Consider the following 55,118-nt stretch of genomic DNA (forward strand, 5'->3'; position numbering starts at 1 on the left):
TGCTCAACAGTCTGGCCGGTCTGGTCATCCTGGCCCTGGATATCTGGGCCATCCTCAATGTCATCAAGAGCAATGCCGAGATCGGCATGAAGGTGCTGTGGATCCTGCTGATCGTGCTGCTGCCGGTGCTCGGCCTGATCATCTGGGCCATCGCCGGCCCCCGTGGCGATGTGCGCTTGTGAGCCGCGGGCTACGCGCCTGGGTGGGCGCCCTGCTGGCCCTGGGCTGCCTGGCGGCCCTGGCGGAACCCCAGGATGACGCCTGGGCAGCGCTGCGCAGCGGCCAGGCCGCCCTGTTGCTGCGCAATGCCAATGCGCCGGGCGCGGGCGATCCGGCGGGCTTCCAGCTGCAGGACTGCCGGACCCAGCGCAACCTCGATGCCCAGGGCCGGCGCGAGGCCCAGCAATGGGGCCAGCTGCTGCGCCGCCACTGGATCGAGGGGCCGCGCATCTATGCCGGGCGCTGGTGCCGCACCCAGGAGACGGCCCTGGAGCTGGGGCTTGGCGCGGTGGAGACCCTGGACGCGCTGGACTACTTCGACGGTGACCTGGCCGCTGCGAAGCGCTTGCGCCAGCGTGTCAGCCAACTGCCACGGGGCCTGCCGCTGGTGCTGGTGACCCACGGGGTGAACATCGGCGCGCTGGCCGGCATCACGCCGGTTCCGGGCGAGGCGGTGATCGTGGCGATGCCGATCGGCGAGCCGCCTCGGGTGCTGGCGCGGGTGCCCGCGCCGCACTGAGTCAGATGAGTTGCAGCTGGTCCTGGGCCGGCTGCAGCTGGGCGCCTTCGAGACGCAGCAGGATGGCCTTGCGCTCCAGTCCGCCGGCAAAGCCGGTGAGGCTGCCGTCGCGGCCGATCACCCGATGGCACGGAATGATGATGGCGATGGGGTTGGCGCCATTGGCGGCGCCCACGGCGCGCACGGCCCGGGGGCGGCCGATCTCCTGGGCGAGGGCGGCGTAGTGGGTGGTCTGGCCGTGGGGGATCGCCTGCAGGGCCCGCCACACGTCCTGCTGGAAGGGTGTGCCGCGTGGCGCCAGCTTCAGTTCGAAGCGTGTGCGCTTGCCGGCGAAGTAGGCGTCCAGCTGCCGGCAGGCGTCGTCCAGCTCGCGCGTGGCGGGCTGCCAGGTCGGGTCCAGTGTCCAGGGCGTGGCGCTGTCCATGTGCAGCATGCGCAGCCCTTCCTCGTCGCCGGCTAGCAGCAGGGTTCCGATGGGGCTGGGGTGGTGGCGGAAGTACACGTCAGGTCTCCGTTGCATAGCTGTGCCAGAGGTACACGGCAGCGTAGGCGCGCCACGGTCGCCAGCGCTCGGCGCGTTCGGCGAGCTGGCGTGGGCTGATGCCGCCGGCACCCCAGAGGGGGGATTTGAGCAGGCCCAGGTCGGCCGTGGGGAAGGCATCCGCGTCGCCGAAGGCCCGCAGGGCAATGTACTGGGCCGTCCAGGGGCCGATGCCGGGCAGGGCGCAGAGCCGCGCCTGGAAGGCTTCGACGCCGTCCGCCAGGCTCAGTTCCAGCTCGCCCGATGCCACGGCGGCGGCCAGTCGGCGCAGGGTCTCGACCCGCTTGCCGGGCATGCCGATGCCGGGGAGGGCGTCTTCGGCGATGGCCGCCGGGGTGGGGAACAGGCGCAGGCCGTCGGGGCTTTCGGGCAGGGGCGTGCCCAGCCGCTCCACCAGGCGGCCGGCGATGGTCACCGCGGCCTTCACCGTCACTTGCTGGCCGATGATGGTGCGCACCGCCTGTTCGAACGGGTCGAAGGCGACCGGCAGGCGCAGCCCGGTGTGTCGCTCCAGAAGCGGCTTCAGCACCTCGTCCTGCGCCAGGGTGGCGGCAACGGCGAGCGGGTCGCAGTCCAGGTCGAACATGCGCCGCACCCGCAGGGCGATGTCCGCCTGGGCCGCTGCGGCCTCGTGCGGCAGTTCCAGCAACAGGGCATCGGGCGTGGGCGTGACGCGGAACCAGCTGTGCAGCTCACCCAGGCGGATGCTGCGGGTGTAGCCGTGTTCATCCACCCGTTCGACGCCGGGCAGGCGACGCAGGCTGAAGTGGGCGTGGAACTGGTGCCAGTGCCAGGGCGGCTGGAACGGCAGCGCCTGGCGCAGGAGAGGGGCGGGTGTCTGCATGGCGCGACGATACCCGCTGAGGGCGTGGCCTGTCGCGGGAAAATCGGCCGTCGCCACGGTTCGACCTGACACGGTGAGCGTCGTAGAATGCGCGCCTTTCTCCGGGCGGGCCGCTGTTCCGTCCTTCTGCAGCCACTACGGGAGACCGCTCATGAGCGATTACCAGGAAACTCTCTATGACGGCTACGGCCAGCGTTTTCGCATGGACAAGCTGCTTCACGAGGTCCGCACCGAGCACCAGCACCTGGTGATCTTCGAGAACGCGCGCATGGGCCGCGTGATGGCGCTGGACGGTGTGATCCAGACCACCGAGGCAGACGAGTTCATCTACCACGAGATGCTCACCCACGTGCCGATCCTGGCCCATGGCGCTGCTCGCCGCGTGCTGATCATCGGCGGTGGCGACGGCGGCATGCTGCGCGAGGTGCGCAAGCACAAGGCGGTCGAGAGCATCACCATGGTGGAGATCGACGGCACCGTGGTGGACATGTGCAAGGAGTTCCTGCCGAACCACTCCAAGGGCGCCTATGACGATCCGCGCCTGAACCTGGTGATCGACGACGGCATGCGCTTCGTGGCGACCACGGAGGAGAAGTTCGACGTGATCATCTCCGACTCCACCGATCCCATCGGGCCGGGCGAGGTGCTGTTCTCCGAGAACTTCTACCAGGCCTGCCGCCGCTGCCTGAACGATGGCGGCATCCTGGTGACCCAGAACGGCACGCCCTTCATGCAACTGGCCGAAGTGCAGACCACTGCGTCGCGCATGAACGGCCTGTTTGCCGACTGGCACTTCTACCAGGCGGCGGTGCCCACCTACATTGGCGGGGCCATGACCTTCGCCTGGGGCGCGACCCAGGGCGATGCCCGCAAGGTCTCCCTGGAGGTGCTGCGCCAGCGCTTCGCCGGCAGCGGCATCGTGACCCGCTACTACAACCCCGAGGTTCACCTGGGCGCCTTCGCGCTGCCGCAGTACGTGCTGCAGGCCGTGGGCAAGCCCAGCAACGACTGAGGTGCCCGGCCTCCTTTCCGGGGGCTGGCTGAATGAAAAAACCGCTGCCGGAGCGATCCGGCAGCGGTTTTTTCATGGCGGTGTGCTTCAGCCGAAGCGGTAGATGTCCATGCCCAGTGCACCGAGGGTGAAGCCGCTGTGGGCCAGGCTGAATGCGCCGCCGGCTCCGCGTGCGAAGTACAGCGGCAGCAGGTGCTCGTCGCTGGGGTGGCTGCGGACTGCATTGGGCGCCTGGGTGCGGTAGTGGTGCAGGGCGTCTTCGTCATCGCGTGCCAGGCGCTCGACCATCCAGTCGCGGAAGGCCTGGGCCCAGTCGGAGCCGTGGTCGTCCTGCGCGTGCCAGTCCAGCTCCCGCAGGTTGTGGGTGATGCTGCCGGAGCCGATCAGCAGCACGCCGTGGTCGCGCAGGGCGGCCAGGGCACGGCCGACCCGGGTCTGGAAGGTCGGGCCGAGGCGGCTGGGCAGGGACAGTTGCAGCACCGGGATGTCCGCTTCCGGGTACATCAGCGACAGCGGCACCCAGGCGCCATGGTCGAGGGGGCGCTGGTCATCGATGGCGGCGTCCAGGCCGGCGGTCTTCAGCAGCCCCTGGACTTCGCGCGCCAGCTCGGGTGCGCCGGGGGTGGGGTACTGGACGGCGTAGAGCGTCGGCGGGAAGCCGTAGAAGTCGTGCCAGGTCTCGGGGTGGGCGGCGCCAGTCAGGCTCAGGCCCTGGCTCTCCCAGTGCGCGGACACCACCAGGATGGCGCGCGGGCGCGGCAGCTCGGCCGCCAGGCGGGCGAGGGCGGGGCCGCTGGCGCCGGGTTCCAGCGCGAGCATGGGGGAACCGTGGGAGATGAACAGGGTAGGTAGCATCCGGGGCGTCCTCCGTTAGGATGGGCGCCATGTTCTGCGCTGGACGTATCGACTTCCAGCATAAAATTCTGCGCGTATCTATCGAATCATCAGGAGGATCAGGTGGAAGAGTCATTCTGGCAGGCACGTTGGCACAGCAATCAGATCGGGTTCCATCTCGATGAGGTCAACCCCTGGCTGCTGCGGCATTGGCACGCCCTGGCGCTCCCTGCCGATGCGCAGGTGCTGGTGCCGCTCTGCGGCAAGAGCCTGGACCTGCTGTGGCTCGCTGACCAGGGCCATCGGGTGCTGGGCGTGGAGCTGGCAGAGAAGGCGGTGCTGGATTTCTTCGCCGAATGGGGCGTGGAGCCGGAGGTGAGCGAGGTCGGCGCGTTGCGCCGTTTCAGTTCGGGGCGGGTAGAGATCCTCCAGGGGGACTTCTTCGCCCTGACGCCCGAGGACACCCGGGATTGCGTGGCGCTGTATGACCGGGCAGCGATCATCGCCTTGCCGCCGGCCATGCGCGACGCCTATGTCGCGCACCTCGCTCGCCTGCTGGCGCCGGGTTGCCGGGGGTTGATGGTGACCCTGGAGTACGAGCAGTCGCGGCTCGATGGCCCGCCGTTCTCGGTGCCGGAGGAGGAGGTGCGCGCGCGCCTGGAGTCGGATTGGTGCGTGGAGCTGCTGGAGCGGGAAGACGTGCTGGAGAAGAACTGGAAGTTCGCCTCGCGCGGCCTGGACGCCTTGCACGAGCCGGTGTTCCGCTTGCAGCGCAAGGGCTGAGGCTCGGCGATGGCGAATGAAAAAGGGCAGCCAGTGGCTGCCCTTTTCGTTGGCTTCGGTTGGATCAACCGCGGCGGCGCAGGGCCTCGATGCGGTCTTCCAGGGGCGGGTGGCTCATCAGCAGGCCGGCCAAGCCGTTCTTCAGGCCACCGTTGATGCCGAAGGCGGTCAGGCTGTCGGGCATCTGCACCGGTACGCCTTGCTCGGCGCGCAGGCGCTGCAGGGCGCCGATCATGGCGTTGGTGCCGGCCAGCTGTGCGCCGGCTTCGTCGGCGCGGTACTCACGTTTGCGCGAGAACCACATGACGATGATGCTGGCGAGGATGCCCAGGACCAGCTCGGCGAAGATGGTGGCGATGAAGTAGCCGATGCCATGGCCCTCTTCGTTCTTCAGGATCACCTTGTCGACGAAGTTGCCGAAGATACGCGCGAAGAACATCACGAAGGTGTTCACCACGCCCTGGACCAGCGCCAGGGTCACCATGTCGCCGTTGGCCACGTGACCGATCTCGTGGGCCAGCACCGCCTTCACCTCATCGGGCGAGAAGCGTTCCAGCAGGCCCTGGCTGACGGCGACGAGGGCGTCGTTGCGGTTCCAGCCGGTGGCGAAGGCGTTGGCCTCGTAGGCAGGGAAGATACCCACCTCGGGCATCTTGATGCCGGCCTGGCGGGACAGCTCCTCGACGGTCTGCAGCAGCCACTGCTCGTGACGGGTACGGGGCTGGGTGATGATCTCGGTACCGGTGCTCATCTTCGCCATCCACTTGGAGATGAACAGCGAGACCAGGGAGCCGGCGAAGCCGAACACGGCACAGAACACCAGCAGGCTGCCGTAGTTCTGGCCGGTGAAGCGATCTACCCCCAGCAGTTTCAGCGTGATGCTGGCAATCACCAGGACTGCAAGGTTGGTGGCCAGGAACAACAGAATTCGCATCATGATTGGGGCGGTCTCCTCACGGCGGAAAGCGGTTTGATATGCGGGGGTATATAAGGTTCGGGCGAGGGCGATTCAACCGAACCCTTATTTCAAACTGTGTCGCCTGCCGCGCCGTCGGGGCCGCTGAACAGCAGGCGTGACAGCCGCGCGATGCGTTCGCTGTTGCGGCTGGCCAGTGCTTCGCGCAGCTGGTGGGCGAGGGTGCCGTGCACCCGGCGCACGCTCGGCGGCAGGGCGCCTTCGTCGCCGACCGCATGGGGAATGCTGCGTGACAGGCGCAGGAAGCCCTTCTCCGTGAGCACGGCCTGGTCCAGCGCTTCGTAGCGGATGGTGCTCTCGTAGCGGATGTAGCCTTCCTCGGCCAGCCAGATCAGGGCGCCCAGGCAGCCCTGGTGGCGTTTACTGGGCAGGCCGAACTCGTCCGGCTCCTCGTGGCCGATCAGGTCCTCCACGTACAGCGCGGATTTGCGGGGGAAGGCGAGGTAGAGCGTCAGCATGCCGGCTGCGCAATCCTTGTAGAAGTCGTCGATCTGCAGGTCCATGGTCAGAGTGCTCGCGCCAGCAGCGCGTTGGGGAGCAGCGGCAGCAGGCGGCCGATCAGCGCCCAGGGCCAGCCGGGTACGTAGGCGCGGCGGGTCTGGCGCTCGATGTGCTGGGCGATCAGCCGGGCGCCGCGCTCCACGTCGATGAGGAAGGGACGCGGCCCTGCTCCCTGGTTGATGGGGGTGTCGATGTAGCCGGGCAGCAGCAGGGTGGTGCGCAGGGGGCTGCGGTACAGCTCCAGTTCGAGGGCTTCCATGTAGCTGATCAGCCCGGCCTTGCTCGCCGAATAGCCGGCGGTGGCCGGCAGGCCGCGCTTGCCGGCAACCGAGGCCACGGCCACCAGGTGGCCATAGCCCTGCTCGCGGAACAGCTGGGCGGCGGCGTCGAGGCAGGCGATGGTGCCGATCAGGTTGGTCTCCAGGGTCTGCTGGAAGCGCTCGAAACGGCCTGTGCCGACCTTGCCCGCCAGGCCGATGCCGGCGTTGGCGATGAGCCCGTCGAGCCCGCCCAGGGCGTTCTTCGCCAGGCCCACGGCGTCCTGGCAGGCGGCGTAATCGGTGACGTCGAGGGGCAGCACGGCGATGTTCCGACCGTGGTGCGCGCGCAGCTCTTCGGCGAGTTGCTGGAGGGCTTCCTCCCGGCGTGCCGCCAGGGCCAGGTCATGTCCCCGTGCAGCCAGCTCGCGGGCCAGGGCCATGCCGATGCCGGAACTGGCGCCGGTGAGCAGGTAGCGGCGGGGCTGGCCCATGGCGGTGCTCCTTTTACTGGCGGTAGGTCTTGAGGAAGTTGCCGATGCGGCCGATGGCCTGCTCCAGGTCGTCGACGCGGGGCAGGGTGACCACGCGGAAGTGGTCCGGCCACGGCCAGTTGAAGGCAGTGCCCTGGACGATCAGCAGCTTCTCGGAGAGCAGCAGGTCGAGTACGAATTTCTCGTCGTTGTGGATCGGGCAGACCTTCGGATCGATGCGCGGGAAGGCATAGAGCGCGCCCATGGGTTTGACGCAGCTGACGCCGGGGATGTCGTTGAGCAGTTCCCAGGCGCGGTTGCGCTGCTCCAGCAGGCGGCCGCCGGGCAGGACCAGGTCGTTGATGCTCTGGTAGCCGCCGAGTGCGGTCTGGATGGCGTGCTGGCTCGGCACGTTGGCGCACAGGCGCATGTTGGCCAGGATGTCGAGGCCTTCGATGTAGCTCTGGGCGCGGTGCTTGGGCCCGGAGATGGCGATCCAGCCGGAGCGGAAGCCGGCCACGCGGTAGGACTTGGACAGCCCGTTGAAGGTCAGGCAGAGCACGTCCGGCGCCAGGGAGGCGGTGGAGATGTGCTGGGCTTCGTCGTAGAGGATCTTGTCGTAGATCTCGTCGGAGAAGATCACTAGGTTGTGTTGGCGGGCCAGCTCGACGATCTCCAGCAGCAGCTCGCGGGAGTACACGGCGCCGGTGGGGTTGTTGGGGTTGATCAGCACCATGGCCTTGGTGTTGGAGGTGATCTTCGCCTTCATGTCGGCGATGTCCGGGAACCAGCCGGCCTGCTCGTCGCACAGGTAGTGCACCGGCTTGCCGCCACCCAGGGCCACGGAGGCGGTCCAGAGCGGGTAGTCGGGGGCCGGGATCAGCACCTCGTCGCCATTGTTCAGCAGGGCCTGCAGGGCCATCACGATCAGCTCGGAGACGCCGTTGCCCAGGTAGATGTCCTCGATGCCGACGCCTTCCACCTGCTTCTGCTGGTAGTACTGCATGACGGCCTTGCGGGCACTGAACAGGCCCTTGGAGTCGCTGTAGCCCTGGGCGGTGGGGAGGTTGCGGATGACGTCCTGGAGGATTTCCTCCGGCGCTTCGAAGCCGAAGGGGGCCGGGTTGCCGATGTTCAGCTTGAGGATGCGGTGGCCTTCCTCTTCCAGACGCTTGGCGTGCTTGAGCACCGGCCCGCGAATGTCGTAGCAGACGTTGGCGAGCTTGTTGGATTTGCTGAACTGCATGGTTCTGAGGGTCCCGAATGTGTTGATGCGCCGGGGGCGGCCGCTGGGGCAGTGGAAGGGGCGGATACCTTGGCAGCCGGCAGCGCCGCTGCCAGACTGGCGCCCGAAGGCACGCATGATACGTGCGGCCCGATGGCCGGAAAAGGTACGGGTCGGGCTTTTTTCCGCAACGAGGTGACCCTATGGAAAAGCTGGACAAACCCCTTGAAGCCTGGCGCGAAGAGCTGACCGACGCGCAGTTCCACGTCTGCCGCCTGGGGGGCACCGAACGGCCCTTCACCGGCGAATACAACGGCACCAAGACGCCCGGCATCTACCACTGCGCCTGCTGCGGTGCGGCGCTGTTCGATTCCGATGCCAAGTACGACTCCGGCAGCGGCTGGCCCAGCTACTTCCAGCCGGTGGACGACCAGGCCGTCGCCGAGCTGGAGGACTTCAGTCACGGCATGCACCGCGTCGAGGTGCGCTGTGCCCGTTGCGAGGCCCACCTGGGGCATGTCTTCCCTGATGGACCCAGACCGACCGGCCTGCGCTACTGCATCAATTCCGTGGCGCTGAAGCTCGTACCTCGGGACTGAATGCCAAAGCCCGCCGCCGGCGGGCTTTATTTTTTCTCAATTGAATTGCGTGCAATTTAGTTGGGCGCTATTTTTGTCGCGACTTTCCCTTCCCGACCTTCATTAACTGAGGCACGCACCATGAGCGATCGGCTTCTCGACATTCCCGTCACCACCATCAAGGGCGAACAGAAGACCCTGGCGGACTTCGGCGGCAAGGCGCTGCTGGTGGTCAACACCGCCAGCAAGTGCGGCTTCACCCCCCAGTACAAGGGGCTGGAAGCGATCTGGCAGCAATACCGCGACAAGGGCCTGGTGGTACTGGGCTTCCCCTGCAACCAGTTCGGCAAGCAGGAGCCGGGTGACGAAGGGGCGATCTCGGAGTTCTGCGAGCTGAACTTCGGCGTGACCTTCCCGCTGTTCCGCAAGATCGAGGTGAACGGCGCGGGGGCCCACCCGCTCTACGTCGCGCTGAAGAAGCGGGCGCCGGGCCTGCTGGGCAGCCAGGGCATCAAGTGGAACTTCACCAAGTTCCTGATCGACGGCGAGGGTCGTGAGGTCAAGCGCTTCGCGCCCACCACCAAGCCCGAGGAACTCACCGCCGAGATCGAAGCGCTGCTGAAATGAAGCCGTTGCCGTCACCGCCCGAGGCGGACCTGCTGCTGGAGAACCAGCTCTGCTTCAAGCTCTATGCCGCCTCCCGCCTGGTGATCCGGGGCTACCGGCCGTTGCTGGAGCGCCTGGGGCTGACCTACCCGCAGTACCTGGCGATGCTGGTGCTCTGGGAGTGGCAGGCACGGCCGCCCGAGCAGCCCACGGTGAAGGCCCTGGGAGAGCGGCTGATGCTGGATTCCGGCACCCTGACGCCGTTGCTCAAGCGCATGGAGCAGCTGGGTCATGTGCAGCGGCGCCGGGCGGCCCAGGACGAGCGCGAGGTGCACCTGGCGCTCACCCCCTCGGGGCTGGTCCTGCGTGACGAGACGGCGGCGCTGCGCGCGCAACTGATCTGCGACAGCGGGCTGGACCTGGACGAGATGGTCGAGCTGCGCGCTTGGCTCTCCGAGCTGCTGGAGCGCTTCAGCGGGTTGGCTGGGTAGCCGGCAGCCAGTTGTCCAGCAGGGTCACCAGGTCTTCCCGGCGGAACGGCTTGGCCAGGTAGTCGTCCATGCCGGCGGCGCGGCAGCGTTCGCGCTCGTCCGGCAGGGCGTTGGCCGTCAGCGCGACGATGGGCAGGCCGGGCCACTGGCCGCTCTGGCGAATGCGCCGGGTGGCTTCGTAGCCGTCCATGATCGGCATGTTGCAGTCCATCAGCACCAACTCCACCGGCTCCCTCGCCAGCACTTCCAGCGCTTCGCCGCCGTGGCTGGCCACCAGCACCTCGCAGCCGAGCTTGCTGAGCATGCCCTTGGCTACCAGCTGGTTCACCGCGTTGTCTTCCACCAGCAGCACGCGCGCGGAGTGGTGCGGGCGCGGCCGTTGCTCGCTGCTGGGCTGGGCGGTGTGCTCATGGGGGTGCAGGCTGCGATGCAGGGCCTGGTAGAGGGTGGAGCGCGAGATCGGACGGGCCAGCTGCTGCAACGGGGCCAGCGGCGCGGCGCGCTCGGCGGGCAGGAAGCTGCCGTAGCCGGTGACCAGCAGGATCGGTGTCGGACCGGCCTCGCGCAGGCGGGGCAACTGCTCGGGGGCGTCGGTGATCACCTGGTCCCACGGGCCGTCGTCCAGGGAAGCGTCGGTGTTGCGTCGCTCATAGTGGATGCCCCAGATCGGCAGCCAGACCTTGAGCAGGTCCGACAGGCCGCTGCCGGCAGAGCACAGGGCCAGGACGCGTCCCTTGAGGGGAGGCGGCAGCATGGCGGGGGTGTCCGTGAACAGGGGCAGTTCTGCGCTGAACTGGCTGCCGAGGCCTTCTTCGGAATGCACCTGGAGGCGGCCCTCCATGGCTTCGCAGAGGCGGCGGGTGAGCGCCAGCCCGAGGCCGGTGCCACCGAATTGCCGGGCGATCCCCGCGCCGCCCTGGGCGAAGGGTTGGAACAGCTTCGGCAGGGCTTCGGCGGAGATGCCGATGCCGGTGTCCCGCACGCTGATCACCACACCCTGGTCGCCAGCCGGCGTGACCCGCAGGTCCACCCGGCCGACACGGGTGAACTTGAGGGCGTTGGAGAGCAGGTTGCTGACGATCTGCCGCACCCGCGTCGGGTCGCCCATCACCAGGGAGGGCAAGCGCGGGTCCACCAGGCAGCTCAGTTCCACGCCGGGCGCGGCGTTCTGCGAGAGCAGGCTGGCGGTGTCCTCCACCAGCACGCCGAGGTCGAAGGGGATGGCCTCCAGCTCCAGCTGGCCGGCCTCGAACTTGGACAGGTCGAGGATGTCGTTGAGCAGCTCCACCAGCACGCTGCCGGAGTCGTGGGCGATGGTCAGCTGCTGGCGCTGCTCGGGGCTCAGGGGGCCGTCGAGGGTGAGCGAGAGCATGCCCAGCAGGCCGTTGAGCGGGGTGCGGATCTCGTGGCTCATGTTGGCCAGGAAGGCGGCACGGGCCTGGGCGGTCTCCAGGGCGCTGGCGCGGGCCATTTCCAGCTCGGCGTTGGACTGGCTGAGGCGGCGGTTGGTGGCCTTCAGCTCGGCAGTGCGGGCCGAGACGATGTTCTCCAGTTCGGCCAGGTACTGCGTGAGGCGGTCCTCCGCGTCCCGGCGCTGGCCCATCTCGGCCATGAGGCTGGCCAACTGGCGGTTGATCACGTCCACCAGCACACCGATCTCGTCATGCTCGTGGCCGGGCGGGTAGGGCAGGCGGTTCTCGCCGGGGGAGCGGGTATCCCGCTCGCTGAGCCCACGGATCAGCCCCACCAGGGGCTTGGTCAGCATGCTGTAGAGCAGCACCAGCAAGATCAGCGACAGCAACAGGCTGCGCACGAAGCCGGACACCAGGGTCAGCATGGAGCGGCGCAGGAAATGGTTGCCGAAGGCGAAGGTGTCCACCTCCAGGCGCAGCAGGCCCAGGGCTTCCTCGGGGGCGTGGGTGATGAACAGCGGGTCCTGGAATTCGCGGCGGGCGCCAAAGAGGAAGTCGCTGAACACCCGGTAGTCGCTGCGCGCAGCGGGGCGAGCGACGCTGGCCAGCACGGTGCCGCTGTTGTCGATGATCTCGGCGCGGATCACCGCTGGCGAGCGCAGCAGCCCGGCCACCAGCTCCTGGGCCAGTTCGGCGTCGATGTTGTAGGCGATGCGGGCAGCAGGGTTGTGGCTGATTTCCAGCAGGGCGCGGATTTCCCTGTCCAGCGAGGCGTTCTCGCTGGCGTAGTCGATGCCGACCTGGATGATGCTGAGCAGTGTTCCGAGGATGAAGGCCACCAGCACGGTGAGGCTGGCCTGCTTGAACGACAGGCGTTGGGTCAGCGGGATATCCATTGGGGGTGATTCGGCCTTGTTCCGTGGGCTTGCCAAGCATAGCCTATCCCACCTTTCGGCCATCCGGCTGTGCCTTATTACAAGGAGTTGGAACGTGGATTCCCGATTGCTCGACTTCCTCGAACGCGCCGACGCGGTGCTGGCCCGCCTCGAGCCGCTGCTGCCGGCGGAGCGCCCGGTCATCGACTGGGAACGTTGCCTGGCGGCGCGCTGGCACCGCGACGGGCGCAGCGGCTTCCTGCAGCCGCTGGAGGTGAGCCTGGACCTGGATCTCGACGACCTGATCGGCGTGGACCCGCAGCGGGACACCCTGGCGCGCAACACCCGCCAGTTCGTCGACGGCCTGCCGGCCAACCATGCCCTGTTGTGGGGGGCGCGGGGCACGGGCAAGTCTTCCCTTGTCCGGGCGCTGCTCGCCGCTCATGCCGGAGAAGGGCTGCGCCTGGTGGAGATCGAGCGTGACCACCTGGCCGACCTGCCCCGCGTGGTGGAGCTGCTTGCCGGGCTGCCGCAACGCTTCGTGCTGTTCTGCGACGACCTCTCGTTCGAGGCGGGCGAGGGCGACTATCGGGTGCTCAAGAGCGTGCTCGATGGCTCCCTGGAGCGGGCGCCGGACAATGTGCTGCTCTATGCCACGTCCAACCGCCGCCACCTGGTGCCGGAGAAGCAGAGCGACAACGAGAACTGGAAGATGGTGGACGGCGAACTCCACCCCAACGAAGCGGTGGAGGACAAGATCGCGCTGTCCGACCGCTTCGGCCTCTGGCTCTCCTTCTATCCCTTTACCCAGGAACACTTCCTGGCGGTGGTGCGCCACTGGATCAGCTCCCTGGCCGCTACCGCCGGGCTGGAGTGGGCCTGGGATGAAATCTTGGAGAAGGAAGCCATCCGCTGGGCCCTCGGGCGCGGCAACCGTAACGGCCGTTGTGCCTATCAATTCGCCCGCCAATGGGTTGGCCGGGCGCTGCTGGAGACTGCTTGATGATCGATCTGAAAACCGCCGGTGCCGGCCTCGACGGCTACGCGCTACTGGCGGCGCAACTGGAATCCCTGCTGGCCGACGAGCGTGATTTCATCGCCAACGCCTCGCAGTTCGCGGCGTTCCTGTTCAATGAGCTGCCCGACCTGAACTGGGCCGGCTTCTACCTCAACAAGAACGAGCAACTGGTGCTCGGGCCGTTCCAGGGCAAGGTCGCCTGCGTACGGATTCCCTTCGACAAGGGTGTCTGTGGTGCGGCTGCCCGCACCCGCGCGACCCAGCGTGTGGAGGATGTGCATGCCTTCCCCGGCCATATCGCTTGCGACAGTGCCTCCAACAGCGAGCTGGTGGTTCCGCTGGTGAAGAACGGCGTGCTGATCGGGGTGCTGGATCTGGACAGCCCGAGCGTCGGGCGTTTCAGCGAGGCGGACCAGGCGGGCATCGAGAACCTGGCGTCGATCTTCCTGCGGTTGACCGACTGCTGAGGGAAAATCCCGGCACCATGGCGGTGCCGGGATAGGCAGGGCAGGGATCAGGCCTTGCCGGAGAGCTTGTCGATCATGCGTTGCTCACCCGGCAGCACGGCCTGGACCGACTCCCGGGCGCGGATGCGCTGGTAGTGGGCGGCCAGCGCCGGCCAGCGGCTGGCGTCGATGGTTTCGCCGCCGTGTTCCATGTTGATCAACTGGCAGCACAGGGCCAGGTCCGCCATGGTTGGGCCTTCGCCAACGAAGTAATCCGCGTTGCCCAGGGTTTTTTCCAGGTAGTCGAAGTGCGGCGGCAGCTTGTCCAGAAGCGCTGCCTTTATCGCTTCCTCGTCCGACGGTTTGCCCATGGTGGGCTTGAGTACCCGGTTGCGGAACACCGTGAAGGTGGTGAGCGGGGCGAGCTCGTAGTCGGCGTACTTCTCCAGCCAGCGGATGCGCGCGCGCTGCTGCGCATCGGTGCCATACAGCGGCATAAGCTCCGGATGTTTCTCTTCCAGGTACTGGCCGATCACGCTGGAGTCGGCGAGGGTGAAGTCGCCATCACGCAGCGCGGGAATGCGGCCCAGCGGGTTCAGTTCCCGGTACCAGGCCGGTTGGCCGAACGGGGTTATGATCTCCAGCTGGTAGTCCAGCGCCTTCTCCAGCAGGCACAGGCGAACCTTGCGCACGAAAGGGGACAGGGGCGCGCCGTACAGGGTGATGCTCATCGTTGTTGTCCTCGTCTGAGCAGGGCGGGGTGCGGATCAGTCGTAGATGTTCTTCTTCTTCCACATGTCCTCGTCGTCCAGCTGGTCGAGGCCGGCGGTGAGTTCGCTCGGCTCTTCGGGGGCAGGCTTCTTGTCGAGGGAGAGGGCATCGGCACGGGCCAGCTGCGCTTGCAGGGCCTGCAGCTGGGTCTTGTAGCGGGCCGGATCGGGCTGCTTCTGCAGGTACTGCACGCCGCGCTCGAAGGCCAGGCGGGCCTGGCGCGGCTGGCCGTCATGCAGGGCCTGGGCGCCGATATTGGTGAAGAACTCGATGTGCAGCTGAACCAGCATGCCGCGGATGTCGTTGACCCAGCGCTTGGCATCGGCCACCGGCAGGTAGCCGTCCTTCGCCGAGCGGGTGAGCTGGCCGTGCAGGGACTCCAGCTGGAAGCGCACTTCCTTGGCCTGGGCTTCGTTGAGCACCTTGATCGGCGCATTGCGGATCGGCATGCCTTCGCCCAGGTTCACCAGGCCGCGCAGCTCTTCTATCTGCACCTTCAGTTGTGCATTGCCTTTATCCAGGGGCAGGAGGCGTTCGCAGAACAGCAATTGCAGGCGGGTGAGGGTGAGCTTCAGCTCGGGCGTCATGAACTGGCCGGGCAGGGATTCGGACAGGTCGGCGCAGCGGCGCAAGCGGTCCTGGAGGTCGGCGCGCTGGCGGGCCTTCTCCAGCTTGCTGTTTTCCACCACATGGTTGGCATAGCCGATAACCAGCAGCAGAACGATGCCGGCTATTACCACCAGGGTGATCAGGAGTGGGGACATCTTCTTACAGCTCCCGTGGATTGAGCGTTTCGCCGGAGTGTAGTGGCTTGGCTTGTCCCCTCATAGCTCTGCGTCATGTTTTGGCCTGAAGTCTTTGATTTTGAAAAGTTTTTGATAGAGGGTTGACGGCTGTCGAATGGCTCCCTAGAATGCGCGCCACTTCGACGCGATGCCCGAAAGGCAAAGCGAAAGAAGCCGGAAGAAAGCGTCAAAGCTGTTGTAAGTTCCGGGCCGCGTCCCCTTCGTCTAGTGGCCTAGGACACCGCCCTTTCACGGCGGTAACAGGGGTTCGAGTCCCCTAGGGGACGCCAATTTTCGGTTGTATTGCGGGAATAGCTCAGTTGGTAGAGCACGACCTTGCCAAGGTCGGGGTCGCGAGTTCGAGTCTCGTTTCCCGCTCCAGTTTGTTCAGGCAGTGCTTGATAAAGCGTTGTTTGTCCCCTTCGTCTAGTGGCCTAGGACACCGCCCTTTCACGGCGGTAACAGGGGTTCGAGTCCCCTAGGGGACGCCAGTTTTACAGTTGCATGCGGGAATAGCTCAGTTGGTAGAGCACGACCTTGCCAAGGTCGGGGTCGCGAGTTCGAGTCTCGTTTCCCGCTCCAGATAGACAAGAACGCCGCTCATCGAGCGGCGTTTTTGTTCGTGCCGTGAAAAGTGCCTGCCTCTTCGCCTGCCTTGCTGATTCCACCGACCGCCCCGAAGAGCGGCCAGTGGTCATCGCTCAGTGCTTGCTGGCGTCGTCGCCCAGGGCGAGCAGCTGTTTTTCCTGGTTCCAGTCGAACGGTTCGTCGTTCTCTTCCGCCTCGAAGCGGCGCTCATCAAGGCGCTGGAACAGGGCGATCTCCTCATCCGGCATGAAATGCAGGCAGTCGCCGCCGAAGAACCACAGCAGGTCGCGTGGCACCAGGTGGGCGATCTGCGGGTAGCGGTGGAAGACCTGGCTGATCAGGTCCTGGCCCAGGTACTGGCTGCCTTCCGGGTCGCGGGGCAGTTCGGTGATCAGCTCGTCGAAGCGCTCGACGAACAGGGCATGGTTCTCTTCGGGAACCTGCTCGGCCTCGCCCAGGGCGACCAGGATGCCGCGCAGGTGGTGGAGCAGGGCGAGGTGATGGTCGAGGTAGGGGTTGGACATGGCGGTACATCCTGGAACGAATCAATGAACGGGCGCGGAGTATAAGGCCCTCCGCGCCCGCTGTCCCGCCGGGGCTCAGCGCACCTTGCCTGCCGTTGGCAGCAGCTCCTCCTTGTCGAAGTCATCCACGTCGATCACCACCCGCCGCGCGGCCTCGGCGGCGCGCAGGCGCTGGGCCGCCTCGGCGTCCAGCACGCCGGCAGCCAGGGCAGCGTCCACCGGGTGTTCGCCGGCCGTCGGCTTGACGCGTCCATCCTTCAGCGCCTTGTGCAGCTCCCGCTGCAGCGGCTGGACGTCGGCGAGCGCGTCCACGGCGCGCTGCAGGGCCGCTACTGGATCGCCCTCGGCGGAAGGCCGGAAGCAGCCGACCAGCACGCTTTCCAGCGCCGGGTCGCCCCGGTCGCGACCGAGGATTTCGGCCACTTCGGCATCCAGCGCATCCGACGGACCCTTGTGGCGACGGCCAAGCGGGAACACCAGCACCTGCAACAGGCAGCCGAGGATGCGGCTGGGGAAGTTGGCGAGCAGGCCCGCCAGGGCATCCTCGGCCTTGCCCAGGGATTCCTCCAGGGACCAGCGCACCAGCGGTCGCAGGTGCTCCGGGTGGTCCAGGTCGTGGTAGCGCTTGAGCGCGGCAGAGGCCAGGTAGAGGTGGCTGAGCACATCACCCAGGCGGGCGGACAGGCGCTCGCGGCGCTTCAGCTCGCCCCCCAGCAGCATCATGCTCAGGTCCGCCAGCACGGCGAAGGCAGCGGCGAGCCGGTCGAGGCTGCGGAAATAGCCCTGGGCCAGGGCATCCCCCGGTGCGGGGCTGAGACGCCCTGCGCCCAGGCCCAGCAGCAGGGTGCTGGCGGCGTTGCTCACGGCGAAGCCGACATGGCGCAGCAGCAGATCGTCGAACTCCTCCAGCGCACGCTCGCGGTCCTCGCGGGCGGCCAGGGCCATCTCCTTGAGCACGAACGGATGGCAGCGGATGGCGCCCTGGCCAAAGATCATCAGGTTGCGCGAGAGGATGTTGGCGCCTTCCACGGTGATGAAGATCGGCGCGCCCTGCCAGGAACGGCCTAGGTAGTTGTTCGGGCCCATGATGATGCCCTTGCCGCCGTGCACGTCCATGGCGTGGCCGATGCACTCGCGGCCACGTTCGGTCAGGTGGTACTTGAGGATGGCCGAGAGCACCGAGGGCTTCTCGCCCAGGTCCACCGCGTTGGCGGTGAGCATGCGCGCGGCGTCCATCAGCCAGGCGTTGCCGCCGATGCGCGCCATGGCTTCCTGGATGCCTTCGAAGGCCGACAGCGGCACGTTGAACTGCTCGCGCACACGGGTGTACTGACCGGTCACCAGGCTGGTGTACTTGGCGGCGCCGGTGCCCACCGCCGGCAGCGAGATGGAGCGGCCGACGGAGAGGCAGTTCATCAGCATCATCCAGCCCTTGCCGAGCATGGCCTGGCCGCCGATCAGGTAGTCCAGCGGGACGAACACGTCCTTGCCGGAGTTGGGGCCGTTCATGAAGGCAGCGCCCAGGGGCAGGTGCCGGCGGCCGATGTTCACCCCGGGGGTGTCGGTGGGGATCAGTGCCAGGCTGATGCCCAGGTCTTCCTCGTCGCCCAGCAGGTGGTCCGGGTCGTAGGCCTTGAAGGCCAGGCCGAGCAGGGTGGCTACCGGGCCGAGGGTGATGTAGCGCTTCTCCCAGGTCAGGCGCAGGCCGATCACTTCCTCGCCGTTCCACTGGCCCTTGCAGATGATGCCGGTGTCGGGCATTGCCCCGGCATCGGAGCCGGCCAGCGGGCCGGTGAGGGCGAAGCAGGGGATTTCCTCGCCGGTGGCCAGGCGCGGCAGGTAGTGCTGGCGCTGCTCGTCGGTGCCGTAGTGCAGCAGCAGTTCGGCGGGGCCGAGGGAGTTGGGCACCATCACCGTGGAGGCGAGGTCGCCGCTGCGGGTGGCCAGCTTCATGGCGACCTGGGAGTGGGCATAGGCGGAGAAGCCCTTGCCGCCGTATTCCTTGGGAATGATCAGGCCGAAGAAGCCGTGGGCCTTGATGTGCGCCCAGGCTTCCGGGGGCAGGTCCATGCGCTGGCCGATGTCCCAGTCGCTGACCATGGCGCACAGCTCTTCAGTGGGGCCGTCGATGAAGGCCTGCTCCTCGGCGGTGAGCGCCGGGCGCGGGTAGTCGAGCAGCGTGTTCCAGTTCGGGCGACCGCTGAACAGCTCGCCATCCCACCAGACGGTGCCGGCCTCGATGGCGTCGCGCTCGGTCTCCGACATGGGCGGCAGCACGCGCTGGAACCACGCGAACAGCGGGGCGGTGATCAGCTTGCGGCGCATGTCCGGCAGGGCCAGGGGCAGGGCCACCGCGAGCCAGAGAATCCAGAGGATCGCCAGCAGCCAGCCGGGCGAGTTGCTGAACACCCCCATGGCCAGCAGGTACAGGGCGACCGCTCCGAGGGCGGGCAGGGGAGCGATGCGGCGGTGCGCCAGCCAGGCGACCCCCAGTACCAGAACGAGCAACCAGAGAAACACCATGCTTGATCCTCCTTGAGGACGACGCGGCCGCCGTCACGGGTCAGGGTGTCGCCAGGACGGCGACAGGGGCGTTCAGCTTGGCCGGATCGTCGTGCCGGCAGGGTGGCGCCTGCTTCTAGACTGGGGCCTGTCCCCACGGGAGCAACGCCATGCAGTCCAGCCTACGATCCGGTCGCTTCGTTGATAGTGACCACCCCCTGGTGGTTGAGTTCGCCTTGCGCAATCGCGGCGAAAGCCCGCACCCGCGTGACCAGGCGGTCAGCCTGTACCACGCCGTGCGCGACGGCATCCGCTACAACCCCTACACCTTCAGTCGTGACCCGGAGACGCTCAAGGCCAGCCATGCCTTGATGGCGGGGGCATCCTACTGCGTGCCCAAGGCCATCCTCCTGGCGGCTTGCGCGCGGGTCTGCGGCATCCCGGCCCGCATCGGCCTGGCGGACGTGCGCAACCACCTGGCCACGCCGCGCCTACTGCAACTGCTCCGGAGCGAAGTGTTCGCCATGCACGGCTACACCGAGCTGCACCTGGACGGCCGCTGGGTGAAGGCGACGCCGGCGTTCAACCTGGCGCTGTGCCGGGTCTTCGGCGTGGAGCCGCTGGCGTTTGATGGGGTGCACGACAGCGTCTTCCACCCGTTCAACCGCCAGGGCGAGCGCTACATGGAGTACCTCGCCGACCACGGCCAGTTCGACGACCTGCCGGAGGCCCTGTTCTTCGGCCATCTGCAGCAGGTCTATCCGCACCTGTTCGAGCCGGGCGCCGCCTTCATGAGCGGCGATCTCCAGGCCGAGGCCGCGACACCCGGCGTGTTGGATGCCGAGCCCTGAAGGCCGCGCCACCTCGCTCAGGTCGATAAACGTTATCAATGCAAATGCCTGGTCACCTGCCCGGGCAATGCCTCTAGAATGTCGGCCTGCCAAACAGCTGGAGCCGCGACATGTTGAAGATCTGGGGCCGGAAGAACTCCTCCAACGTGAGAAAAGCCCTCTGGGCCGCCGAAGAGGTTGGTGTGGCCTACGAGTCCATCGACGCCGGGGGCGCGTTCGGCCTGGTCAACGAGCCGGCCTACCGGGCGATGAACCCGAACGGCCTGGTCCCGGTGATCGAAGACGGCGACCTGGTGCTCTGGGAGTCCAACGCCGTCGTCCGCTACCTGGCCGCGCGCTACGCAGCCGGCACCCTCTACCCCGAAGACCCGGCCGTCCGCGCCGTAGGGGACAAGTGGATGGACTGGACCAGCACCACCCTGGCGCCGGTATTCCGCGACCTGTTCTGGGGCACGCTGCGTACCCCGCCGGCCGAGCGCGACCCCGCGCGCATCGCAGCCGCCCTGGCGCGTTGCAGCGAACTGCTGGCCCTGCCCGAGCAGGCCCTGGCGAAACAGCCCTACCTCTCCGGCGAAACCCTGGCGATGGGCGACATCCCCCTGGGCTGCTTCATCTACGCCTGGTTCGAGATGCCCATCGAGCGGCCGCCGCAGCCCGCGCTGGCGGCCTGGTACGAGCGGCTCAAGGCGCGTCCGGCCTACCGCCGTGCGGTGATGACCGCACTGACCTGATGCTAGGCTCACCCCACCGAGCGCTGCGCCGGGCCTTGCCGCCTGGCGCAGCGTCTTTGCACATTCCTGACTGAAGGCACGTTCCCTCCATGACTTCCGCACTGTCCATCCGGCAGCTGACCAAGACCTATGGCAACGGCTTCCAGGCCCTCAAGGGCATCGACCTGGAAGTGGCCGAAGGCGATTTCTTCGCCCTGCTGGGCCCCAACGGGGCCGGCAAATCCACCACCATCGGCATCCTCTCCACCCTGGTTAACAAGACCAGCGGCACGGTGAGCGTGTTCGGCAACGACCTGGACAAGAACCCCTACGCCCTCAAACGCTGCCTGGGCGTGGTGCCTCAGGAGTTCAACTTCAACCAGTTCGAGAAGGTCTTCGACATCGTCGTGACCCAGGCCGGCTACTACGGCATCCCGGCGAAGATCGCCAAGGAGCGCGCCGAGCAGTACCTGACCCAGCTGGGCCTGTGGGAGAAGCGCAACGCCGCCTCGCGCGAACTGTCCGGCGGCATGAAGCGCCGCCTGATGATCGCCCGCGCCCTGGTGCACCAGCCGCGCCTGCTGATCCTCGACGAGCCCACCGCCGGCGTCGACATCGAGCTGCGCCGGTCCATGTGGAGCTTCCTCACCGACCTCAACGCCCAGGGCATCACCATCATCCTCACCACCCACTACCTGGAGGAGGCGGAGCAGCTCTGCCGCCACATCGGCATCATCGACCACGGCACCATCGTCGAGAACACCAGCATGAAGGCGCTGCTGAAGACGCTGCACGTCGAGACCTTCCTGCTCGACCTCAAGGACACCCTCGCCACGGCGCCGGCCCTGGTCGGCTACCCGGTGCGCCTGGTGGATGACCACACCCTGGAAGTGCAGGTGGAGAAGAGCCAGGGCATCACCGAGCTGTTCCGCCAGCTCTCCGCCGTCGGCATCGAGGTGCTGAGCCTGCGCAACAAGACCAACCGCCTGGAGGAGCTGTTCGTGTCCCTGGTCGAGAAGAACCTGTCGAAGGTGGCCATATGAGTTCGGAACTGCGCGCCAACCTGGTCGCCCTCAACACCATCGTCTACCGCGAAGTCCGCCGCTTCACCCGCATCTGGCCGCAGACCCTGCTGCCCCCGGGCATCACCATGGCGCTGTACTTCATCATCTTCGGCAACCTGATCGGCCGGCAGATCGGCGACATGGGCGGCTTCACCTACATGGAGTACATCGTGCCGGGGCTGATCATGATGTCGGTGATCACCAACTCCTACAGCAACGTGGTGTCCAGCTTCTTCGGCAGCAAGTTCCAGCGCTCCATCGAGGAGTTGCTGGTCTCGCCGGTGTCGCCCCACACCATCCTCCTCGGCTACACCATCGGCGGCGTGCTGCGCGGGCTGGCGGTGGGGGTGATCGTCACCCTGCTGTCGCTGTTCTTCACCCACCTGCAGGTGCATCACCTGGGCGTCACCGTCATCGTGGTGCTGCTGACGGCGACCATCTTCTCCCTGGGCGGCTTCATCAACGCGGTGTATGCGCGCAACTTCGACGACATCTCCATCGTCCCGACCTTCGTGCTGACGCCGCTGACCTACCTGGGCGGGGTGTTCTACTCCATCAGCCTGCTGCCGGCGTTCTGGCAGAAGGTCTCGCTGATCAACCCGATCCTGCACATGGTCAACGCCTTCCGCTACGGCATCCTCGGCGTGTCCGACATCAACATCGGCGTGGCCATCGCGCTGATGCTGCTGACCACCCTGGTGCTCTACATCGTCTGCGTGCGCCTGCTGGTGAGCGGACGCGGCATGCGCCAGTAAGCACGGCGCACCTCGCAGGAGCGGCTCTGCGCGCGAAGGCTGATCACCGGCACGCGGGCGGAGCTGGGCAAAACGCAGTACCGGGCGGCATCTTCGTGGGAGCGAATTCATTCGCGAAAAAGGCCCCTTGCGGGGCATCGCGGTTGAAACCGCTCCCACGCCGCCTGGCCCGCCTCCGAAATGCATCCCTCCCGATACAAACCGTCACAGACTGCCTGCATCTTTACGTGCCTCTGACAAAACTCCGCCGATACTCCCGGTAGACTTTTTCATTTTCGACAAAAACGACTCGAAAAGAGGCTGTAGATGATTGTTCGCCGCCGCGTCTGGCCCCTGCTGCTGTTGGGGTTGCTCACCTGTCCAGCGTTCGCTGCCAACCCGCCGCTGGTCGAGGTGGCCGAGCCCCAGCGTGCCCTGGTCCGGGATGAGCTGGTGACCTTCGGGTCCCTGCGCTCCGACGAGTCGGTGACCCTGCGCCCCGAAGTGGACGGGCGCCTGGCCCGCCTGTATTTCCGCGAGGGGGAGGCGGTCAAGGCCGGCGACCTGCTGGTCAGCCTGGACGATGCCATCGCCCGTGCCGAGCTGGACCAGGCCCGGGCCAACCTCGACCTGGCGGAGAAGAGCTACCAGCGCGCCCAGATGCTCTACAAGCGCGGCGCCAGCAACGCCCAGGCCCAGGACGAGGCGCTGTCGCAACAGCAGGCCGCCCGCGCCAGCCTGGCGCTGGCCCAGGCCCGTCTCGACAAGACCCAGCTCCGCGCGCCTTACGACGGTGTGCTCGGCCTGCGCCAGGTCAGCCCCGGCGACTACCTCAGCGCCGGCCAGGACATCGTCAACCTCGAAGTGCTCGACCCGCTCAAGGTGGATTTCCGCATCCCGCAGAAGGCGGTGGCCCAGGTACAACTGGGGCAGACCGTGGAGATCAGCGTGGACGCCTACCCGGGGGAGCGCTTCCAGGGGCGCATCGCCGCCCTCAACCCGCGCCTGGACGAGGTGGGGCGCAGCCAGGCGATCCGGGCCGAGATCGCCAATGCCGACCGGCGCCTCAAGCCGGGCCAGTTCGTGAAGGTCTCGGTGATCCTCGCCGAGCGTCCGGATGCGCTGCTGATTCCCGAGGAAGCGGTGATCCCGGTGGGGCGCCAGCTGTATGTCGCCGTGGTGGTGGACGGCAAGGTGGCGCGCCTGCCGGTGCGCATCGGCCAGCGTCAACGCGGGCGGGCCGAGGTGGTGGAAGGCCTCGCCGGTGACGAGCAGGTGATCACCGCCGGTTGGCAGAAGGCCGCCCCGGGGCAGGAGGTCCGCACCGTCGCGCGGGGCGAGTCATGACCCTCTCCGACCTGTGCATCCGCCGGCCGGTGTTCGCCACCGTGCTGTCCCTGGTGGTGGTCCTGCTGGGGCTGATGGCCTACCAGCGGCTGACCGTGCGTGAGTACCCGAACATCGACGTGCCGGTGGTCACGGTCAACGTCATCTACCCCGGCGCCAGCCCGGAAATCATGGAGTCCCAGGTGGCGCAGCCCATCGAGGACGTGCTGTCGGGCATCCAGGGGCTGGACTTCGTGTCCTCCATCAGCCGCTCGGAAAACACCCAGATCACCGCGCAGTTCCGCCTCGGCAGCAACGCCAACGAGGCGGCCAACGACGTGCGCGACCGCCTCGGGCGGGTGCGCGGCCTGTTGCCGGACGAGATCGACGAGCCGGTGGTGCAGAAGGTCGAGGCCGATGCCCAGCCCGTGGTCTGGCTGGCCTTCTACAGCGACCAGCACAGCGCCATGGCGATCACCGACGTGCTGGAGCGGGTGGTGCAGGACCGCCTGCAGACCATCCCCGGCGTCTCCGAGGTACAGATCCGCGGCGCGCGCACCTACGCCATGCGCATCTGGCTCGACCCGGAGAAGCTCGCCGCCCACGACCTTACCGTGCAGGACGTGGAGGCCGCCCTGCGCCGGCAGAACGTGGAGATCCCCGCCGGCCGCATCGAGTCGGTGCAGCGCGAGTTCAGCGTGCTGGCGGAAACCGACCTGAAGACCCCCCAGCAGTTCAACGACCTGATCATCGACGACCGCCGTGGCTACCTGTTGCGCCTGTCCGACGTCGGCCATGCCGAGATCGGCGCCGCCGACGAGCGCTCCCTGGTGCGCTTCAACGGGCGTCAGGCGGTTTCCCTGGGGCTGGTCAAGCAGGCCACCGCCAATCCGCTGGACATCTCCGACGGCCTCAACGCCGCCTTGCCCGACGTGCGCAGCCTGCTGCCGGACGGCATGGAGATGGCCATCGCCAACGACAACTCGCTGTTCATCCGCGAATCCATCGCCAACGTCTACACCACCATCTGGGAGGCGGTGGTGCTGGTGGTGCTGATCATCTTCCTGTTCCTGCGCTCCCTGCGGGCGACGCTGATCCCGCTGGTGACCATCCCGGTGTCGCTGATCGGCGCCTTCGCCCTGATGGCGCTGATGGGCTTCTCCATCAACACCCTGACCCTGCTGGCCATGGTGCTGGCCATCGGCCTGGTGGTGGACGACGCCATCGTGGTGCTGGAGAACATCCACCGCCACATCGAGGCGGGCCTGTCACCGGTGCAGGCGGCGTTCAAGGGCAGCCGCGAGATCGCCTTCGCGGTGATCGCCATGACTCTCACCCTGGCGGCGGTCTACGCACCCATCGGCTTCATGCAGGGCACCTCGGGCAAGCTCTTCACCGAGTTCTCCTGGACCCTGGCCGGTGCGGTGCTGGTCTCCGGCTTCGTGGCCCTCACGCTGTCACCGATGATGTGTGCCCAGCTGCTCAGGCCGCACCGGGCGGAGCCGCGTCATGGCCGCCTGTACAACCTGATCGAAGGCTTCCTCAACGGGCTGACCTACAGCTACCGGCACCTGCTGGAACGGGTGCTGCGCGCCTGGATGCTGATCGCGCTGTTCCTCGTCGGCGTGCTGCTGCTGTGCCTGTGGATGTTCAGCGGTCTGCGCAGCGAACTGGCGCCCACCGAAGACACCGGCACCATCGTCAGCACCCTCAATGGCCCGGATGGCGCCACCCTGCAGTACACCGCGCGCTATGCCCGGCAACTGGAGGAGGCCTACCGCAGCGTCCCCGAGGCCAACCGCTACATGGTGGTGGTGGGCTTCCCCACCGTGGCCCAGGGGCTTTCCTTCCTCAAGCTGGAGGACTGGAGCGCGCGCAGCCGCAGCCAGTTCGAGATTCGCGATGCCTTGCTGCCCAAGCTGCAGGACATCCCCGGTGTGCGGGCCTTCCCGGTGAACCGCCCGCCGCTGGGGCAGAGCGCGCGCAACCAGCCGGTGAACTTCGTCATCCGCTCGTCCCTGGAGTACGCCGAGCTGCAGCAGTACGTGGACCAGTTGCTGCAGCGGGTGCGCGACTACCCGGGGCTGGAGAGCATCGACACCGACCTCAAGCTCAACACCCCGCAACTCAAGGTCACGGTGAACCGCGAGCAGGCCACCGCCGTGGGCACCGACGTCGCCACCATCGGCCGCAGCCTGGAAAGCCTGTTCGGCAGCCGTCAGGTGACCCGCTTCAAGCAGAACGGCGAGCAGTACGACGTGCTGGTGCAACTGGCGGACGTCGACCGCAGCAACCCGGACGACCTCAACCGGGTCTACGTGCGCGGGCGCGACGGCAGCATGGTGCAGCTCTCCAACCTGATCGAGGTGGAGGAAACCGTCGCCCCCCGGGAGCTGAACCACTTCAACCAGCTGCGTGCGGTGACCCTCAGCGCCAACGTCGGCTCCGGCTACACCCTGGGTGAGGCGCTGGACCACCTGGAGACGGTGGCCCGCGAGGTGATGCCCGCCGAGACCCAGTTCGACTACACCGGCATCTCCCGTGACTTCAAGGCCTCCGGCGCGGGCGTGGCGCTGACCTTCGCGCTGGCGCTGGTGTTCATCTACCTGGTGCTGGCGGCGCAGTTCGAGAGCTTCGTCGATCCGCTGGTGATCCTCTTCAGCGTGCCGCTCTCCATGGCCGGCGCGCTGCTGGCGCTGGAGCTGTTCGGCGGCACCCTGAACATCTATTCCCAGGTGGGGATGGTCACCCTCATCGGGTTGATCACCAAGCACGGCATCCTCATCGTCGAGTTCGCCAACCAGCAGCTGCGCGAGGGGCGTGGCCTGGATGAGTCGGTCATGGAGGCGGCCGTGCAGCGGCTGCGGCCGATCCTGATGACCACCGGCGCCATGGTGCTGGGCTCCCTGCCGCTGGCCATCGCCACCGGCGCCGGGGCGGAGAGCCGCCGGCAGATCGGCATGGTCATTGTCGGGGGGCTGCTGGTGGGCACGTTCTTCACGCTGTTCGTGGTGCCCACGCTGTACCGCAAGTTGCGCCAGTGGCGGCCTATCCGGCCGCTGGCGGAGCGGGAGGCGGGGGAGGCGCTGGGGGCCTGATCAGGCCCGCACGCGCTCCTGCTGGGTGACCTGCTGGCAGATCTCGATGATCTGCTCGCGCATCCAGCGGTTGGCGGGGTCCTGGTCGGTGCTTTCGTGCCAGTAGAGGTGGGTCTCCAGGGCGGGCACGTCGTTCACCGGCAGGTCGACGAAGTGCAGGTCGTGGCGGCGGGCGAAGCGCTCCGGCACGGTCATCGCCATGTCGGTGCTCTGCAGCACGGTGGAAGCCATCATGTAGTGCTGCGAGCGCAGCGCGACCTTGCGCTGGATGCCCATCTTGCCCAGGGCCAGGTCCACGTAGCCCAGGCCGTTGCGGCGGCTGGAGATGTGGATGTGCGACAGCGAGAGGTACTCGTCCAGGCTGATGCGCTCCTTGGCCAGCGGGTGGCCACGGCGCATGGCGCACACGTAGCGGTCGTCCATCAGCTTCACGTGGCGCACCTGCGGGTCGGTGTTCAGCGGCGCGTCGACGGCGAAGTCCAGGCGCCCGGCGGCCAGCTCCTTGGTGGTCTCGCGGCGCTTGGCGAGGAAGCTTTCCACCTGCACTTGGGGCGCCAGGCGACGCAGGCGCTGGAACAGCAGCGGCAGGATCACCGCCTCGCTGAGGTCGGTCATGCTGATGCGGTAGGTCTTGTTGGCCTGCAGCGGGTTGAAGGTGCGGCTCTCCTGCACCGAGACCCGCAGCAGCTGCAGGGCGTTGCGCACCGGGCCGATGATGTTCTGCGCCATCGGCGTGGGCACCATGCCCTGGGCGGTGCGGACGAACAGCGGATCGTTGAAGGTCTCGCGCAGGCGGGCGAGGGCGTTGGACACGGCAGGCTGGGTGATGCCGACGATCTGCCCGGCACGGGTCAGGTTGGCCTCGGTGTAGATGGCGTCGAAGACGATGAACAGATTCAGGTCCACCTTGTTGAGGTTCATGCCGCACGTGCTCCTTGGATTGTTCTTGTCGAGGGATGCACCATATCGCTTATGAATGTTCATGCATATCGATAATAGGCTGGGTAAATCTTAATCCCTGTTCTAGCATTCTTGCCAGACCCTTCCGGTCATTCCTCACCCTCCTCAGAAGGTACGCCGCATGGATTTCGCCTATTCGCCCAAGGTCCAGGAACTGCGTGAGCGCGTCACCGCGTTCATGGACACCTACGTCTATCCCGCCGAGCCGGTGTTCGAGAAGCAGGTCGCCGAAGGGGACCGCTGGCAGCCCACCGCGATCATGGAAGAGCTCAAGGCCAAGGCGAAGGCCGAAGGCCTGTGGAACCTGTTCCTGCCCGAGTCCGAATACGGTGCCGGCCTGACCAACATGGAATACGCGCCCCTGGCCGAGATCATGGGCCGCTCGCTGCTGGGCCCGGAGCCGTTCAACTGCTCCGCGCCGGACACCGGCAACATGGAAGTGCTGGTGCGCTACGGCAACGAAGCGCAGAAGAAGCAGTGGCTGGAGCCGCTGCTGCGTGGCGAGATCCGTTCCGCCTTCGCCATGACCGAGCCGGGCGTGGCCTCGTCCGATGCCACCAACATGGAAGCCCGCGCCGAGCGCCAGGGTGACGAGTGGGTCATCAACGGCCGCAAGTGGTGGACCTCCGGCGCCTGCGACCCGCGCTGCAAGGTGATGATCTTCATGGGCCTGAGCAACCCGGATGCGCCGCGCCACCAGCAGCACTCCATGATCCTCGTGCCCACCGATGCCCCCGGCGTGAAGATCCTCCGCCCGCTGCCGGTGTTCGGCTATGACGACGCCCCCCACGGCCACGCCGAGGTGCTGTTCGAGAACGTCCGCGTGCCCTACGAGAACGTGCTGCTGGGTGAGGGCCGTGGCTTCGAGATCGCCCAGGGTCGCCTCGGCCCAGGCCGCATCCACCACTGCATGCGCTCCATCGGCATGGCCGAACGCGCCCTGGAGCTGATGTGCAAGCGCGCCGTCAGCCGCACTGCCTTCGGCAAGCCCCTGGCCCGCCTGGGCGGCAACATCGACAAGATCGCCGACTCGCGGATGGAGATCGACATGGCCCGGCTGCTGACCCTGAAGGCGGCCTACATGATGGACACCGCCGGCAACAAGGTGGCCAAGAGCGAGATCGCCCAGATCAAGGTCGTGGCGCCCAACGTCGCCCTGCGGGTGATCGACCGCGCCATCCAGATCCACGGCGGCGCCGGCGTCTCCAACGACTTCCCGCTGGCCTACATGTACGCCATGCAGCGCACCCTGCGCCTGGCCGACGGCCCGGACGAAGTGCACCGTGCCGCCATCGGCAAGTACGAGATCGGCAAGTACGTACCGCGCGAGATGATGCGCAGCGGCCACTGATCGCCGCGCAGCAACAGCGAGGCCCGCACGGGAAACCGTGCGGGCCTCGTGCGTTTCAGGGGGCAGCGGGCCTCAGCGGCGCGCGGCCATCAGGTGGCCCATGGCCTGGCGCAGGTAGTCCAGCAGCGCATCGCTGGCCCAGGAGCCCTGGCGCAGTTCCGGCTCGCGCACCAGCGCCTCGCGGATCTTCTGCTGGGTCACCGGATCGTCACCGGCATAGGAGCGGAACAGCTCCAGCCAGCGGCGGGCGAGGGCCAGGGTGGCCGGGTCGGACGCCGGGGCGCCGGATTCCATCTGCTGGTGCACCTCGGCGATCAGCGGCGGCCATTCGTGCATGCGCGTGCCGTAGTGGGCCTTGAGGAAGGTGAATTCCTCGGGCGTCAGGTAGCGCTGGTAGATGGTCAGCTTGGTCTCGCTGAAGGCCTGGACCACGTAGGCCATGGTCTCCGGCGTGATCCCGGTCTGCGCACGCAGCGCCGGCTCCGCCTCGTGCATGCCGTTGAGCTTGGCGAATAGAACCGGGTTGCCGCCGGTGTCGTCCTCCAGCATGCGCATCCAGGTTCGTGACAGGGCCTGCGCCGCCTCGGCCTGGGGCGGCACGCCGGCCGCCATCAGCGCCTTCACCTGGCCGACCAGGTCGGCCCATTCGCGCTGGCGCTGTTCGTCGGCGTGCAGGCGCAGCCCCTGCAGTTCCTCGGGGGTGAAATAGGTGTCGTACATGTTCATCAGCTCCAGGGTCGTCAGCCATTCGGCGAGCTCCGGTTCCTCGCCGCTGCGCAGTTGCTGGCCGAGGCTGGCCAGGCGTTCGCGCAGTCGCTGCCGGTGAGCGATCTCCCGGTCGAGCTGGTGGATCTGCTGCTCGATCAGCGGAGGCAGCGCCACGGGCGGGCCGTCCAGCCAGTCGCCGATGGCCGCCAGGGACAGGCCCAGCTTGCGCAGGACCTGGATCCGGTGGAGGCGGGCGATGTCGGTACGGTCGTAGAGGCGGTAACCGGAGTCCGAGCGCGCGGAAGGCCGCAGCAGGCCGATCTGGTCGTAGTGGTGCAGGGTGCGCACGGTCAGGCCGCAGCGCCTGGCCAGTTCACCGACTTTCAAGGGCATGTCCTGGGTCTCCTCGCGTGCCGGCTGGCATCTTCGGGCCTGACGTGGCGTGAGGGTCAACGGGGTGGGTCAATCCTGGTGGGGCTGGGAGGGTTCCGAGGGGTTGCTGGCGGCCTCGCGCTGTGCGCGCAGCCACTCCAGGCGCTGGTGCAGCTGGGCGGCGAAGGTGCGGGCGGCCAGTTCTTCATGGAAGCTCACCGCCCGCGCGCCCATGCGCACCTGCCAGATCACCCGACCCCGTTGTTCGAGTACATCGATCCGCACGTCCTTCATCGCTGCCCGCGCTCCTCCTGATGGACCGGCTGCGGCTTGCGCGTGTGGATCAGCGAGATCAGCACGCCACCGGCCAGCAGGCCACAGGTTACGCCAAGGGAAACCAGGGCGGGAATCTTGCCGATGAAGCTCTGCAGGAAAATCTTGCCGCCGATGAAGATCAGCACCAGGGCCAGGGCGTACTTGAGGTAGACGAAGCGGTGGATGAGCGCTGCCAGGGCGAAGTACAGCGAGCGCAGGCCGAGGATGGCGAAGATGTTGGAGGTGTAGACGATGAACGGGTCCTGGGTGATGGCGAAGATCGCCGGGACGCTGTCCACCGCGAACACCAGGTCGGCCAGCTCGATCAGCACCAGGGTCAGGAACAGCGGCGTGGCATGCAGCAGGGTGCCGCCACTGGCGGTGGGCAGTCGGACGAAGAAGCGCTTGCCGTGCAGGCCCTCGGTCAGGCGCAGGTGCCCCCGCAGGAAACGCAGCACCGGGTTGCGCGACAGGTCGCGCTCGCCCTGGTCGCGGCTGAGCAGCATCTTCACGCCGGTGAACAGCAGGAAGCCGCCGAACAGGTAGAGCATCCAGTCGAAGCGCTGCACCAGCGCCGCGCCGACGCCGATCATCAGCGCCCGCAGCACGATCACCCCGAGAATCCCCCAGAACAGCACGCGGTGCTGATAGAGCCGGGGTACGGCGAAGAAGCCGAAGATCATCGCCATGACGAACACGTTGTCCATCGACAGCGACTGCTCCACCAGAAAGCCGGTGTAGAACTCCAGCGCCGGCTGCGCCCCCAGCTCCCACCAGACCCAGCCGCCGAAGGCCACCCCGGCGGTGAAGTAGCCGCTATAGAGCAGCAGGCTCTCGCGCACGCCGATCTCACGCTCGTGGCGATGCAGCACACCCAGGTCGAACGCCAGCAGCGCCACCACGACCAGCAGAAAGCTCAGCCACAGCCAGGTGGCGGTGCCGAGGAAATCGGCGAACAGGAATGCGTGCAGGGCCTCCATCGGTACTCCTTGTCCCGGGCAATCGACGCACAGCGCGTGGTGCACTGTGCACGGATAACTATGGACCCGGGCAAGGGGCGGAGGTGCGGTAAAACAGCGCGTCAGTAGACCCAGACTTCGACGCGGCGGTTGCGGATGCGGCCTTCGTCGCTGTCTGCCGCCACTGGCAGTTCGTCACCAAGGCCGACGATGTCGCGGAAGCTCACGCCGCCCTTGGCCAGCTCGCGGCGTACCGCCATGGCGCGCAGCTTGGAGAGCAGGGCTGCGCGGCTCGGGTCCGGCTTGGCGTCGCCGAAGCCGACCAGCACCACCTGGTTGGCCAGCTTGCCGCTGTCCTTCAGGTAGGCCAGCACCCGTTCCACGTCACGCAGTGCCTTGTTGTCGAGGTTGGCGCTGCCCTCCTGGAAGCGGAAGTTCACCGACAGGCGCTGCGCCTCGCCGGTCAGTTGGCGATAGGCCTCGGGCATGCCGGCCTGGGGCGTCACCTTCACCGCCTGCACGGTCTGCGCGACGAACCCGGTCTGGGCGACGAGGGCCTGGCCGCGCGGGCCCTGGGCGAAGCGCACCAGCGCCTGTGCCCAGGCGTTCTTCTCGCCGGGCTTCACATAGAAGAACAGCCGGCGGGAGAGGGGGTAGTCCTCGGTGGCGATCAGCGTGGTGGACGGTGCCATGGCCTGGGAGTCGCCATCGGCAATCGCCAGGGTGTGCGCCTTGCCCACCGACGCCAGCCCGACGAAGCCGATGCCCTGCGGGTCGGCGGCCACCGCCTCGGCCAGGCGGTCGTTGGATTCGAAGCGGTTGGCGCCGGCGGCCAGGGCCTTGCCGTGGCTGGCCAGCACCAGTTCCTTGAAGGTGTCGAAGGTGCCGGACTTGTCGTCGCGGGCGTAGAGGTGGATCGCGCCGCCCTTGCCGCCGAGCTCTTCCCAGGTCTTCACCTCGCCGGCGAAGACGCGGGCCAGCTGGGTGGTGTCCAGCTTCGCCAGCGGGTTGGACGGGTGCAGGATGATCGCCAGGCCGTCGATGGCGATGACGTTCTCGCTGTACTGGCTGCGCAGGTCGCCGAAGGTCTTCAGGTCTGCCGCTTCGGCGTCCTTGATCGGGCGGGAGGAGGCGGCCAGGTCGGCGCTGCCATCCTTGAGGGCGACGAAGCCGGTGCCCGAACCGTGGGCGGCCACGTTGATCCGCACCTCGCGTCCGCTCGGGGCGCGGCCGATCAGTTGCACTTCGTTCTCCTGGCTGCCGGCTTCCTGGCGGATGTTGCCCAGGCCTTCTTCCTCCATCAGGCCGCGCACCAGGGCCGGCCCCAGCTTGGCGCCAATGGTGTTGGAGCCCTGGATGCGCAGCGCCGGGGAGCGGTCGGCCGGAATGGGCAGGGCGGCGAACACCGACCAGGGCAGGGCGTAGCAGACGAAGCCGAGCAGCAACAGGCTGAGGGTACGGCTCCAGATTTCTCGTTCGGTGACGTCGCGCGTCATGCAGCGGTGCCTTCTATTGGGCGGGAGGAGTCGCGAGATTAAGTCAGCGAGGTGACGGTGATGTGACAGAGCGGCTCTGGCGTGGGCCTCTTCGAAGGCCTAGGACGTTTCGCCCGACCCACCCGTCCGGCGCCTACCCCGGGTGCAGGTTCCCCCGGCATACGGGCCCCGGGGGCGCCGGTATGGTGCGCGTTTCGTTCGCCCAGGCCCCGCCGGGGCGAGCAAGGTCGCCCCGCGGGGGCAATGAAGCTGCAAGGAGTGAGAGACATGCCAGGCTTTTTCGAGCTGAAGAAATACGGCAGTGGCGAATACCGTTTTCGCCTGAAGACACGGGAGGCCCAGGTGATGGTGGAGAGCGGGCGCTACCCCTGCCGGGACAGCGCCGAGAAAGCCATCGCGCTGTTCCGCACCCATTGCGTCAACAGTGATCGCTTCGAGCGTCGCATGTCCTCGGGCGGCAAGAACTACTTCCGCCTCAAGGCCGCCGGCGAGGTGATCCTCGAGAGCCACCTGTACGACTCCGAGCCGACCCGCGAAGAAGCCATCGAGGCCATCATGCGCGTGGGCGTCACCCCGCACCTCGAAGAAGCCTGACGCGCCGGGTGAAATGAAGAAGCCCGCGCATCCGTGAGGATGCGCGGGCTTTTTCATGCCCGGCGCTTGCCGGGGATCAGGCGTTGCGGGCGAGGAGGGCGCGGGCCACCCGCGAGCCGTTTTCCTTGCCCAGCACGGCGCAGATGCGTTGCCCGGCAGCGGCGAGCCGGTCGAGGTCGATGCCGGTCTCGATGCCCAGGCCGTTCATCAGGTAGAGCACATCCTCGGTGGCGACGTTGCCGGTGGCGCCCTTGGCGTAGGGGCAACCGCCGAGCCCGGCGACCGAGCTGTCGAACACGCTGATGCCTTCCAGCAGGCTGGCGTAGATGTTCGCCACGGCCTGGCCGTAGGTGTCGTGGAAGTGGCCGGCCAGTTGCTCCCGGGGGATGCGCGCCCCGACCACCTCGAACATCCGGCGGGTGCTGCCGGCGTTGCCGGTGCCGATGGTGTCGCCCAGGGAGACCTCGTAGCAGCCCATGGCATGCAGCTCGGCGGCCACCGCTGCCACCTGCTCGGCGGCCACTTCGCCCTCGTAGGGGCAGCCCAGCACACAGGACACATAGCCACGCACGCTGACGCCCTGGGCGCGGGCGGCTTCCACCACCGGCACGAAGCGCGCCAGGCTCTCGGCGATGGAGCAGTTGATGTTCTTCTGCGAGAAGGCCTCGGACGCGGCAGCGAACACCGCCACCTCCTTCACCCCGGCCTCCAGGGCGGCTTCGAAGCCCTTCATGTTCGGTGCCAGGGCGGCGTAGGTGACGCCCGGCTTGCGCTGGATCTGCGCGAACACCTCGGCGGAACCGGCCATCTGCGGCACCCACTTGGGTGATACGAAGCTGCCCACCTCCACATAGCCGAGGCCGGCGGCGGTGAGGTCATCCACCAGGCGCACCTTGTCGGCGACGCTGATGGGCTGCTTCTCGTTCTGCAGGCCGTCACGGGGGCCGACTTCGACCAGGCGGACCTTCTTGGGGATCGTCATTGCGTCATCTCTCTCATTCATCGGCGTTCGGTGCCCGATGGGTTTCGCTTCGCTCGCGGAACGCCGTCCGACCCATCCTACGGGTTGTTTCTGCGCAGGGTGGACATCGCTTTTCATGTCCACCGGCGGTGCTGGGCCGGGCCAGGTTGGTGGATGTAAAGAGCGACATCCACCCTACGGGGCAGCGCTCTCTCAGGCCTCTTCCAGCTCCACCAGCGCGGTGCCTTCGGCGACCAGTTCGCCTTCGCTGCAGTACAGCGCCTTGACGGTGCCGGCGTGGGGCGCGCGGATGCTGTGCTCCATCTTCATCGCCTCCAGCACCACCAGGGCGGTGCCGGCTTCCACGGCCTGGCCGGCTTCCACCAGCACGCGCACGATACTGCCGTTCATCGGCGCCGTCAGCCCGCCCTGGTGGGTGTGGCTGGCCTCGGCCTCGGCGATGGGGTCGACGCGGGTGACGGTGTGCAGCGTGCCGTCCCACTCCAGGTAGAGGGTTTCGCCCCGGCGGATGGCCAGCAGCGTGCGGCGCACGCCGTCCAGCTCCAGGGTCAGCCGCTCGCCTTCCAGGCGGATCGGGCTGTCGACCCGGCCGCGCAGGCGCACCACCTGGCGTTCCTCGCCACAGGCCAGGTGCAGGTCGGTTTCGCTGGGCAGGCCGGCACGCCAGCCGCTGTTGCCGCTCCAGGGCGAATGCGGGTCGTCCTGGCGTATCCGCGCGGCATCACCCTGGCGGAAGGCTTCGGCAGCCAGCTGCCAGACCTGCTCGGGCAGGGCGGCAGGGGCGGGAAGCAGCTGTGCCTGGTGGCGCTCGATGAAGCCGGTGTCCAGTTCGGCCGCGGCGAAGGCGGGGTGGCCGAGCACGCGGCGGAGGAAGGCCAGGTTGGTGCGGAAACCGCCCACCGCGGTGTCCTCCAGCATGGCCAGCAGGCGCTGGCGCGCTTCCTCGCGGTTCTCGCCCCAGGCGATCAGCTTGGCCAGCATGGGGTCGTAGAAGGGCGATACGTCGTCACCCTCGGCCACGCCGCTGTCCACCCGACGGCCCTCGCCGGGCGCGGGCTCGCGGTACAGGTCCAGGTGGCCGCTGGCAGGCAGGAAGCCGCCTTCCGGGTCTTCGGCGTACAGGCGCACTTCGATGGCATGGCCCATCAGCGGCACCTGCGCCTGGGTGATGGGCAGGGCTTCGCCCCGGGCGACGCGGATCTGCCAGGCCACCAGGTCGAGGCCGGTGATGGCCTCGGTGACCGGGTGCTCCACCTGCAGGCGGGTGTTCATCTCCATGAAGAAGAAGTCACCCCGCGCATCCAGCAGGAACTCCACGGTGCCGGCACCGACGTAGCCGATGGCCTGGGCCGCGCGCACGGCGGCCTCGCCCATGGCGCGACGCTGCTCGGCCGAGAGGCCGGGGGCGGGCGCTTCCTCCACCACCTTCTGGTGGCGGCGCTGGATGGAGCAGTCGCGTTCGTTGAGGTACAGGCAGTTGCCGTGGCGGTCGGCGAAGACCTGGATCTCCACATGGCGCGGCTTGAGCACGTACTTCTCCACCAGCATGCGGGCGTCGCCGAAGGCGGCCTGGGCCTCGCGCTGGGCGGAGGAGAGCGCCTCGGCCAGGTCGGCCTCGCGCTCCACCACCTTCATGCCCTTGCCGCCACCGCCGGCGGCGGCCTTCAGCAGCACCGGGTAGCCGATGCGCTCGGCGGCGGCGCGGAAGGTCTCCAGGGCCTGGTCCTCGCCGTGGTAGCCGGGCACCAGTGGCACGCCGGCTTCCTCCATCAGCGCCTTGGCAGCGGACTTGCTGCCCATGGCGTCGATGGCGCTGGCCGGCGGGCCGAGGAACACCAGCCCGGCGGCCTCGATGGCACGGGCGAAGCCGGCGTTCTCCGAGAGGAAGCCGTAGCCGGGGTGGATGGCCTGGGCGCCGCTGGCCTGGGCGGCGGCGATCAGCGCGTCCACCCGCAGGTAGCTCTCCGCCGGCTTGGCGCCGCCGAGGTTGATGGCCATGTCCGCCTCGCGCACGTGGCGGGCATTGCGGTCGATCTCGCTGTGGACGGCCACGGTGCGAATGCCCAGCGCCTTGGCGGTGCGCATCACCCGGCAGGCGATCTCGCCACGGTTGGCGATCAGCAAGGTGGTGATCATGGTCATTGCTCCTGCCAGGAGGGTTTGCGTTTTTCCAGGAAGGCATTGAGCCCTTCCTGGCCTTCGGCGCTCACGCGGATGCGGGCGATGGCGTTCTCGGTGTAGCGGCGCAGGTTGGGGCTGAGCACCCCGCTGCCCACTTCCCGCAGCAGGTCCTTGCTGGCGCGCATGGCCTGGGGGCTGTTGAGCAGCAGGTTGGCGGTCCAGCTCTCCACCGCCTGGTCCAGGTCCTCGGCCGGGTAGCACTCGGCCAGCAGGCCCAGCTCACGGGCCCGCTCGCCGTTGAAACGCTCGGCGGTGAGGGCGTAGCGGCGCGCGGCACGCTCGCCGATGGCCTGGACCACGAAGGGGCTGATCACCGCCGGCGCCAGGCCGATGCGCACTTCCGAGAGGGAGAACTGCGCGTCGATGGTGCCGATGGCCATGTCGCAGCAGCTGATCAGGCCCAGGGCGCCGCCGAAGGCCGCGCCCTGGATCACCGCCAGGGTCGGCACCTTGAGCTGGTAGAGGGCGTACATCAGCTCGGCCAGCTCGCGGGCGTCGTCCAGGTTGGCGTTGTAGTCCAGGCGGGCGGACTCCTGCATCCAGGCCAGGTCCGCCCCGGCGGAGAAGTGCCGACCGCGGCCGCGGAGGATGAGGAAGCGCACCTGGCCGTGTTCCTTGACGGCATCCAGGGCGAGGATCAGCTCGCGGATCATCCCGGCGTTGAAGGCGTTGTTCTTGTCCGGACGGTTCAGCCAGAGGGTGGCGACGCCGTTGGCGGCGATGTCCAGTTGCAGGGTGTTGAAGTCGGTCATATGGGCTCCGGGAGAGGGCTACATGCGGAACACGCCGAAGCGGGTCGCTTCGATCGGCGCGTTGAGGCTGGCCGAGAGCGCCAGGCCAAGCACCTCGCGGGTCTGCGCCGGGTCGATGACGCCGTCGTCCCAGAGCCGCGCGCTGGAGTAATAGGCGTGGGCCTGACGTTCGTACTGTTCGAGGATGGGCTGCTTGATGCGCGCCTCTTCCTCGGCGCTCAGGCTGTGGCCGGCGCGTTCGCTCTGCTCGCGCTTGACCTGGGTGAGCACGCCGGCGGCCTGCTCGGCGCCCATCACGCCGATCCGCGCGTTGGGCCACATCCACAGGAAGCGCGGGTCGTAGGCCCGGCCGCACATGCCGTAGTTACCGGCGCCGAAGCTGCCGCCGATGATCACAGTGAACTTCGGCACCCGTGCGCAGGCCACGGCGGTGACCAGCTTGGCGCCGTGCTTGGCGATGCCGCCTTCCTCGTACTTCTTGCCCACCATGAAGCCGGTGATGTTCTGCAGGAACAGCAGCGGGATGCCGCGCTGGCAGGCCAGCTCGATGAAGTGCGCGCCTTTCTGCGCAGCCTCGGCGAAGAGGATGCCGTTGTTGGCGAGGATGGCGATGGGGTAGCCGTGAAGAAAGGCGAAGCCGCACACCAGGGTGGTCCCGAACAGGGCCTTGAACTCGTCGAAGGCGGAGTCGTCTACCAGGCGGGCGATCACTTCGCGCACGTCGAAGGGTTGCTTGGCGTCCGCCGGAATCACCCCGTACAGCTCCTCGCTGGCGTAGCGCGGGGCGATGGGCGTGCGCAGGTTCAGCTCGCCGGCCTTGCGCCAGTTGAGGTTGGCGACACTGCGGCGGGCCAGGGCCAGGGCGTGCTCGTCGTTCTCGGCGTAGTGGTCGGCCACACCGGAGGTCTTGCAGTGCACGTCGGCGCCGCCCAGCTCCTCGGCGGTCACCACCTCGCCGGTGGCGGCCTTCACCAGCGGCGGGCCGGCGAGGAAGATGGTGGCCTGGTTGCGCACCATGATGGTCTCGTCGCTCATGGCCGGCACGTAGGCGCCGCCGGCGGTGCAGGAGCCCATCACCACGGCGATCTGCGGGATGCCCTGGGCGCTCATGTTGGCCTGGTTGAAGAAGATGCGGCCGAAGTGCTCGCGGTCCGGGAAGACCTCTTCCTGGCGCGGCAGGTTGGCGCCGCCGGAGTCCACCAGGTAGATGCAGGGCAGGCGGTTCTCCTGGGCGATGGCCTGGGCCCGCAGGTGCTTCTTCACCGTCAGCGGGTAGTAGGAGCCGCCCTTCACCGTGGCGTCGTTGGCCACGATCATGCATTCCACGCCTTCGACGCGGCCGATGCCGGCCACCACGCCGGCGGCGGGGACCTCTTCGCCGTAGACCTCATGGGCTGCCAGCTGGCCGATCTCGAGGAAGGGCGAGCCCGGGTCCAGCAGGCGGTTGATGCGTTCACGCGGCAGCAGCTTGCCCCGCGAGGTGTGGCGTTCCTGGGCCTTGGCGCCGCCGCCTTCGTGGATGCGGCCGAGCAGGCGGTGCAGGTCGTCCACCTGGGCCTGCATGGCCTCGCGGTTGCGGGCGAATTCCGGGGTGCGGGTGTTGATCTGGGTATGCAGGATGGCCATCTGGGGCGCTCCGAGTCGTGCGTTTCGCGCCCCTCCCGGAGGGGGAGGGGCGTCGGTCGAGGATCAGCGGGTTTCGTTGAACAGCTCGCGGCCGATCAGCATGCGGCGGATCTCGCTGGTGCCGGCGCCGATCTCGTAGAGCTTGGCGTCGCGCAGCAGGCGCCCGGTGGGGAACTCGTTGATGTAGCCGTTGCCGCCGAGGATCTGGATCGCCTCCAGGGCCATCTGGGTGGCGCGTTCGGCGGTGTAGAGGATCACCCCGGCGGCGTCCTTGCGGGTGGTCTCGCCACGGTCGCAGGCCTGGGCCACGGCATACAGGTAGGCGCGGCTGGCGGCCAGCTGGGTGTACATGTCGGCCACCTTGCCCTGGATGAACTGGAACTCGCCGATGCTCTGGCCGAACTGCTTGCGGTCGTGGATGTAGGGCACCACCACGTCCAGGCAGGCCTGCATGATGCCCACCGGGCCGCCGGCCAGCACCACGCGCTCGTAGTCCAGGCCGCTCATCAGCACCTTGACGCCGCCGTTGACCGCGCCGAGGACGTTCTCCTCCGGCACTTCCACGTCATCGAAGAACAGCTCGCAGGTGTTGGAGCCGCGCATGCCGAGCTTGTCGAACTTGCTGCCACGGGAGAAACCCTTCCAGTCGCGCTCGACGATGAAGGCGGTGATGCCGTGGGGGCCCTTGTCCAGGTCGGTCTTGGCGTAGATCACGTAGGTGTTGGCGTCGGGGCCGTTGGTGATCCAGGTCTTGCTGCCATTGAGGACGAAGCGGTCGCCCTTGCGGTCGGCGCGCAGCTTCATGGAAACCACGTCGGAGCCGGCGTTGGGCTCGCTCATGGCCAGGGCGCCGACGTGCTCGCCGCTGATCAGCCTGGGCAGGTACTTCTGCTTCTGTTCGTGGGTGCCGTTGCGCTTGATCTGGTTGACGCACAGGTTGGAGTGGGCGCCGTAGGAGAGGGCCACCGAGGCCGAGCCGCGGCTGATCTCCTCCATGGCGATGACGTGGGCCATGTAGCCCAGGCCGGCACCGCCGTATTCCTCGCCGACGGTCACGCCCAGCAGACCCATGTCGCCGAACTTCTTCCACAGGTCCATGGGGAAGGCGTTGTCGCGGTCGATCTCGGCGGCGCGGGGCGCCAGTTCGGCGGCGACAAAGGCTTGCACCTGTTCGCGCAGCATGTCGAGGGTGTCGCCGAGGGCGAAGTTCAGGCTCGAGTAGGTCATGGTTCCACCTGTGCTTGTGATTGTCGGTGAGTCGGGTAGGGGATCAGGCCTTGGCGGCCTGCTTGCGTTCGGTCTCGGCCAGGGCCGCCAGGCAGCGTTCCTCGGCCGTGTCCAGTTCCAGCTGCATCTGCTGGATGTCCAGCAACTGCTGTTCGAGTTGTGCGCGGCGGGCGGCGATCTTCTCCATGAAGGTTTCCAGCTGCTTGCGGTTGCCGCTGCTGGGGTCGTAGAGGTCGATCAGCTCCTTGCACTCGGCCAGGGAAAAGCCGATGCGCTTGCCACGCAGGATGAGCTTCAGGGCCACCAGGTCCTTGGGGCTGTAGATGCGTTCCTGGCCCCGGCGCTCGGGGAAGAGCATCTCTTGCTCCTCATAGAAGCGGATGGCGCGGGTGGTCACATCCAGTTCGCGGGCCAGGTCGGAAATGCTGTAGGTCTTGGACATGGGGGAGGGGGCTCGGCTTGTTTACCTTTACGTTAACGTAAACCTGGGTAAACTCGCTGTCAACTCGGCGCCAGGCAGCGGCAAATAGCCCCTGTGGCCCGATACTTGCTGGCTTCCAGCCTGCGGAACCGGCGCTCTTTACGGCACCGGCCGGGGGGTGTAGACAGTCAGGGCGTGCAGTCCGCCACGGCCAGGCCGGGCGGTTGCTGGAGCGAGAGATGGCGCAGGACATTCGAATAAAAATGGCGACCGATCCACTTCACCAGTCGTACCAGGCACGGCTGAAGCTGCTCAACGAAGGCGAACTGCCCCGCGGTGTGCTCCGCGAGGAGATCGATGCCTCATGGCGGCGCAGCCTCGGCCACGGGCTCAACTGCCTCGAAGGCGAGCAGCCCGAACTCCGTCATCACGACCTCGGCCTGTTGCTGGAAGGCAACCGCCTGCTGATCGATGCCGCCACCCCCGAGCTGGAGTACCTGGTCAGCCAGCAGGGCAAGGGCGGGTTGATCATCCTCGGCGACGCCCAGGCCAACCTGCTGGCCATCGAAGGCCAGACCGAATTCCTCAAGGGCTCCGGCCTGCGTGACCTGCGCCCCGGCAGCTGCTGGAGCGAATCGAGCCGGGGCACCAACGCCATCGGCACGGCGGTGGTGGAAGGCCGACCGACCCTGATCAACTGCGGCGAGCATTATCTCGACCGACTCAGCCCGTTCTCCTGCACCTCGGTGCCGCTGCGCGATCCCCAGGGGCAGGTGGTGGGCGTGCTGGACCTGACCCGGCAAGGCGTCATGGCCCAGCCCGAGGACAACCTCGCCACCCTGATGCTGGCCGCCGGCAACATCGAGAGCCGCCTGTTCGCCCTGACCTACGGCGATCACCTGGTAGTGGCCTTCCACAACCGTCCGCAGTACCTGGGCAGCGCCTGGCACGGGCTGCTGGCCCTGAGCCTGGAGGGCGAGGTGGTCGCCGCCAACGAGCGGGCCTGCGAACTGCTGCGGGTCGGCCGGGATGCCCTGGTGGGCCGCCGTGGCAGCGACCTCATCGGCGAGCGCGCCGCTCCGTTCATTGCCCGCCTGCTCAAGGGCGGCGTCAGCAGCGTGCAGACCGCCCAGGGCGAGTTCTTCTTCCGCGCGCTCCAGGTGCCCCGCCACAGCCCCCTCGGCCACACGGCCCCGGCGGCGGCCAAGGCGCCCAGCCATACGACATCCCAGGCCCTGGAGGCCCTGGCCGGCCACGACGGCCGCTTCGCCCGCGCCTTGCGCATGGCCCGCCAGGCCCTGGCCAGCGACCTGCCCGTGCTGCTGCTGGGGGAAACCGGCACCGGCAAGGAGGTGGTGGCCCGCGCCTTGCACCAGGCCAGCCCGCGTGCCGAGAAACCCTTCGTGGCGGTGAACTGCGCGGCCATTCCCGAGGGCCTGATCGAGTCCGAGCTGTTCGGTTATCGCGAAGGCGCCTTCACCGGCTCCCGCCGTGGCGGCATGGTCGGCCGCTTGATGCAGGCCCACGGCGGCACGCTGTTCCTCGACGAGATCGGCGACATGCCCCTCGCGCTCCAGGCCCGCCTGCTGCGGGTGCTGCAGGAGCGCCGGGTGGCCCCCCTCGGCGCCGCCGAGGAGCAGGCCATCGACGTGGCGGTGATCTGTGCCACCCACCGCGACCTGCGCCGCCTGGTGCAGGACCAGCACTTCCGCGAAGACCTCTACTACCGCATCAACGGCGTCAGCCTGCGCCTGCCGGCCCTGCGCGAGCGGGACGACCTGGCCGGGATGATCGCCAGCGTGCTGGCCCGCTTCGGTGCCAGCGACGTCAGCCTGGACAAGGACCTCGCCGAGCTGTTCAGCGGCTACGACTGGCCGGGCAACATCCGCCAGCTGGAAATGGTCCTGCGCGCGGCCCTGGCCATGCGCGAACCGGGGGAGACCGTGCTGGGGCTGGACCACCTCACCGACAGCCTGCTGGACGACCTCACCGCCACCACCCGCCAGCCCGGCAGCATCCGCGAGAACGAACTGGAGCTGATCCGCGCCGCCCTGGAGCGGCACCAGGGCAATGTCTCCGCCGCCGCCGATGCCCTGGGCATCAGCCGCGCCACCCTGTACCGCAAGCTCAAGCAGCTCAGGGGATGACGCCCTTGAAGGCGCTGTGGGAGCGAATTCATTCGCGATGCCGTGTGCCTGGGCAGACCCGGGCTGAAGCCCGGGCTACGGCTGCACCTACAACGTTCCGGTATGCCCGGGTGACGGTATGACCCGCCTCCTGCTCAAGCTCGTCGACGCCCACGACCCCGAGCTGCTGCGCCGCGCCCTGGCCTGGCTCTACGGCTTCGTGCGCCCGCAGCTGCGCGCCATCGCCGTGTTGCTGGGGTTGTCCCTCGGGGCATCGCTGCTGGTGCTGGCCCAGCCCTGGCTGACCAAGACGCTGATCGACGAGGGCCTGCTGGCCAAGGACTTCGGCCTGCTGGTGCAGGTGGCGGTGGCGATGATCGTCGTCGGCCTGATCGGCACCGCGCTCTCGGGCATCAACCGCTACCTGCACACCCGGCTTTCCGGGCGCATCCTCTTCGCCCTGCGCGACGACCTCTACCGCCACCTGCAGCAGCTCTCGCCGGCCTTCTACGGGCGCAAGCGCATCGGCGACATCCTGTCGCGCCTGGATGGCGACGTGGCGGAAATCCAGCGTTTCGCCGTGGATTCGCTGTTCTCTGCCGTCTCCAGTCTCATCGGGCTGATCGGCGCGGTGAGCCTGATGCTGCTGCTGTCCTGGCAGCTGTCCCTGCTGCTGGCGCTGCTGATCCCCGTGGAAGTGCTCTGGCTGCGCTGGATGCGCCGCAAGGTCGAGCGCGAGGTGCGCAGCCTGCGGGAACGTTCGGCGGATGTGTCGTCCTTCCTGGTGGAAACCCTGCCGGCGATGAAGTTCATCCAGGCCGCTGGCCAGCAGGCCCGCGAAGCCCACCGTCTGGAGGGCCTGGGGCAGGGCTACATGCGCCAGCTGCTGCGGGTGCAGGTCACCGAGTTCTTCACCCACGCGGTGCCGGGCACGCTCACCTCGTTGTCCCGCGCCTGCGCCTTCCTCATCGGCGGCTACTGGGTCATCCAGGGCACCTGGCAACTGGGCGCGCTGATCGCCTTCTCCACCTACCTCGGCATGGCCGTGGGGCCGGTGCAGAGCCTGCTTGGCCTCTACGTCGCGCTGCAGCGCATGACGGTCAGTCTCGGGCGGGTCATGGAGCTGCAGCAGGAGCCGGTGCCAGTGCGCCCGCCCGTCACGCCCGTGCCCCTGCCGGACGGCCCCGGCACCCTGCGCCTGGAGGGCGTGCACTTCGCTCACGAGCAGCGTGCCGGCGCCGTGCTGGAAGGTGTGGACGCGGAGATTCCCGCCGGGCTCAAGGTGGCCATCAGCGGCGCCTCGGGCGTCGGCAAGTCCACCCTGATCGACCTGCTGCAGCGCTTCTACGACCCCGACCAGGGGCGCATCCTGCTGGATGGGGTCGACCTGCGTGAGCTGGACCTGCTGGCCCTGCGCCGGCGCATTGCCGTGGTCAGCCAGGACATCGTCCTGTTCCGCGGCACCCTGGCGGAGAACCTCGCCTACAGCGCCCCCGACGCCAGCCGCGAGGCCCTGGAACGGGTGGTGCGCCTGGCCCGGCTGGACGGCCTGGTGGCCGCCCTGCCGCTGGGGCTGGACAACCCCCTGGGCGAGCGTGGCCAGCAGCTTTCCGGCGGGCAGAAACAGCGCATCGCCATCGCCCGCGCGTTGCTGCAGGCCCCGCTGATCCTGGTGCTGGACGAAGCCACCTCGGCAGTGGACGAAGCCACCGAGCGCGAGGTGATCGCCGCCATCGACCAGTTGTTCGCCGGGCGCACGCGCATCCTCATCAGCCACCGGCCATCCACCCTCGCCGAGGCGGACCTGCACCTGCGCCTGGAGCAGGGGCGCCTGCGTCCGCTGGCAGCCGAGGTCGCTGTCGATGGCCGCTGACGTGCGCATCGGCCTGATCGACAGCGGCTTCGCTCCGGCGCAGGCCGATGGCGTCAAAGCGTCCCGGCGCTTCTGGCTGGAGGACGGCGAACTGCGTGAAGGCGACGTCCAGCCCGACAGCCTCGGCCACGGCCAGGTGGTGCTCGATACCTTCCGCCGCCAGGCCGGCCCGGTGGGTGTCTGCATGGCCCAGGTATTCGGCGAGCGGGGACAGACCAGCCCGCTGCAGATCGCCGCCGCCCTCTGCTGGCTGCTGGAGCAGGAGGTGAGCCTGGTGAGCATGAGCCTGGGCCTGCGCACGGACCGGCCGGTATTGCGTGACGCCTGCGCCCGGCTCCAGGCCGCCGGCGTGCTGCTCTGTGCCTCCAGCCCGGCCCAGGGCGAGCCGGTGTACCCGGCCAGCTACCCGGGCGTCATCCGCATCACCGGCGATGCCCGTTGCACGCCGGGGCAGTGGTCCTGGCTCGGCACCCGCCAGGCCGACTTCGGTGCCCATGTGGCAGCCCACAACGGCGTCGCCGGTGCCAGCGTCGCCTGCGCGGCCCTGGCCGGCACCCTGGCTGCGTACCTGGCGCGCCAGCCGGGCATCAGCCGGGACGCCCTGCTGCAGGCGCTGCGCCAGGGCGCCGCCTACCACGGGCCGGAGCGGCGCGGCCATGACTGAAATCCTCATCCTCGGCGCCGGCCCGGCCGGTGCCGCCGTCGCCCTGGGCCTCACGCGCCTGGGTTACCCGGTGCGGGTGGTCAGCGAGTGGCGTCGTTTCGCGGCGGTTGAAGGCGTCTCCCAGCGGGTGCTGGAGGGGCTGCGCCAGGCCGGGTTGCACCGGGCGCTGGCTACTGCAGCGGCACCCTCGCCGCGTCGGGTGCAGTGGAACGGCGAGGGACAATCCATCAACCAGGAATGCCTGCTGGATCGCCCGGTCTTCGACGCCGCCCTGCGCGACGACCTGCAGGCTGCCGGTATCGAGGTGCTGGAAGCGCGGGTACTCAAGGTGGCGCACGGCCCCGACGGCCACGCCGTGCACCTGGAAGGCGGCGAGGTTCTGCGGGCCGGCTTCCTGGTGGAAGCGCGCGGACGCTCCGCGCCCCTGGCCGGCGGACGGCTGCGCGGGCCGGAGACCCTCAGCCTGCTCAACCAGTGGCACGACGCCCCCGGTCTGGCCGGCTCGGCGGTTGAAAGCCTGGCCGACGGCTGGGCCTGGATGGCGCGGCTGGCCGACGGCCGCTGCTATTGGCAGATCACCCTCGACGCCACCGCCAGCGACCTGCCGCCCCGGGACCGGCTGCCGACCTGGTGCGCCGAACGTCGTCGGCAGTCCGCTCGGGTGCGCGAGCTGTTTGGCGAGGCTGCACTGCAACCCGCCAGCCTGCATGCCCGCAGCAGCACCGCGATCCTCTTCCACGAGGCCAGCGGCCCCGACTGGCTGCGGGTCGGGGATGCGGCGATGGCGGTGGACCCGCTGTCCGGCAACGGCATCTTCCAGTCCCTGTCCTCCGCGCTGCAGGCCCCGGCGGTGATCAACACCCTGTTGCGTCACCCGGAGCGCGCCGCCCTGGCCCGAACCTTCCACCAGCGCCGGGTCGAGCACCTGTTCCAGCGTTTCGCCCGTACCGGCCGTGACTTCTATGCCCTGGAGCAGCGCTGGCCGGAGCAGCCGTTCTGGCGTGATCGCCGCACCTGGCCCGATGCCGCGCCGCTGCATGCCGAGGCGGACATCCACCAGGTGCGGGTGGAGTCGGCACCGGTGATCCAGGGCGAGCTGATCGAGGCCCGGGAGGTGGTCATCACCGCCGACCAGCCCCTGGGTGTCTGGCACCTGGACGGCACCGAGCTGGCGCCCATCGTTCGCGCCCTGCAGGCCGGTCGGCTGGACGCGGCCCTGGCCGCGCTGGCGCCCGAGCCACGGCGCAAGGTGCAGGGTTGGCTGCTGGCGCAGGGCTACCGGACCTGAGTTTTCTGACCGCCGACTGAGCGCGTCTTCACCTGCGGGTGCGAATGAAGTGTTGCTCAATGACGGGGGCGCCCCATTGATTCCCCTCCTGCGCTTGTCTCAGCACAAACCCCTGCTTTTCGTAGAGGTGGCGGGCGGCGTCCAGTCCGCTGAACGTCCATAGATGGACCGCGTCAAAGCCATTCGTGTCGCAGAAGCCAAGTGCGGTCTCCAATTAGCATCGTCCCAGGCCGTGTCCGTGATACGCCTCTTCAAGCATGAACCAGCGCAGATGGGCTTCGTTATGGCCCATGGACTGGCCGTCGATGGCGATCGAGCCCACGATGTGCTCCCCGGCGACGGCGGTCCACAGCTGATTGCAGGGGTGTACCAGTCGTTCGCAGAAGTCGGCGAGGCCGCTGGCGACCTGGCTTTCGAAGAACTGCCCGAAGCCTGAGTTACGGGCATAGAAGTCTGCATGCATCTGGGTGATTCGGCCGATCAGCCCTGGTCTGTAGCCTGGGTAGAGCTGCGGCGAGGGAAGGGTTGCACCTGCGTGCTCACCCCGCATTGAACCGAGGGCCTGTGCATACAGGGCGAGCCCTGCGGCCACGGTGCCTCGGTCATGGCTGGGAAGGCGCCCCAATGCTGACTCGACCTGCGCTTCTGCATGGCGGTTGATGGCCTCAAGGGTGTGGCGTCCCTTGGCTGTCAATGACAGTAATTTGATTCGGGCATCCCGCTGGCAATCTGCTTCTTGCAGCTCTCCTGCTGCTATCAGCTTCTTCAGCAGCCGGCTGACGCTGGATTTGTCCAGGTTCAATCTTTGGGCGATCTGTGCAGCTGTGCTTTGGCCTTGCACTCCGACTTCCAGCAGGGCGTGCACGGACGAAGCCGGGTAGCGCGTTTGAGCCAGCGTCGAGTCCATGAAGCCAAGCTCACGGACAATCGCCCGCGAGGCGTGGCGAACCCTTTCTATCAACGCGGACTGGTGCTCCATGTTTGTACTCCCTAGCAATATGGTTGTTTGATGCAACCATTTGCCGGGGTAAAAGTGCCAGGGAAGCAGGGAGGAGTTTGTTGAAGGCCTTTTCCGTTGTTCATCCTGCGAACGGTGGCTCCTGTTCGTTCGATCGGCCAGGGACACTGACAGCAGGCAGGTGCTGCGTAGGTTCGGACGCAGGGATAAGCATTTCTTATTCAGGATTCACTGCCCCTAGAATGGGCGCCGCCCGCACTACGCACATGAAGGAACCGCCATGCACCTCGACCTGATCCAGACCCTCAGCCTTGCCGGCAAGGCCGCCGTTCCCAACGACGACCGCGTCGGCTGTGCCGGGCGGCATGCCTGGGTCATCGACGGTGCCACCGACCTGGGCGAGCCGGGCCTGATGGGGCAGCGGGGTGGTGCGGCCTGGCTGGCCGACGCGGCCCATCGCGGCTTCATGGCCGCTTCGGGCCCCCTGGCCTCGCTGTGCGAGCAGGTTTTCCAGGCCGTCGCTGCCGACTACCGGCGTGATCGCCAGCGCGAGCCCGTCGCTGCCTGGGAACTGCCCCGTGCCTCCCTTGCCGCCATCGCCCTGGAAGGCGACCGGCTGGCCTGCGGCTTTCTCGGCGACTGCACCGTGATCCACCGCAGCGCCCAGGGTGTGGCCTTCCTCACGCCGCAGCCGGATCGCCGGCAGGAGCAGGCCGAAGCCCAGGCCCTGGGCCCCGGCATTGGCGCCGACAACGTCCGCAGTGCTCATGTCGTGGCCGACCGCCGCGCCGCCCGCGAGCGGCCCAAGGCGGTGCTGAGCGTCGACGCCGAGCAGGCGAGGGCCGCCCTGCAATACGCCCAGGCGCCCCTGGCCGCCGGCGACGACCTGTTGCTGATGAGCGACGGCTTCGCCGCATTGATCGACACCTACCACCACTACGACGCTCCGACCCTGATGGCCCGGGTACTGGAAAGCGGCCTGCTGCCGCTGGCCGAGGAACTGCGCCGCATCGAGCGCGAGGACGCGGCTTGCCTGCGCTACCCGCGCTTCAAGGCCAGCGACGATGCCTCGGTGATCTGGTTGCGGGTGGGTGGCTAGCCGGAGGAGCGACAGCCGACTCACCCAAGCGCGCGTCGCACCACCGGCACCCACACTTCCACGAACCCCGTCCCCTGCATCGGCTCGAAATCGGCACTGTATTGCTCGAATTCCGGGGCGTTGGCGAAGGCGTACCCGGACGCCGGCAGCCATTTGTTGAAGATGGTGAGGAAGGTCTGGTGGATGGTGGAGATGTGGCCGAGGTGGCGGAACACGGCGTAGTCCTGCTGGCGCACCTTGAAGTGGCGGAAGGTGGGCGGTAGCCCGTCGATACGGGACACTTCGACGCCGGCGATGTATTCGAAGCTGCCGTCCTCGCCCGGGTTGCAGCACAGGCCATAGGTGACGTCGGTGGACTGGCCGGGAATCCGCCCCATATAGGGGGCGAAGGCCTGCCACAGGCCGACGATGCCTTCGTTGCGGTCGAAGGTGAAGCGTTCGCCCAGGCCGGCGATGAGGAAGTCGGGGCGGGTTTCAAAGCGGGGTTCGGACAGCTCCACGAAATTCATGGCTTTCATGCGCAAGGGCTCCACCAGGTGCAGGTTGCCGTGCCCCTGTTCGCGAACCTGCCGGGGCGTGACCCCGAACAGGTCGCTGAAGGCACGGGTGAAGGCTTCATGGGAGCCATAGCCCGCATCCAGCGCCACCTGCAGGATGTCCCGCGTGCCGTCGCCCAGGGCATGGGCCGCCCGGGTCAGGCGGCGGGCGCGGATGTAGCGCATCACCGACCAGCCGGTGGCGAGGGAAAACAGACGCGACAGGGCGAATGGCGACAGCCTGGCGTGGGCCGCGACGGCCCCGAGGTCCAGGCTGGCATCCTGTTCGGACTCGATGAACCACAGGACCTGTTCGATGCTCGGCATAGGGCACTCCTTGAAGACGGCACCGACCTTAGCAAGAGGGCGTCGAGGCGATTTGATCGTTCTTGCGCGGCTGGCGCCGCTCGCCTTCAGCGCGCGTAATAGAACGCCTGGCTGAAACCGAACACCAGCCCTTGCGCCTCGCACCACTCCGGGAAGGAGGCGGACGTGTCGGCTGAGCGATAGCGGGCCCAGGCGTCCAGCAGGGCGCGGCAGTGGCGTTGCTCCTCTTCCAGCCACTTCGGCGTCTGCTCGGGGGCGAGCCGGGCGATTAGCTCGCCGGCCCGGGCGAGGGCGGTTTCGGCATGGGCTTCGTCACCGATGAAGAACGACTCGCCGAGGTGGTGGGTCTGGTAGTCCACCTGGCCCAGGTAGGCGACCGCCAGCCGGTAGAGGGCTATGGCGTCGTTGGGGTCCTGTTCCAGCGCCTGGTGGAAGTAGGCGGTGTCTTCCTTGATCACCGCGGCCCAGCGGTAGGGCACGGGTGAGGGCGGTGCCTCCTGGCACCAGGCTTCCAGTATCTGACCGAGGTACACCCGCAGCGGCTGCGCCAGGAGCTGGTGGGCGGCAGGCGTGTGGTAGTGCAGCGCCGCCAGCTCGCAGGCGCGCTCGCGCTGCACGTCCAGGGGCGCGTGGCGGCAGGCGGCGATGAAGCCGGCCAGGGCCTGCAGGGCCGGCTTCTTCAACCCGCGCTCGCGCAGCTGGCAGTACGCGGCGAAGCCTTCGTAGCCGGGCGTGTCGGCGTAGGCTTCGGCGATGGCCGTGAGGCTCTGGAAGTTGTCCTGGTTCCAGTAGTGCATGGGTTGTTCTTCGGCTGAGCTTGGCGTGTCTTGCCCGTGTGTCTACACGACGCTGGGACGGGTGAGCAGGCTGCGGTGCCCGATGCCGGCGGACTGCAGGCGCTGCAGCAGGTCCTGGCGCGCGGCCTGGCCGCCGGAGCGGATGTAGTCCAGCTCGGCGGCAGTGATGAGCACCACCGGCACCAGGGTGACCGGCGACAACGGCATGTCCTCCAGGCGGGTGGCGAAGTCTGGCGCGGGGCCGCCCAGCAGGATGCCGACGCAGTCGTCTTCGGTGATGAAGGCCGGGGGCACCTGGCTGCCCACGCAGTTGGACTGGCTCACGCCGGGCAGCTCCAGGGAGAGGGCGCCGTAGCGCTCCAGCTGGGTCGTGATGCCACCTGCGTCCGCAACGGTATCGGCCACGCTCTTGAGCACCTCATAGGCCCAGCTGTTGCGCAGCGGGTCCACGTCGCCAGGGGCACCTTGTGCGTGCTCGGGAATATCCGGGGTGTCGATGAACAGTTCCAGTTCGAAGCCGTTGACCGGCTCGTCGCCGTCGTCGAACGGGTAGCAGAGGCCGTCGGTGGCCAGGATGATGCTGCCGTCACGGCGGACGACCCGGTAGGACTGGCGGGTGGAAGGCCAGTAAGGCCCGCCGGTGAAGCTGGGGCTGATGAGGAAGGTCAGCACATCGCGCTCGACGGCACCGATGCCTTGCCAGTGCCGGTCCAGGCGCTCGCCACTGGCCTCCAGTGCGACTTGCCGGGCCTGCTCGGCCGGTGTCATGCCTTCCTGGTCTGAATCAGAGGGTGTATCGGGGGTACCTGCTTGTGATGAGCCGAGCAGCTTCTTGAAGAACTCCATGGGCATTCCTTGCGTGGGGTGGGGTGTATCAGGCGTGCATTCTGGCGGGCCCTTGAGCTTGGCGAAACCACGGAGGCGATGTTTCATGACCGGCCACTCAGGGCCGGCTGCCAGAAGCAGGAGGAACTGGAAGGTCAAGGTGCTTTTCCTGGCCCCGGCGTCAGCGATTGCTTCCGGACATGAGCGCCGAGCGTACCGGTAGGGTCGAGTGTTCAGGATGCTCTTTGAGGAAGCTGCGTAGAGCCGATTCCTGACGGTTCACGATGCAGATGCGCGCTGAGGCGTAAGTAACCTCGCAAGTGCCCAAGGCAAAGAGGCCGCAGTGCTTGACGCCATAGCGTGCTGCCGACTCGATGGGTTCCGGGCAGTTGTAGAGCAGCTCTCCCAGGTAGTTGATTTCACCCTGCTTCACGGTGAAACGCAGGGGCGCGCCAAACGGGCCCATCGTGCCTCGGCGAGAGCCCATTTCCTGCACTTCGTAGTCACCAGCCGGCAGCCAGGCTGAATAGAGGTCCTTGGCTCCCCACCCCATGACCTGGCCTGTCTGCAGGTGACGGAAGCCGATCCAGGTGCCGTAGGGGCCGCCGTCGACCAGGGAACCGACGATCAGGCCTGCGTCCCGGGCGGAGCGAGGGCTGCTGTCCAGGGACATCTCTGCTGGCATGGGGGCGCAACCGACCAGCAGGGCGAGAAACCCTCCAATGGTGAGCGGGCGGAAAACGAACATTGAGAGCCTCAGGTGATGAATAGGTGAAGTGATTGGCAGTTGCGTGGCTGGACGCTGGGAGGGGGCTTCATTAGGATCGCCGCCTTTGCGCTTGCCTCAAGGATGAACCGTGATTTCGCCAGATTTTCCCCCATTTCGCTCATTGATGGCGCTGACTTCGTTCGCGCTTCTGCTCACGGGCTGCAGCATCAACGGCTCTTACTCTGACGCCACGCAGCCCGACGCGGCCAAGTTGCGCTTCGTCAGCGACATGGAGAACGCGACCCTCGACGTCTTCGACGAAGCGCATTGCGACGGGGCGACAACAGGAATCCTCAACAACATGCTCACGGGCAACACCCGTCGCCGGGCAGGCATGACCATCGCTCCCGCGAAGGAGTCGGATGCATACCTGGAGATACGCTTGAAACCCGGCAAGGAAGTTTTCCTGCGGAACAACTCCAGCGGCAGCTCCCACGTGTGCTCCACCGGCTTCAACTTCACGCCTGAGGCGGGTGCCGAATACGAACTGACCTTTTCTTCCAACGGGCGGCAGTGCATCTCGTCGATGGCACGCCTCAGTCAGGACGGTGGGCGAGTCATGCGTCATCCGTTGGTGTTGCTTGAAAAGGGGCTGCCCGGTTGCGCTGGAAGCAACGCGATTTTCCCCGAGGCGCCGGCCGCCCTACCGGCCACTCCTGAACGAACGGCGATGATCGATCAGATCATCGCCGACAGCCTCACGCCTGAAATGAAGCGAAGCGTTCAGCCCCTATCAAAGGCCGATCAGCTCAAAGTGACCGAGGGAATGGTGGCGGAGCGCAAGACGTCGATGGGGCTGACATTACCTGACGAGTATTGGGTGCAATACCAGGCCGCCTTGATGAGCTTCCTGCAGGACACCTTGGCGATGGGTGAAACCGTATTGAAGAAATACAAGGACGACTACAGTGCCCGCCTGAGTCCGTTGGAAACCGACGAGTTGCGCACCTATGTCCCGGACAGCCCGGAGCTGGACCGTTCCAAGGCGGCTGCTTTGAACGCCTTGATGCTCAAGCGCTACTACGACTGGCGCACGGTCGCTCGCAAGGAAGGGCTGGCCGCGCATTTGAGCCGAATGGCTGAACTGGATCGCCGCTTTGGCGTATGCGAACGCTACGCCGGCTGCTGGCGGAATTGAGCGCCATGGGTGATCCCTGCCCGTTGCAGCATTCAACTGACAGGGGATTTGACGCATCCTGCGCTGCTCTTGGGTGGTTCTTGGCTGCGCTGCTCTATCCGGCGTCCGTATTCCGACCCGCCATCCTGCCTCCCCAGCACTGACCTCCCACCGCATTCAACCGCCGCGATCTGCTTCTCAGGCGCGGCGGCGGCTTTGCCTTAGGATGCCGGGCTTTGGGCCGTGTCGATCCCGGCCCCCATCCCAGGACCGCCAGAGGCCGCCATGAACCCCTTGAGTGCAATCGATTACGCCCGTATCCAGGCGCTGCTGGAGACCGACTACGTGCAGGAGCACTACCTGCGCTACGAGGCCGGTGGCGACAGCTATGACTGGCTGGAGCTGGAGGACGGGGAGGGCGACAGCGTCGAGCTGTACGTCGAGTTCCTCCCGGACCGATTCCGCATCGCGGTGGCCAACGAGTCGGGCCCCGGTCCGGACAATGGCTTCGATGACCACCGGCATTTCATCTTCAAACTGGTGGATGCCGAGGCGCAGCGCCACGAGCTGCTCTTCCAGCCCATGGAGGTGGACGGCGAGGGGGCGGACTGCCTGGATACCTTCCCGCTCGCGGAACAGGCGCCGGCCGTCCAGGCCAGCGCGGTGCGTTACCTGGGGATGCTGGAGGCCTACATCCGTGCGGCGGACCAGCGCCTGGCCGAGCTGAAGGCCGACCTGCCGCCGGACATCATCCTCAATGTGCTGGGCACCTTCGAACGCTTCGACGCGCTGCGCGAGACCTTCGAGTCGATGACGGCCTCCATGGGGTTGGAGACCTTCCGCCTGGACGAGGCTTTCAGCGAGCTGGAGCACGACGACCGCATGCCGCGCTCCTACCGCATCTGTGCCGACCGCACGGAGCCGTCCATGACCGAGGAGGACGAGGCAGCCATCGAGGCGCATACCGCCACCGCCTATTTCGTGATGCCGCGCATTCACCACGAGCGCACCCGCATCGTTGCGGCGATGGCGGCGGCGCGGGCCCTGGGGCGCCTGATCGAGCAGGGGCTGGTCACGGCCGCCAAGGTCGAGACGGCGGGCCTGGCCCATGGCCTGGCGCGCTGGAAGGAGCTGATCGATGCGCTGGAGGCGTCGGTGGAGGCCCGTGACCAACGGCGCATGCTGCTGACGCTGTACCGCCTGTTCGTGCGCAAGCCCATCGGCCACGAGAACCTGCTCTACACCTGCGGCATGCAGCACCTGGGCCTGCCGGACTTCGTGATCCGCTTCGCCGAGGACGAAGAGGTCGACCTGGAGGCCCAGGAGGCGGCGGTGGCGCGCTTCGAGCAGGCCTTCCTGGCCGCGTTCGGGGTCGAGCCCGCCGCCGAGCCGTCGAGCCCGTACCTGGCGCGGCCGGACTTCGGCTACGAACTGGGCGATATCCGCCACAACCCCTTCGGCTACACCTGCATCGGCCAGCCCGCCCAGGGCTGAGGCGGGCAGGGCGGTGGTCAGCTGAACGCCGGCTGACACCGCCCCTGATGGATGTTCCGACGCGGCCGGTGCTGTTTATACTGCGCGCCGACACAGCGCCACCGCCTCGCTTCGGTGGCCTGGGGCGGGCTCCGGCCCGACCGCGTCGTTCCCTTCCCCCGAAGCACGGATACCCAGCATGGAAATGGATTGGAGCAAGGCCCTGCAGGAGAGCCTGAGCTGGCTCGCTGTCGCGTCCCTGGTCACCATCGTTGCGTTCTCCGCCGCCGCTGCGCTGGCGGTTCGATTCACCCGTTGGGGCAGTCAGTTCTGGCAGGTCGCCGGCCCCTATCTCAGCCCCAAGCGCAGCTGGAAGCCGCTGCTGGTCTTCACCCTGCTGCTGGTGATGGCGCTGTTCTCGGTGCGCATGAACGTGCTGTTCTCGTTCTGGTACAACGGCTTCTACAGCGCGTTGCAGGGCCTGGACCAGACGGCGTTCTGGTACTTCCTCGGCATTTTCGCGGTGCTGGCGGCCATCCACGTGCTGCGGGCGCTGTTCAATTACTACCTCACCCAGGCCTTCAACATCCGCTGGCGGGTCTGGCTCACCGAGCGCCTGACCGGCGACTGGATGAACGGTGATGCCTACTACCGCGGGCAGTTCCTCGACGAGCCGGTGGACAACCCCGATCAGCGCATCGAGCTGGACGTCAACGCCTTCGTCACCGGCTCGGTATCCCTGGCCCTGGGGGCGGTGA

The 55,118-nt window shown here is 67.6% G+C and carries 52 protein-coding genes, 4 tRNA genes and 1 pseudogene (2 of these 57 only partly in view); 29 read left to right on the forward strand and 28 right to left on the reverse strand.

All coding sequences use genetic code 11. The features are described 5' to 3' along the window. Together RTK35_RS09610 and RTK35_RS09615 are read left to right on the forward strand one after the other, a co-directional pair. On the forward strand, positions 1-182 hold the 3' portion of the coding sequence (locus RTK35_RS09610; RefSeq protein WP_044399742.1) for a PLDc N-terminal domain-containing protein. It extends 10 nt beyond the left edge of the window; 182 of the gene's 192 nt are visible here — the last part of the coding sequence; the start codon falls outside the window, past its left edge; the stop codon is at positions 180-182. Then, entirely contained in the window at positions 179-739 is a 561-nt protein-coding gene (locus RTK35_RS09615; protein ID WP_232060719.1) for a histidine phosphatase family protein, read from the forward strand. Before RTK35_RS09610 ends, RTK35_RS09615 begins: the two co-directional genes overlap by 4 nt. Position 740: 1 nt before the next feature. On the opposite strand, the gene RTK35_RS09620 is transcribed toward RTK35_RS09615, so the two are convergent. Then, positions 741-1,241, reverse strand: coding sequence for a methylated-DNA--[protein]-cysteine S-methyltransferase (locus RTK35_RS09620; RefSeq protein WP_074973926.1), 501 nt, complete (start codon positions 1,239-1,241; stop codon positions 741-743). Position 1,242: 1 nt separating this feature from the next. Then, on the reverse strand, positions 1,243-2,124 hold the full coding sequence (locus tag RTK35_RS09625) for a DNA-3-methyladenine glycosylase family protein (protein ID WP_142008546.1): 882 nt from the start codon (positions 2,122-2,124) through the stop codon (positions 1,243-1,245). Positions 2,125-2,275: 151 nt separating this feature from the next. Here RTK35_RS09625 and speE point away from each other — a divergent pair, with 151 nt between their 5' ends. Continuing rightward, entirely contained in the window at positions 2,276-3,136 is an 861-nt protein-coding gene (speE, locus tag RTK35_RS09630; protein WP_142008548.1) for a polyamine aminopropyltransferase, read from the forward strand. A gap of 87 nt (positions 3,137-3,223) precedes the next feature. Here speE and RTK35_RS09635 read toward each other — a convergent pair whose 3' ends face one another. Further along, complete coding sequence (locus RTK35_RS09635) at positions 3,224-3,991, reverse strand: DODA-type extradiol aromatic ring-opening family dioxygenase (RefSeq protein WP_142008550.1); 768 nt, start codon at positions 3,989-3,991, stop codon at positions 3,224-3,226. Positions 3,992-4,093: 102 nt separating this feature from the next. Here RTK35_RS09635 and RTK35_RS09640 point away from each other — a divergent pair, with 102 nt between their 5' ends. Continuing rightward, positions 4,094-4,753 carry a thiopurine S-methyltransferase gene (locus RTK35_RS09640; protein ID WP_142008552.1) on the forward strand — a complete coding sequence of 220 codons (660 nt, stop codon included), beginning with the start codon at positions 4,094-4,096 and terminating at the stop codon, positions 4,751-4,753. 64 nt (positions 4,754-4,817) lie between these two features. On the opposite strand, the gene htpX is transcribed toward RTK35_RS09640, so the two are convergent. The 4 genes from htpX to RTK35_RS09660 all read right to left on the reverse strand — a co-directional run bounded on the left by htpX (position 4,818) and on the right by RTK35_RS09660 (position 8,206). Further along, a complete protein-coding gene (gene htpX, locus RTK35_RS09645) occupies positions 4,818-5,690 on the reverse strand; it encodes a protease HtpX (protein ID WP_142008554.1) in 873 nt (290 codons plus the stop codon). Between the two features lie 89 nt (positions 5,691-5,779). Continuing rightward, on the reverse strand, positions 5,780-6,232 hold the full coding sequence (locus tag RTK35_RS09650) for a hypothetical protein (RefSeq protein WP_044399724.1): 453 nt from the start codon (positions 6,230-6,232) through the stop codon (positions 5,780-5,782). A 2-nt stretch (positions 6,233-6,234) separates the two neighbouring features. Further along, positions 6,235-6,981 carry an SDR family NAD(P)-dependent oxidoreductase gene (locus RTK35_RS09655; RefSeq protein WP_316907862.1) on the reverse strand — a complete coding sequence of 249 codons (747 nt, stop codon included), beginning with the start codon at positions 6,979-6,981 and terminating at the stop codon, positions 6,235-6,237. A gap of 13 nt (positions 6,982-6,994) precedes the next feature. Then, a complete protein-coding gene (locus RTK35_RS09660) occupies positions 6,995-8,206 on the reverse strand; it encodes a pyridoxal phosphate-dependent aminotransferase (protein ID WP_316907863.1) in 1,212 nt (403 codons plus the stop codon). Between the two features lie 182 nt (positions 8,207-8,388). Here RTK35_RS09660 and msrB point away from each other — a divergent pair, with 182 nt between their 5' ends. The 3 genes from msrB (at position 8,389) to RTK35_RS09675 (ending at position 9,860) form a co-directional block, all read left to right on the forward strand. Then, positions 8,389-8,784 (forward strand): peptide-methionine (R)-S-oxide reductase MsrB, encoded by a 396-nt coding sequence (gene msrB, locus RTK35_RS09665; protein WP_316907864.1) that lies wholly within the window; start codon positions 8,389-8,391, stop codon positions 8,782-8,784. A 120-nt stretch (positions 8,785-8,904) separates the two neighbouring features. Continuing rightward, positions 8,905-9,390, forward strand: coding sequence for a glutathione peroxidase (locus RTK35_RS09670; protein ID WP_044399714.1), 486 nt, complete (start codon positions 8,905-8,907; stop codon positions 9,388-9,390). Further along, on the forward strand, positions 9,387-9,860 hold the full coding sequence (locus RTK35_RS09675; RefSeq protein WP_316907865.1) for a MarR family winged helix-turn-helix transcriptional regulator: 474 nt from the start codon (positions 9,387-9,389) through the stop codon (positions 9,858-9,860). The genes RTK35_RS09670 and RTK35_RS09675 overlap by 4 nt, the downstream gene beginning before the upstream one ends. Here RTK35_RS09675 and RTK35_RS09680 read toward each other — a convergent pair. After that, positions 9,841-12,168 (reverse strand): ATP-binding protein, encoded by a 2,328-nt coding sequence (locus RTK35_RS09680; protein WP_316907866.1) that lies wholly within the window; start codon positions 12,166-12,168, stop codon positions 9,841-9,843. The genes RTK35_RS09675 and RTK35_RS09680 overlap by 20 nt on opposite strands. A 94-nt stretch (positions 12,169-12,262) precedes the next feature. Here RTK35_RS09680 and RTK35_RS09685 point away from each other — a divergent pair, with 94 nt between their 5' ends. Continuing rightward, positions 12,263-13,150 (forward strand): ATP-binding protein, encoded by an 888-nt coding sequence (locus RTK35_RS09685; protein WP_316907867.1) that lies wholly within the window; start codon positions 12,263-12,265, stop codon positions 13,148-13,150. Then, entirely contained in the window at positions 13,150-13,632 is a 483-nt protein-coding gene (locus tag RTK35_RS09690) for a GAF domain-containing protein (protein ID WP_074973904.1), read from the forward strand. The genes RTK35_RS09685 and RTK35_RS09690 overlap by 1 nt, the downstream gene beginning before the upstream one ends. 47 nt (positions 13,633-13,679) lie before the next feature. On the opposite strand, the gene RTK35_RS09695 is transcribed toward RTK35_RS09690, so the two are convergent. Beyond that, positions 13,680-14,342: a glutathione S-transferase family protein gene (locus RTK35_RS09695; RefSeq protein WP_182850255.1), complete on the reverse strand. Its 663-nt coding sequence runs from the start codon at positions 14,340-14,342 to the stop codon at positions 13,680-13,682. 36 nt (positions 14,343-14,378) lie between these two features. After that, on the reverse strand, positions 14,379-15,146 hold the full coding sequence (locus RTK35_RS09700; protein ID WP_044399696.1) for a hypothetical protein: 768 nt from the start codon (positions 15,144-15,146) through the stop codon (positions 14,379-14,381). 235 nt (positions 15,147-15,381) lie between these two features. On the opposite strand from RTK35_RS09700, the gene RTK35_RS09705 reads away from it, so the two are divergent. The 4 genes from RTK35_RS09705 (at position 15,382) to RTK35_RS09720 (ending at position 15,749) form a co-directional block, all read left to right on the forward strand. Further along, positions 15,382-15,457, forward strand: a tRNA-Glu gene (locus RTK35_RS09705). Between the two features lie 15 nt (positions 15,458-15,472). Next, positions 15,473-15,548 (forward strand) — tRNA-Gly (locus RTK35_RS09710). A 34-nt stretch (positions 15,549-15,582) separates the two neighbouring features. Next, a tRNA-Glu gene (locus tag RTK35_RS09715) sits at positions 15,583-15,658 on the forward strand. Between the two features lie 15 nt (positions 15,659-15,673). Continuing rightward, a tRNA-Gly gene (locus RTK35_RS09720) sits at positions 15,674-15,749 on the forward strand. Positions 15,750-15,868: 119 nt separating this feature from the next. Here the strand turns inward: RTK35_RS09720 and RTK35_RS09725 are convergent. Continuing rightward, positions 15,869-16,279 carry a PA2817 family protein gene (locus RTK35_RS09725; RefSeq protein ID WP_044399693.1) on the reverse strand — a complete coding sequence of 137 codons (411 nt, stop codon included), beginning with the start codon at positions 16,277-16,279 and terminating at the stop codon, positions 15,869-15,871. A 75-nt stretch (positions 16,280-16,354) separates the two neighbouring features. Continuing rightward, positions 16,355-18,802: an acyl-CoA dehydrogenase gene (locus RTK35_RS09730; RefSeq protein WP_316907868.1), complete on the reverse strand. Its 2,448-nt coding sequence runs from the start codon at positions 18,800-18,802 to the stop codon at positions 16,355-16,357. 149 nt (positions 18,803-18,951) lie between these two features. Here RTK35_RS09730 and RTK35_RS09735 point away from each other — a divergent pair, with 149 nt between their 5' ends. The 6 genes from RTK35_RS09735 (at position 18,952) to RTK35_RS09760 (ending at position 26,564) form a co-directional block, all read left to right on the forward strand. Further along, positions 18,952-19,632 carry a transglutaminase-like domain-containing protein gene (locus tag RTK35_RS09735; RefSeq protein ID WP_208273822.1) on the forward strand — a complete coding sequence of 227 codons (681 nt, stop codon included), beginning with the start codon at positions 18,952-18,954 and terminating at the stop codon, positions 19,630-19,632. 110 nt (positions 19,633-19,742) lie between these two features. Continuing rightward, positions 19,743-20,363, forward strand: coding sequence for a glutathione S-transferase (locus RTK35_RS09740; protein ID WP_316907869.1), 621 nt, complete (start codon positions 19,743-19,745; stop codon positions 20,361-20,363). 89 nt (positions 20,364-20,452) lie between these two features. Then, entirely contained in the window at positions 20,453-21,385 is a 933-nt protein-coding gene (locus RTK35_RS09745; protein ID WP_044399683.1) for an ABC transporter ATP-binding protein, read from the forward strand. Further along, on the forward strand, positions 21,382-22,161 hold the full coding sequence (locus RTK35_RS09750; protein WP_044399681.1) for an ABC transporter permease: 780 nt from the start codon (positions 21,382-21,384) through the stop codon (positions 22,159-22,161). The genes RTK35_RS09745 and RTK35_RS09750 overlap by 4 nt, the downstream gene beginning before the upstream one ends. A gap of 306 nt (positions 22,162-22,467) precedes the next feature. Further along, entirely contained in the window at positions 22,468-23,487 is a 1,020-nt protein-coding gene (locus tag RTK35_RS09755; RefSeq protein ID WP_316907870.1) for an efflux RND transporter periplasmic adaptor subunit, read from the forward strand. Beyond that, complete coding sequence (locus RTK35_RS09760; protein ID WP_316907871.1) at positions 23,484-26,564, forward strand: efflux RND transporter permease subunit; 3,081 nt, start codon at positions 23,484-23,486, stop codon at positions 26,562-26,564. Before RTK35_RS09755 ends, RTK35_RS09760 begins: the two co-directional genes overlap by 4 nt. On the opposite strand, the gene RTK35_RS09765 is transcribed toward RTK35_RS09760, so the two are convergent. Then, positions 26,565-27,485 (reverse strand): LysR family transcriptional regulator, encoded by a 921-nt coding sequence (locus RTK35_RS09765; protein ID WP_044399673.1) that lies wholly within the window; start codon positions 27,483-27,485, stop codon positions 26,565-26,567. Positions 27,486-27,645: 160 nt separating this feature from the next. Here RTK35_RS09765 and RTK35_RS09770 point away from each other — a divergent pair, with 160 nt between their 5' ends. Beyond that, a complete protein-coding gene (locus RTK35_RS09770; protein WP_044399671.1) occupies positions 27,646-28,875 on the forward strand; it encodes an acyl-CoA dehydrogenase in 1,230 nt (409 codons plus the stop codon). 72 nt (positions 28,876-28,947) lie between these two features. Here RTK35_RS09770 and RTK35_RS09775 read toward each other — a convergent pair whose 3' ends face one another. From RTK35_RS09775 to RTK35_RS09790, 4 genes are all read right to left on the reverse strand, one after another. After that, positions 28,948-29,976, reverse strand: coding sequence for a MerR family transcriptional regulator (locus tag RTK35_RS09775; protein ID WP_316907872.1), 1,029 nt, complete (start codon positions 29,974-29,976; stop codon positions 28,948-28,950). A 69-nt stretch (positions 29,977-30,045) separates the two neighbouring features. Further along, positions 30,046-30,249 (reverse strand): hypothetical protein, encoded by a 204-nt coding sequence (locus RTK35_RS09780; RefSeq protein ID WP_172433903.1) that lies wholly within the window; start codon positions 30,247-30,249, stop codon positions 30,046-30,048. After that, positions 30,246-31,250, reverse strand: coding sequence for a TerC family protein (locus tag RTK35_RS09785; protein WP_316907873.1), 1,005 nt, complete (start codon positions 31,248-31,250; stop codon positions 30,246-30,248). The genes RTK35_RS09780 and RTK35_RS09785 overlap by 4 nt, the downstream gene beginning before the upstream one ends. Positions 31,251-31,351: 101 nt before the next feature. Beyond that, a complete protein-coding gene (locus tag RTK35_RS09790) occupies positions 31,352-32,725 on the reverse strand; it encodes a phosphate ABC transporter substrate-binding/OmpA family protein (protein ID WP_316907874.1) in 1,374 nt (457 codons plus the stop codon). 267 nt (positions 32,726-32,992) lie between these two features. On the opposite strand from RTK35_RS09790, the gene RTK35_RS09795 reads away from it, so the two are divergent. Next, the gene (locus RTK35_RS09795) at positions 32,993-33,319 is read left to right on the forward strand and encodes a YegP family protein (protein ID WP_044399664.1); all 327 of its coding nucleotides are present in this window, start codon (positions 32,993-32,995) and stop codon (positions 33,317-33,319) included. A 76-nt stretch (positions 33,320-33,395) separates the two neighbouring features. Here the strand turns inward: RTK35_RS09795 and RTK35_RS09800 are convergent, their stop codons facing one another. From RTK35_RS09800 to RTK35_RS09825, 6 genes are all read right to left on the reverse strand, one after another. Next, entirely contained in the window at positions 33,396-34,301 is a 906-nt protein-coding gene (locus tag RTK35_RS09800) for a hydroxymethylglutaryl-CoA lyase (protein ID WP_074972005.1), read from the reverse strand. A gap of 192 nt (positions 34,302-34,493) precedes the next feature. Beyond that, a complete protein-coding gene (locus tag RTK35_RS09805) occupies positions 34,494-36,443 on the reverse strand; it encodes an acetyl/propionyl/methylcrotonyl-CoA carboxylase subunit alpha (RefSeq protein WP_316907875.1) in 1,950 nt (649 codons plus the stop codon). Then, positions 36,440-37,234 carry a gamma-carboxygeranoyl-CoA hydratase gene (locus RTK35_RS09810; RefSeq protein ID WP_316907876.1) on the reverse strand — a complete coding sequence of 265 codons (795 nt, stop codon included), beginning with the start codon at positions 37,232-37,234 and terminating at the stop codon, positions 36,440-36,442. Before RTK35_RS09810 ends, RTK35_RS09805 begins: the two co-directional genes overlap by 4 nt. A gap of 18 nt (positions 37,235-37,252) precedes the next feature. Beyond that, the gene (locus RTK35_RS09815) at positions 37,253-38,860 is read right to left on the reverse strand and encodes a carboxyl transferase domain-containing protein (RefSeq protein ID WP_142008581.1); all 1,608 of its coding nucleotides are present in this window, start codon (positions 38,858-38,860) and stop codon (positions 37,253-37,255) included. A gap of 63 nt (positions 38,861-38,923) precedes the next feature. Beyond that, positions 38,924-40,087 carry an isovaleryl-CoA dehydrogenase gene (locus RTK35_RS09820; RefSeq protein ID WP_044399656.1) on the reverse strand — a complete coding sequence of 388 codons (1,164 nt, stop codon included), beginning with the start codon at positions 40,085-40,087 and terminating at the stop codon, positions 38,924-38,926. Positions 40,088-40,130: 43 nt separating this feature from the next. Next, on the reverse strand, positions 40,131-40,529 hold the full coding sequence (locus RTK35_RS09825) for a MerR family transcriptional regulator (protein ID WP_044399652.1): 399 nt from the start codon (positions 40,527-40,529) through the stop codon (positions 40,131-40,133). A gap of 218 nt (positions 40,530-40,747) precedes the next feature. Here RTK35_RS09825 and RTK35_RS09830 point away from each other — a divergent pair, with 218 nt between their 5' ends. From RTK35_RS09830 to RTK35_RS09845, 4 genes are all read left to right on the forward strand, one after another. Then, positions 40,748-42,655, forward strand: a complete 1,908-nt coding sequence (locus tag RTK35_RS09830; protein ID WP_316907877.1) for a sigma-54-dependent Fis family transcriptional regulator — start codon at positions 40,748-40,750, stop codon at positions 42,653-42,655. 118 nt (positions 42,656-42,773) lie between these two features. Next, positions 42,774-44,507: an ABC transporter ATP-binding protein gene (locus tag RTK35_RS09835; protein ID WP_316907878.1), complete on the forward strand. Its 1,734-nt coding sequence runs from the start codon at positions 42,774-42,776 to the stop codon at positions 44,505-44,507. Continuing rightward, complete coding sequence (locus RTK35_RS09840) at positions 44,497-45,171, forward strand: peptidase S8 and S53 subtilisin kexin sedolisin (RefSeq protein WP_316907879.1); 675 nt, start codon at positions 44,497-44,499, stop codon at positions 45,169-45,171. Before RTK35_RS09835 ends, RTK35_RS09840 begins: the two co-directional genes overlap by 11 nt. Further along, on the forward strand, positions 45,164-46,459 hold the full coding sequence (locus RTK35_RS09845) for an NAD(P)/FAD-dependent oxidoreductase (protein ID WP_316907880.1): 1,296 nt from the start codon (positions 45,164-45,166) through the stop codon (positions 46,457-46,459). Before RTK35_RS09840 ends, RTK35_RS09845 begins: the two co-directional genes overlap by 8 nt. A 28-nt stretch (positions 46,460-46,487) precedes the next feature. Here the strand turns inward: RTK35_RS09845 and RTK35_RS09850 are convergent. Continuing rightward, positions 46,488-47,438: pseudogene (locus tag RTK35_RS09850) on the reverse strand (GNAT family N-acetyltransferase). A gap of 259 nt (positions 47,439-47,697) precedes the next feature. On the opposite strand from RTK35_RS09850, the gene RTK35_RS09855 reads away from it, so the two are divergent. Then, complete coding sequence (locus RTK35_RS09855) at positions 47,698-48,516, forward strand: protein phosphatase 2C domain-containing protein (protein ID WP_316907881.1); 819 nt, start codon at positions 47,698-47,700, stop codon at positions 48,514-48,516. Between the two features lie 20 nt (positions 48,517-48,536). Here the strand turns inward: RTK35_RS09855 and RTK35_RS09860 are convergent, their stop codons facing one another. The 4 genes from RTK35_RS09860 to RTK35_RS09875 form a co-directional block, all read right to left on the reverse strand. Continuing rightward, positions 48,537-49,379 carry an AraC family transcriptional regulator gene (locus tag RTK35_RS09860; RefSeq protein ID WP_316907882.1) on the reverse strand — a complete coding sequence of 281 codons (843 nt, stop codon included), beginning with the start codon at positions 49,377-49,379 and terminating at the stop codon, positions 48,537-48,539. Positions 49,380-49,465: 86 nt separating this feature from the next. Further along, positions 49,466-50,176, reverse strand: a complete 711-nt coding sequence (locus RTK35_RS09865; RefSeq protein ID WP_316907883.1) for a hypothetical protein — start codon at positions 50,174-50,176, stop codon at positions 49,466-49,468. A gap of 42 nt (positions 50,177-50,218) precedes the next feature. After that, a complete protein-coding gene (locus RTK35_RS09870; protein ID WP_316907884.1) occupies positions 50,219-51,022 on the reverse strand; it encodes a Suppressor of fused protein (SUFU) in 804 nt (267 codons plus the stop codon). Positions 51,023-51,182: 160 nt separating this feature from the next. Continuing rightward, the gene (locus RTK35_RS09875; protein WP_316907885.1) at positions 51,183-51,749 is read right to left on the reverse strand and encodes a hypothetical protein; all 567 of its coding nucleotides are present in this window, start codon (positions 51,747-51,749) and stop codon (positions 51,183-51,185) included. 109 nt (positions 51,750-51,858) lie between these two features. On the opposite strand from RTK35_RS09875, the gene RTK35_RS09880 reads away from it, so the two are divergent. From RTK35_RS09880 to RTK35_RS09890, 3 genes are all read left to right on the forward strand, one after another. Next, positions 51,859-52,908, forward strand: a complete 1,050-nt coding sequence (locus RTK35_RS09880; protein ID WP_316907886.1) for a hypothetical protein — start codon at positions 51,859-51,861, stop codon at positions 52,906-52,908. A gap of 264 nt (positions 52,909-53,172) precedes the next feature. Next, positions 53,173-54,381, forward strand: coding sequence for a hypothetical protein (locus tag RTK35_RS09885; protein WP_182850234.1), 1,209 nt, complete (start codon positions 53,173-53,175; stop codon positions 54,379-54,381). A 178-nt stretch (positions 54,382-54,559) separates the two neighbouring features. Beyond that, positions 54,560-55,118, forward strand: partial view of an ABC transporter ATP-binding protein/permease gene (locus RTK35_RS09890; RefSeq protein WP_044399638.1) — the 5' end (the start) only. Its footprint extends 1,250 nt past the window's final position; the window shows 559 of its 1,809 coding nt (coding positions 1-559); the start codon lies at positions 54,560-54,562; its stop codon lies off the right edge, out of view.

It is taken from the genome of Pseudomonas sp. zfem003, from assembly GCF_032621675.1.
Classification (GTDB): Bacteria; Pseudomonadota; Gammaproteobacteria; order Pseudomonadales; family Pseudomonadaceae; genus Metapseudomonas; species Metapseudomonas otitidis.

Excerpts from the sequence above, each read along its gene's own strand:
- RTK35_RS09625 (WP_142008546.1), bottom strand. The coding sequence starts at position 2,124 with ATGCAGACACCCGCCCCTCTCCTGCGCCAGGCGCTGCCGTTCCAGCCG.
- speE (WP_142008548.1), top strand. The coding sequence starts at position 2,276 with ATGAGCGATTACCAGGAAACTCTCTATGACGGCTACGGCCAGCGTTTT.
- RTK35_RS09635 (WP_142008550.1), bottom strand. The coding sequence starts at position 3,991 with ATGCTACCTACCCTGTTCATCTCCCACGGTTCCCCCATGCTCGCGCTG.
- htpX (WP_142008554.1), bottom strand. The coding sequence starts at position 5,690 with ATGATGCGAATTCTGTTGTTCCTGGCCACCAACCTTGCAGTCCTGGTG.
- RTK35_RS09650 (WP_044399724.1), bottom strand. The coding sequence starts at position 6,232 with ATGGACCTGCAGATCGACGACTTCTACAAGGATTGCGCAGCCGGCATG.
- RTK35_RS09655 (WP_316907862.1), bottom strand. The coding sequence starts at position 6,981 with ATGGGCCAGCCCCGCCGCTACCTGCTCACCGGCGCCAGTTCCGGCATC.
- RTK35_RS09660 (WP_316907863.1), bottom strand. The coding sequence starts at position 8,206 with ATGCAGTTCAGCAAATCCAACAAGCTCGCCAACGTCTGCTACGACATT.
- msrB (WP_316907864.1), top strand. The coding sequence starts at position 8,389 with ATGGAAAAGCTGGACAAACCCCTTGAAGCCTGGCGCGAAGAGCTGACC.
- RTK35_RS09670 (WP_044399714.1), top strand. The coding sequence starts at position 8,905 with ATGAGCGATCGGCTTCTCGACATTCCCGTCACCACCATCAAGGGCGAA.
- RTK35_RS09675 (WP_316907865.1), top strand. The coding sequence starts at position 9,387 with ATGAAGCCGTTGCCGTCACCGCCCGAGGCGGACCTGCTGCTGGAGAAC.
- RTK35_RS09680 (WP_316907866.1), bottom strand. The coding sequence starts at position 12,168 with ATGGATATCCCGCTGACCCAACGCCTGTCGTTCAAGCAGGCCAGCCTC.
- RTK35_RS09690 (WP_074973904.1), top strand. The coding sequence starts at position 13,150 with ATGATCGATCTGAAAACCGCCGGTGCCGGCCTCGACGGCTACGCGCTA.
- RTK35_RS09695 (WP_182850255.1), bottom strand. The coding sequence starts at position 14,342 with ATGAGCATCACCCTGTACGGCGCGCCCCTGTCCCCTTTCGTGCGCAAG.
- RTK35_RS09700 (WP_044399696.1), bottom strand. The coding sequence starts at position 15,146 with ATGTCCCCACTCCTGATCACCCTGGTGGTAATAGCCGGCATCGTTCTG.
- RTK35_RS09725 (WP_044399693.1), bottom strand. The coding sequence starts at position 16,279 with ATGTCCAACCCCTACCTCGACCATCACCTCGCCCTGCTCCACCACCTG.
- RTK35_RS09730 (WP_316907868.1), bottom strand. The coding sequence starts at position 18,802 with ATGGTGTTTCTCTGGTTGCTCGTTCTGGTACTGGGGGTCGCCTGGCTG.
- RTK35_RS09735 (WP_208273822.1), top strand. The coding sequence starts at position 18,952 with ATGCAGTCCAGCCTACGATCCGGTCGCTTCGTTGATAGTGACCACCCC.
- RTK35_RS09740 (WP_316907869.1), top strand. The coding sequence starts at position 19,743 with ATGTTGAAGATCTGGGGCCGGAAGAACTCCTCCAACGTGAGAAAAGCC.
- RTK35_RS09745 (WP_044399683.1), top strand. The coding sequence starts at position 20,453 with ATGACTTCCGCACTGTCCATCCGGCAGCTGACCAAGACCTATGGCAAC.
- RTK35_RS09750 (WP_044399681.1), top strand. The coding sequence starts at position 21,382 with ATGAGTTCGGAACTGCGCGCCAACCTGGTCGCCCTCAACACCATCGTC.
- RTK35_RS09755 (WP_316907870.1), top strand. The coding sequence starts at position 22,468 with ATGATTGTTCGCCGCCGCGTCTGGCCCCTGCTGCTGTTGGGGTTGCTC.
- RTK35_RS09760 (WP_316907871.1), top strand. The coding sequence starts at position 23,484 with ATGACCCTCTCCGACCTGTGCATCCGCCGGCCGGTGTTCGCCACCGTG.
- RTK35_RS09765 (WP_044399673.1), bottom strand. The coding sequence starts at position 27,485 with ATGAACCTCAACAAGGTGGACCTGAATCTGTTCATCGTCTTCGACGCC.
- RTK35_RS09770 (WP_044399671.1), top strand. The coding sequence starts at position 27,646 with ATGGATTTCGCCTATTCGCCCAAGGTCCAGGAACTGCGTGAGCGCGTC.
- RTK35_RS09775 (WP_316907872.1), bottom strand. The coding sequence starts at position 29,976 with ATGCCCTTGAAAGTCGGTGAACTGGCCAGGCGCTGCGGCCTGACCGTG.
- RTK35_RS09780 (WP_172433903.1), bottom strand. The coding sequence starts at position 30,249 with ATGAAGGACGTGCGGATCGATGTACTCGAACAACGGGGTCGGGTGATC.
- RTK35_RS09785 (WP_316907873.1), bottom strand. The coding sequence starts at position 31,250 with ATGGAGGCCCTGCACGCATTCCTGTTCGCCGATTTCCTCGGCACCGCC.
- RTK35_RS09790 (WP_316907874.1), bottom strand. The coding sequence starts at position 32,725 with ATGACGCGCGACGTCACCGAACGAGAAATCTGGAGCCGTACCCTCAGC.
- RTK35_RS09795 (WP_044399664.1), top strand. The coding sequence starts at position 32,993 with ATGCCAGGCTTTTTCGAGCTGAAGAAATACGGCAGTGGCGAATACCGT.
- RTK35_RS09800 (WP_074972005.1), bottom strand. The coding sequence starts at position 34,301 with ATGACGATCCCCAAGAAGGTCCGCCTGGTCGAAGTCGGCCCCCGTGAC.
- RTK35_RS09805 (WP_316907875.1), bottom strand. The coding sequence starts at position 36,443 with ATGACCATGATCACCACCTTGCTGATCGCCAACCGTGGCGAGATCGCC.
- RTK35_RS09810 (WP_316907876.1), bottom strand. The coding sequence starts at position 37,234 with ATGACCGACTTCAACACCCTGCAACTGGACATCGCCGCCAACGGCGTC.
- RTK35_RS09815 (WP_142008581.1), bottom strand. The coding sequence starts at position 38,860 with ATGGCCATCCTGCATACCCAGATCAACACCCGCACCCCGGAATTCGCC.
- RTK35_RS09820 (WP_044399656.1), bottom strand. The coding sequence starts at position 40,087 with ATGACCTACTCGAGCCTGAACTTCGCCCTCGGCGACACCCTCGACATG.
- RTK35_RS09825 (WP_044399652.1), bottom strand. The coding sequence starts at position 40,529 with ATGTCCAAGACCTACAGCATTTCCGACCTGGCCCGCGAACTGGATGTG.
- RTK35_RS09830 (WP_316907877.1), top strand. The coding sequence starts at position 40,748 with ATGGCGCAGGACATTCGAATAAAAATGGCGACCGATCCACTTCACCAG.
- RTK35_RS09835 (WP_316907878.1), top strand. The coding sequence starts at position 42,774 with ATGACCCGCCTCCTGCTCAAGCTCGTCGACGCCCACGACCCCGAGCTG.
- RTK35_RS09840 (WP_316907879.1), top strand. The coding sequence starts at position 44,497 with ATGGCCGCTGACGTGCGCATCGGCCTGATCGACAGCGGCTTCGCTCCG.
- RTK35_RS09845 (WP_316907880.1), top strand. The coding sequence starts at position 45,164 with ATGACTGAAATCCTCATCCTCGGCGCCGGCCCGGCCGGTGCCGCCGTC.
- RTK35_RS09855 (WP_316907881.1), top strand. The coding sequence starts at position 47,698 with ATGCACCTCGACCTGATCCAGACCCTCAGCCTTGCCGGCAAGGCCGCC.
- RTK35_RS09860 (WP_316907882.1), bottom strand. The coding sequence starts at position 49,379 with ATGCCGAGCATCGAACAGGTCCTGTGGTTCATCGAGTCCGAACAGGAT.
- RTK35_RS09865 (WP_316907883.1), bottom strand. The coding sequence starts at position 50,176 with ATGCACTACTGGAACCAGGACAACTTCCAGAGCCTCACGGCCATCGCC.
- RTK35_RS09870 (WP_316907884.1), bottom strand. The coding sequence starts at position 51,022 with ATGGAGTTCTTCAAGAAGCTGCTCGGCTCATCACAAGCAGGTACCCCC.
- RTK35_RS09875 (WP_316907885.1), bottom strand. The coding sequence starts at position 51,749 with ATGTTCGTTTTCCGCCCGCTCACCATTGGAGGGTTTCTCGCCCTGCTG.
- RTK35_RS09885 (WP_182850234.1), top strand. The coding sequence starts at position 53,173 with ATGAACCCCTTGAGTGCAATCGATTACGCCCGTATCCAGGCGCTGCTG.